At 71.8% G+C, this 52,437-nt stretch carries 63 protein-coding genes and 1 pseudogene (2 of these 64 cut by a window edge); 33 read left to right on the top strand and 31 right to left on the bottom strand.

The window, feature by feature from the left end:
• Positions 1-1,577, top strand: partial view of a P-loop NTPase fold protein gene (locus ACESM1_RS06040; protein ID WP_372618677.1) — the end only. It extends 2,059 nt beyond the left edge of the window; the window shows 1,577 of its 3,636 coding nt (coding positions 2,060-3,636); its start codon lies off the left edge, out of view; its stop codon occupies positions 1,575-1,577.
• Position 1,578: 1 nt separating this feature from the next.
• Here the strand turns inward: ACESM1_RS06040 and dksA are convergent, their stop codons facing one another.
• Together dksA and ACESM1_RS06050 are read right to left on the bottom strand one after the other, a co-directional pair.
• A complete protein-coding gene (gene dksA / locus ACESM1_RS06045; RefSeq protein ID WP_372618678.1) occupies positions 1,579-1,995 on the bottom strand; it encodes an RNA polymerase-binding protein DksA in 417 nt (138 codons plus the stop codon).
• 131 nt (positions 1,996-2,126) lie between these two features.
• Positions 2,127-2,537 carry a flagellar assembly protein FliX gene (locus tag ACESM1_RS06050; protein WP_372618680.1) on the bottom strand — a complete coding sequence of 137 codons (411 nt, stop codon included), beginning with the start codon at positions 2,535-2,537 and terminating at the stop codon, positions 2,127-2,129.
• A gap of 173 nt (positions 2,538-2,710) precedes the next feature.
• Between ACESM1_RS06050 and ACESM1_RS06055 the strand changes: the two genes are divergently transcribed.
• The 11 genes from ACESM1_RS06055 (at position 2,711) to ACESM1_RS06105 (ending at position 11,216) form a co-directional block, all read left to right on the top strand.
• Complete coding sequence (locus ACESM1_RS06055; protein ID WP_372618682.1) at positions 2,711-3,838, top strand: flagellar basal body P-ring protein FlgI; 1,128 nt, start codon at positions 2,711-2,713, stop codon at positions 3,836-3,838.
• Positions 3,835-4,128: a rod-binding protein gene (locus tag ACESM1_RS06060; protein WP_372618683.1), complete on the top strand. Its 294-nt coding sequence runs from the start codon at positions 3,835-3,837 to the stop codon at positions 4,126-4,128. Before ACESM1_RS06055 ends, ACESM1_RS06060 begins: the two co-directional genes overlap by 4 nt.
• Positions 4,125-4,520, top strand: coding sequence for a hypothetical protein (locus tag ACESM1_RS06065; protein WP_372618685.1), 396 nt, complete (start codon positions 4,125-4,127; stop codon positions 4,518-4,520). Before ACESM1_RS06060 ends, ACESM1_RS06065 begins: the two co-directional genes overlap by 4 nt.
• 54 nt (positions 4,521-4,574) lie before the next feature.
• Positions 4,575-5,351 carry a RibD family protein gene (locus tag ACESM1_RS06070; protein WP_372618686.1) on the top strand — a complete coding sequence of 259 codons (777 nt, stop codon included), beginning with the start codon at positions 4,575-4,577 and terminating at the stop codon, positions 5,349-5,351.
• Positions 5,351-6,334, top strand: coding sequence for a zinc-dependent alcohol dehydrogenase (locus tag ACESM1_RS06075; protein WP_372618688.1), 984 nt, complete (start codon positions 5,351-5,353; stop codon positions 6,332-6,334). The genes ACESM1_RS06070 and ACESM1_RS06075 overlap by 1 nt, the downstream gene beginning before the upstream one ends.
• Before the next feature lie 151 nt (positions 6,335-6,485).
• Positions 6,486-6,884, top strand: coding sequence for a 6-pyruvoyl trahydropterin synthase family protein (locus ACESM1_RS06080; RefSeq protein WP_372618690.1), 399 nt, complete (start codon positions 6,486-6,488; stop codon positions 6,882-6,884).
• A 2-nt stretch (positions 6,885-6,886) separates the two neighbouring features.
• Positions 6,887-7,924: a glycosyltransferase family 4 protein gene (locus ACESM1_RS06085; RefSeq protein ID WP_372618692.1), complete on the top strand. Its 1,038-nt coding sequence runs from the start codon at positions 6,887-6,889 to the stop codon at positions 7,922-7,924.
• The gene (locus ACESM1_RS06090) at positions 7,924-8,796 is read left to right on the top strand and encodes a class I SAM-dependent methyltransferase (protein WP_372618694.1); all 873 of its coding nucleotides are present in this window, start codon (positions 7,924-7,926) and stop codon (positions 8,794-8,796) included. Before ACESM1_RS06085 ends, ACESM1_RS06090 begins: the two co-directional genes overlap by 1 nt.
• 18 nt (positions 8,797-8,814) lie before the next feature.
• On the top strand, positions 8,815-9,288 hold the full coding sequence (locus tag ACESM1_RS06095) for a cupin domain-containing protein (protein ID WP_372618696.1): 474 nt from the start codon (positions 8,815-8,817) through the stop codon (positions 9,286-9,288).
• 16 nt (positions 9,289-9,304) lie between these two features.
• Entirely contained in the window at positions 9,305-10,588 is a 1,284-nt protein-coding gene (gene otnK / locus ACESM1_RS06100) for a 3-oxo-tetronate kinase (RefSeq protein ID WP_372618698.1), read from the top strand.
• Positions 10,581-11,216 carry an aldolase gene (locus ACESM1_RS06105; RefSeq protein ID WP_372618700.1) on the top strand — a complete coding sequence of 212 codons (636 nt, stop codon included), beginning with the start codon at positions 10,581-10,583 and terminating at the stop codon, positions 11,214-11,216. The genes otnK and ACESM1_RS06105 overlap by 8 nt, the downstream gene beginning before the upstream one ends.
• A 167-nt stretch (positions 11,217-11,383) precedes the next feature.
• On the opposite strand, the gene ACESM1_RS06110 is transcribed toward ACESM1_RS06105, so the two are convergent.
• From ACESM1_RS06110 to ACESM1_RS06125, 4 genes are all read right to left on the bottom strand, one after another.
• A complete protein-coding gene (locus ACESM1_RS06110; RefSeq protein WP_372618702.1) occupies positions 11,384-11,923 on the bottom strand; it encodes a histone H1-like repetitive region-containing protein in 540 nt (179 codons plus the stop codon).
• Positions 11,924-12,579: 656 nt separating this feature from the next.
• Entirely contained in the window at positions 12,580-13,719 is a 1,140-nt protein-coding gene (locus ACESM1_RS06115) for a bifunctional 2-methylcitrate synthase/citrate synthase (protein WP_372618704.1), read from the bottom strand.
• Positions 13,720-13,736: 17 nt separating this feature from the next.
• The gene (locus ACESM1_RS06120; RefSeq protein WP_372618706.1) at positions 13,737-14,195 is read right to left on the bottom strand and encodes a GNAT family N-acetyltransferase; all 459 of its coding nucleotides are present in this window, start codon (positions 14,193-14,195) and stop codon (positions 13,737-13,739) included.
• Positions 14,195-15,736 carry an MmgE/PrpD family protein gene (locus tag ACESM1_RS06125; protein WP_372618708.1) on the bottom strand — a complete coding sequence of 514 codons (1,542 nt, stop codon included), beginning with the start codon at positions 15,734-15,736 and terminating at the stop codon, positions 14,195-14,197. The genes ACESM1_RS06120 and ACESM1_RS06125 overlap by 1 nt, the downstream gene beginning before the upstream one ends.
• Positions 15,737-15,879: 143 nt before the next feature.
• On the opposite strand from ACESM1_RS06125, the gene ACESM1_RS06130 reads away from it, so the two are divergent.
• The 6 genes from ACESM1_RS06130 (at position 15,880) to ACESM1_RS06155 (ending at position 19,763) form a co-directional block, all read left to right on the top strand.
• Positions 15,880-16,782, top strand: coding sequence for a LysR family transcriptional regulator (locus tag ACESM1_RS06130; protein WP_372618710.1), 903 nt, complete (start codon positions 15,880-15,882; stop codon positions 16,780-16,782).
• Positions 16,783-17,072: 290 nt separating this feature from the next.
• Positions 17,073-17,513, top strand: a complete 441-nt coding sequence (locus ACESM1_RS06135; protein WP_372618712.1) for a Rap1a/Tai family immunity protein — start codon at positions 17,073-17,075, stop codon at positions 17,511-17,513.
• A gap of 16 nt (positions 17,514-17,529) precedes the next feature.
• Complete coding sequence (locus tag ACESM1_RS06140) at positions 17,530-17,757, top strand: glycine zipper domain-containing protein (RefSeq protein ID WP_372618714.1); 228 nt, start codon at positions 17,530-17,532, stop codon at positions 17,755-17,757.
• Between the two features lie 93 nt (positions 17,758-17,850).
• A complete protein-coding gene (locus ACESM1_RS06145; protein ID WP_372618716.1) occupies positions 17,851-18,015 on the top strand; it encodes a DUF3309 family protein in 165 nt (54 codons plus the stop codon).
• 86 nt (positions 18,016-18,101) lie between these two features.
• Complete coding sequence (locus tag ACESM1_RS06150; protein WP_372618718.1) at positions 18,102-18,245, top strand: hypothetical protein; 144 nt, start codon at positions 18,102-18,104, stop codon at positions 18,243-18,245.
• 129 nt (positions 18,246-18,374) lie between these two features.
• Positions 18,375-19,763: a dihydroorotase gene (locus tag ACESM1_RS06155; protein WP_372618720.1), complete on the top strand. Its 1,389-nt coding sequence runs from the start codon at positions 18,375-18,377 to the stop codon at positions 19,761-19,763.
• Here ACESM1_RS06155 and ACESM1_RS06160 read toward each other — a convergent pair.
• The gene (locus tag ACESM1_RS06160) at positions 19,760-20,845 is read right to left on the bottom strand and encodes a calcium-binding protein (protein WP_372618722.1); all 1,086 of its coding nucleotides are present in this window, start codon (positions 20,843-20,845) and stop codon (positions 19,760-19,762) included. The two genes, ACESM1_RS06155 and ACESM1_RS06160, sit on opposite strands and share 4 nt — an antisense overlap.
• A gap of 325 nt (positions 20,846-21,170) precedes the next feature.
• Here ACESM1_RS06160 and ACESM1_RS06165 point away from each other — a divergent pair, with 325 nt between their 5' ends.
• The 6 genes from ACESM1_RS06165 to ACESM1_RS06190 all read left to right on the top strand — a co-directional run bounded on the left by ACESM1_RS06165 (position 21,171) and on the right by ACESM1_RS06190 (position 25,202).
• Positions 21,171-21,668, top strand: a complete 498-nt coding sequence (locus ACESM1_RS06165; RefSeq protein WP_372618723.1) for a GlcG/HbpS family heme-binding protein — start codon at positions 21,171-21,173, stop codon at positions 21,666-21,668.
• Positions 21,655-22,635 carry a Bug family tripartite tricarboxylate transporter substrate binding protein gene (locus ACESM1_RS06170; RefSeq protein WP_372618725.1) on the top strand — a complete coding sequence of 327 codons (981 nt, stop codon included), beginning with the start codon at positions 21,655-21,657 and terminating at the stop codon, positions 22,633-22,635. Before ACESM1_RS06165 ends, ACESM1_RS06170 begins: the two co-directional genes overlap by 14 nt.
• Positions 22,636-22,639: 4 nt before the next feature.
• Positions 22,640-23,215 (top strand): carboxymuconolactone decarboxylase family protein, encoded by a 576-nt coding sequence (locus ACESM1_RS06175; RefSeq protein WP_372618727.1) that lies wholly within the window; start codon positions 22,640-22,642, stop codon positions 23,213-23,215.
• Positions 23,216-23,246: 31 nt separating this feature from the next.
• The gene (locus ACESM1_RS06180) at positions 23,247-23,540 is read left to right on the top strand and encodes a hypothetical protein (RefSeq protein WP_372618729.1); all 294 of its coding nucleotides are present in this window, start codon (positions 23,247-23,249) and stop codon (positions 23,538-23,540) included.
• The gene (locus ACESM1_RS06185; RefSeq protein ID WP_372618731.1) at positions 23,537-24,484 is read left to right on the top strand and encodes an N-carbamoyl-D-amino-acid hydrolase; all 948 of its coding nucleotides are present in this window, start codon (positions 23,537-23,539) and stop codon (positions 24,482-24,484) included. Before ACESM1_RS06180 ends, ACESM1_RS06185 begins: the two co-directional genes overlap by 4 nt.
• 106 nt (positions 24,485-24,590) lie before the next feature.
• On the top strand, positions 24,591-25,202 hold the full coding sequence (locus ACESM1_RS06190) for a hypothetical protein (protein ID WP_372618733.1): 612 nt from the start codon (positions 24,591-24,593) through the stop codon (positions 25,200-25,202).
• Between the two features lie 161 nt (positions 25,203-25,363).
• Here the strand turns inward: ACESM1_RS06190 and ACESM1_RS06195 are convergent.
• Positions 25,364-25,795 (bottom strand): annotated as a pseudogene (locus tag ACESM1_RS06195) (LuxR C-terminal-related transcriptional regulator); the annotation flags it as partial.
• Here ACESM1_RS06195 and ACESM1_RS06200 point away from each other — a divergent pair.
• Together ACESM1_RS06200 and ACESM1_RS06205 are read left to right on the top strand one after the other, a co-directional pair.
• Positions 25,679-26,332, top strand: coding sequence for a hypothetical protein (locus tag ACESM1_RS06200; RefSeq protein ID WP_372619092.1), 654 nt, complete (start codon positions 25,679-25,681; stop codon positions 26,330-26,332). The pseudogene ACESM1_RS06195 and the gene ACESM1_RS06200 overlap by 117 nt on opposite strands.
• 79 nt (positions 26,333-26,411) lie before the next feature.
• Complete coding sequence (locus ACESM1_RS06205) at positions 26,412-27,380, top strand: N-carbamoyl-D-amino-acid hydrolase (protein WP_372618735.1); 969 nt, start codon at positions 26,412-26,414, stop codon at positions 27,378-27,380.
• A 19-nt stretch (positions 27,381-27,399) separates the two neighbouring features.
• Here the strand turns inward: ACESM1_RS06205 and ACESM1_RS06210 are convergent, their stop codons facing one another.
• Complete coding sequence (locus ACESM1_RS06210; protein ID WP_372618737.1) at positions 27,400-29,073, bottom strand: glycosyltransferase family 61 protein; 1,674 nt, start codon at positions 29,071-29,073, stop codon at positions 27,400-27,402.
• A gap of 244 nt (positions 29,074-29,317) precedes the next feature.
• On the opposite strand from ACESM1_RS06210, the gene ACESM1_RS06215 reads away from it, so the two are divergent.
• Complete coding sequence (locus tag ACESM1_RS06215) at positions 29,318-30,076, top strand: SH3 domain-containing protein (protein ID WP_372618739.1); 759 nt, start codon at positions 29,318-29,320, stop codon at positions 30,074-30,076.
• 89 nt (positions 30,077-30,165) lie between these two features.
• Here ACESM1_RS06215 and ACESM1_RS06220 read toward each other — a convergent pair whose 3' ends face one another.
• The 9 genes from ACESM1_RS06220 to ACESM1_RS06260 all read right to left on the bottom strand — a co-directional run bounded on the left by ACESM1_RS06220 (position 30,166) and on the right by ACESM1_RS06260 (position 35,919).
• Positions 30,166-30,600, bottom strand: coding sequence for a tetratricopeptide repeat protein (locus ACESM1_RS06220; RefSeq protein ID WP_372618741.1), 435 nt, complete (start codon positions 30,598-30,600; stop codon positions 30,166-30,168).
• The gene (locus tag ACESM1_RS06225) at positions 30,597-31,271 is read right to left on the bottom strand and encodes an aspartate/glutamate racemase family protein (protein WP_372618743.1); all 675 of its coding nucleotides are present in this window, start codon (positions 31,269-31,271) and stop codon (positions 30,597-30,599) included. Before ACESM1_RS06225 ends, ACESM1_RS06220 begins: the two co-directional genes overlap by 4 nt.
• A gap of 106 nt (positions 31,272-31,377) precedes the next feature.
• Positions 31,378-31,818 carry a MerR family transcriptional regulator gene (locus ACESM1_RS06230; RefSeq protein ID WP_372618744.1) on the bottom strand — a complete coding sequence of 147 codons (441 nt, stop codon included), beginning with the start codon at positions 31,816-31,818 and terminating at the stop codon, positions 31,378-31,380.
• Positions 31,815-32,126, bottom strand: coding sequence for an integration host factor subunit alpha (locus ACESM1_RS06235; RefSeq protein WP_372618745.1), 312 nt, complete (start codon positions 32,124-32,126; stop codon positions 31,815-31,817). The genes ACESM1_RS06230 and ACESM1_RS06235 overlap by 4 nt, the downstream gene beginning before the upstream one ends.
• Before the next feature lie 222 nt (positions 32,127-32,348).
• The gene (locus ACESM1_RS06240) at positions 32,349-33,329 is read right to left on the bottom strand and encodes a beta-ketoacyl-ACP synthase III (protein ID WP_372618746.1); all 981 of its coding nucleotides are present in this window, start codon (positions 33,327-33,329) and stop codon (positions 32,349-32,351) included.
• A gap of 14 nt (positions 33,330-33,343) precedes the next feature.
• The gene (plsX, locus tag ACESM1_RS06245) at positions 33,344-34,354 is read right to left on the bottom strand and encodes a phosphate acyltransferase PlsX (protein WP_372619087.1); all 1,011 of its coding nucleotides are present in this window, start codon (positions 34,352-34,354) and stop codon (positions 33,344-33,346) included.
• A 189-nt stretch (positions 34,355-34,543) separates the two neighbouring features.
• Positions 34,544-34,744 (bottom strand): 50S ribosomal protein L32, encoded by a 201-nt coding sequence (gene rpmF, locus ACESM1_RS06250; RefSeq protein WP_372618748.1) that lies wholly within the window; start codon positions 34,742-34,744, stop codon positions 34,544-34,546.
• Between the two features lie 108 nt (positions 34,745-34,852).
• Positions 34,853-35,368 carry a YceD family protein gene (locus ACESM1_RS06255; RefSeq protein ID WP_372618750.1) on the bottom strand — a complete coding sequence of 172 codons (516 nt, stop codon included), beginning with the start codon at positions 35,366-35,368 and terminating at the stop codon, positions 34,853-34,855.
• Positions 35,365-35,919 carry a ubiquinol-cytochrome C chaperone family protein gene (locus ACESM1_RS06260; RefSeq protein ID WP_372618751.1) on the bottom strand — a complete coding sequence of 185 codons (555 nt, stop codon included), beginning with the start codon at positions 35,917-35,919 and terminating at the stop codon, positions 35,365-35,367. The genes ACESM1_RS06255 and ACESM1_RS06260 overlap by 4 nt, the downstream gene beginning before the upstream one ends.
• Positions 35,920-36,012: 93 nt before the next feature.
• Here ACESM1_RS06260 and ACESM1_RS06265 point away from each other — a divergent pair, with 93 nt between their 5' ends.
• Positions 36,013-36,621 (top strand): outer membrane protein assembly factor BamE, encoded by a 609-nt coding sequence (locus ACESM1_RS06265; protein ID WP_372618753.1) that lies wholly within the window; start codon positions 36,013-36,015, stop codon positions 36,619-36,621.
• 194 nt (positions 36,622-36,815) lie between these two features.
• Here the strand turns inward: ACESM1_RS06265 and ACESM1_RS06270 are convergent, their stop codons facing one another.
• From ACESM1_RS06270 to rpiB, 10 genes are all read right to left on the bottom strand, one after another.
• Positions 36,816-38,057 (bottom strand): MFS transporter, encoded by a 1,242-nt coding sequence (locus ACESM1_RS06270; RefSeq protein ID WP_372618755.1) that lies wholly within the window; start codon positions 38,055-38,057, stop codon positions 36,816-36,818.
• A complete protein-coding gene (gene thiL / locus ACESM1_RS06275) occupies positions 38,054-39,016 on the bottom strand; it encodes a thiamine-phosphate kinase (protein WP_372618758.1) in 963 nt (320 codons plus the stop codon). The genes ACESM1_RS06270 and thiL overlap by 4 nt, the downstream gene beginning before the upstream one ends.
• A gap of 1 nt (position 39,017) precedes the next feature.
• Positions 39,018-39,512: a transcription antitermination factor NusB gene (nusB, locus tag ACESM1_RS06280; protein ID WP_372618760.1), complete on the bottom strand. Its 495-nt coding sequence runs from the start codon at positions 39,510-39,512 to the stop codon at positions 39,018-39,020.
• Positions 39,509-39,985 carry a 6,7-dimethyl-8-ribityllumazine synthase gene (gene ribH, locus ACESM1_RS06285; RefSeq protein WP_372618762.1) on the bottom strand — a complete coding sequence of 159 codons (477 nt, stop codon included), beginning with the start codon at positions 39,983-39,985 and terminating at the stop codon, positions 39,509-39,511. The genes nusB and ribH overlap by 4 nt, the downstream gene beginning before the upstream one ends.
• Positions 39,982-41,106, bottom strand: a complete 1,125-nt coding sequence (gene ribB / locus ACESM1_RS06290) for a 3,4-dihydroxy-2-butanone-4-phosphate synthase (protein ID WP_372618764.1) — start codon at positions 41,104-41,106, stop codon at positions 39,982-39,984. Before ribB ends, ribH begins: the two co-directional genes overlap by 4 nt.
• A complete protein-coding gene (locus ACESM1_RS06295; protein ID WP_372618767.1) occupies positions 41,103-41,711 on the bottom strand; it encodes a riboflavin synthase in 609 nt (202 codons plus the stop codon). Before ACESM1_RS06295 ends, ribB begins: the two co-directional genes overlap by 4 nt.
• Before the next feature lie 3 nt (positions 41,712-41,714).
• Positions 41,715-42,821 (bottom strand): bifunctional diaminohydroxyphosphoribosylaminopyrimidine deaminase/5-amino-6-(5-phosphoribosylamino)uracil reductase RibD, encoded by a 1,107-nt coding sequence (gene ribD, locus ACESM1_RS06300; protein WP_411278359.1) that lies wholly within the window; start codon positions 42,819-42,821, stop codon positions 41,715-41,717.
• Between the two features lie 74 nt (positions 42,822-42,895).
• A complete protein-coding gene (gene nrdR, locus ACESM1_RS06305; protein WP_372618770.1) occupies positions 42,896-43,348 on the bottom strand; it encodes a transcriptional regulator NrdR in 453 nt (150 codons plus the stop codon).
• 89 nt (positions 43,349-43,437) lie between these two features.
• The gene (gene glyA, locus ACESM1_RS06310) at positions 43,438-44,739 is read right to left on the bottom strand and encodes a serine hydroxymethyltransferase (protein WP_372618772.1); all 1,302 of its coding nucleotides are present in this window, start codon (positions 44,737-44,739) and stop codon (positions 43,438-43,440) included.
• On the bottom strand, positions 44,736-45,197 hold the full coding sequence (gene rpiB, locus ACESM1_RS06315) for a ribose 5-phosphate isomerase B (protein ID WP_372618774.1): 462 nt from the start codon (positions 45,195-45,197) through the stop codon (positions 44,736-44,738). The genes glyA and rpiB overlap by 4 nt, the downstream gene beginning before the upstream one ends.
• Positions 45,198-45,510: 313 nt before the next feature.
• Here rpiB and ACESM1_RS06320 point away from each other — a divergent pair, with 313 nt between their 5' ends.
• Genes ACESM1_RS06320 through ACESM1_RS06330 form a run of 3 tightly spaced genes read left to right on the top strand, consistent with a single transcriptional unit; the run spans position 45,511 to position 48,195 of the window.
• Positions 45,511-46,806: an O-acetylhomoserine aminocarboxypropyltransferase/cysteine synthase family protein gene (locus ACESM1_RS06320; RefSeq protein ID WP_372618776.1), complete on the top strand. Its 1,296-nt coding sequence runs from the start codon at positions 45,511-45,513 to the stop codon at positions 46,804-46,806.
• Positions 46,803-47,855, top strand: a complete 1,053-nt coding sequence (gene hemB / locus ACESM1_RS06325; RefSeq protein WP_372618778.1) for a porphobilinogen synthase — start codon at positions 46,803-46,805, stop codon at positions 47,853-47,855. The genes ACESM1_RS06320 and hemB overlap by 4 nt, the downstream gene beginning before the upstream one ends.
• Positions 47,848-48,195: a hypothetical protein gene (locus ACESM1_RS06330; protein WP_372618780.1), complete on the top strand. Its 348-nt coding sequence runs from the start codon at positions 47,848-47,850 to the stop codon at positions 48,193-48,195. The genes hemB and ACESM1_RS06330 overlap by 8 nt, the downstream gene beginning before the upstream one ends.
• Before the next feature lie 18 nt (positions 48,196-48,213).
• Here the strand turns inward: ACESM1_RS06330 and ACESM1_RS06335 are convergent, their stop codons facing one another.
• Positions 48,214-48,948 carry a glucose 1-dehydrogenase gene (locus ACESM1_RS06335; RefSeq protein ID WP_372618782.1) on the bottom strand — a complete coding sequence of 245 codons (735 nt, stop codon included), beginning with the start codon at positions 48,946-48,948 and terminating at the stop codon, positions 48,214-48,216.
• A 157-nt stretch (positions 48,949-49,105) separates the two neighbouring features.
• Between ACESM1_RS06335 and ACESM1_RS06340 the strand changes: the two genes are divergently transcribed.
• Complete coding sequence (locus tag ACESM1_RS06340) at positions 49,106-49,963, top strand: hypothetical protein (protein ID WP_372618784.1); 858 nt, start codon at positions 49,106-49,108, stop codon at positions 49,961-49,963.
• 39 nt (positions 49,964-50,002) lie between these two features.
• Here the strand turns inward: ACESM1_RS06340 and ACESM1_RS06345 are convergent, their stop codons facing one another.
• The gene (locus tag ACESM1_RS06345) at positions 50,003-50,851 is read right to left on the bottom strand and encodes an alpha/beta fold hydrolase (protein WP_372618786.1); all 849 of its coding nucleotides are present in this window, start codon (positions 50,849-50,851) and stop codon (positions 50,003-50,005) included.
• Between the two features lie 22 nt (positions 50,852-50,873).
• Complete coding sequence (locus ACESM1_RS06350; RefSeq protein ID WP_372618787.1) at positions 50,874-52,085, bottom strand: CaiB/BaiF CoA transferase family protein; 1,212 nt, start codon at positions 52,083-52,085, stop codon at positions 50,874-50,876.
• Between the two features lie 117 nt (positions 52,086-52,202).
• Between ACESM1_RS06350 and ACESM1_RS06355 the strand changes: the two genes are divergently transcribed.
• Positions 52,203-52,437: the beginning of an aldehyde dehydrogenase family protein gene (locus tag ACESM1_RS06355; RefSeq protein WP_372618789.1), read on the top strand. 1,277 nt of this gene lie beyond the right edge of the window; only the first 235 of its 1,512 coding nucleotides appear in the window; the start codon lies at positions 52,203-52,205; its stop codon lies beyond the right edge, outside the window.

The following is a 52,437-nucleotide window of genomic DNA, read 5'->3' on the forward strand; positions in this document are numbered from 1 at the left end:
CACTCCTGCTGGAACGGCACGGTGCGGCGATCGCCGCCTGGATCACCGGTGCGGCGGCATTGCTCGCGCCGCTGCTTGGCGCGGCCACCGCTGCCCTCGGCTGGGCGCGCCGGCACCTGGCGGACGCCACGCGCGCCTTCGCCGTGCTCGGCAGCATCCGCGAGCGGGTGGAGGCGCGGCAGGCCGGCCTGCTCGCGGCGCGCGATGCCGAGCTGCTCGCCGCCCGCCGCGCCACCGCGGAGGCGGAGGCGGAAGCCGCGCGCCGCCGCGCTGAGCTGGAAGCGGCACGCGTCGCGGTGGCCAAGGCGCAGGAGGAGCTGACCGCCGCGACCTCCCCGGAGCGGCTGAAGCGCTTCGTCGCGCAGCGCCTGGCGGAGGGCGACTACCAGCGGCACCTCGGCCTGATCCACACCATCCGCAGCGACCTCGAACGGCTCGAGGACATCCTGCGCGGCGTGCACCCGCGGGAGGCGGAGTTGCGTGGCGAGGCGCCGGTGCAGCGCATCGTGCTCTATATAGATGACCTGGACCGCTGCCCGCCGGCGCGCGTGGTGGAAGTGCTGGAGGCGGTGCACCTGCTGCTCGCCTTCAAGCTGTTCGTGGTGGTGGTGGGCGTGGATGTGCGCTGGGTCGCGCAGGCGCTGCGTGACCGCTATCCGCTGCAACTCGGCTACGCGCCGGGCATCGCCTCGCCGATGGACTACCTGGAGAAGGTCTTTCAGATCCCCTTCTGGTTGCCGGCGATGGATGCCGGGGCGGGGCGGCGGCTGCTGGAATCGGCGGTTGGCCCGGTGTCCTCGGCCACGGCCACAGCGCCGGCCGGCGTGCAGCAGACCGGAGGCGGCGGCGGCACCCCTGACGAGCCCGAGGGGAAGGATGCCGCCGCCGAGCAGGCCGAGGCCGCAGCCATGCAGCCCGAAGCCACGCCCGGCGGGGTGGCGCCGAAGGTCACCGTCGCCGACACCCAGGCCGCCGCGGAGGCCCTCGCGCTGGGCGAGGCGGAGCGCGAATGCCTGCTCGGCCTGGCCGCGGCGGTCGGTGCCTCGCCGCGGCGGGCGAAGCGATTCGCGAACCTCTACCGCCTGCTGAAGGCCAGCCTCTCGCCAGCCGAGCGCCGCGGCTTCGTGCTCTCCGGCGGCAAGGCCGGCAGCTACGAGGCCGCGCTGCTGCTGCTCGCCGCCACCACCGGTGCGCCGCATGCCGCGCGCGCCCTCATCGAGGCGTTGGGCGACGCGCCCGCCCCCGAAGGCGAGACCTGGCTGGAGGATCGATTCGCGCATGCATTGCCCGCCGTGCCGCCGCCCGAACAGGCCGCCTTTGCGGCGGCGCGCGAGCGTGCGCTGGCCGCAAAGGATGGCGCGGCGATGGCGGCGCATCTGCAGTTCTGGGCGTCCCGGGTGACGCGGTTCGTGTTCGACGGCCACACGCCCCGCGTGCCGACACCTGCCCCCGATCACGCTTCGGCGATTGCCGCGCCGAAGGATGCCGGCCCAGGCCAGCCGCCCGCGAAGCGCGCGACGCCGCGGAAGCCGCCCGGCCGGCGCAAACCGCTGGCCGCGCCCGCGGCGGCGCAGTGACTCAGTCGTCGCGGTGCACGCGCTCCATGCGCTCGTGCCGCTCCTGCGCCTCGATCGAAAGGGTGGCGATCGGGCGCGCTTCCAGCCGGCGCAGGCCGATCGGCTCGCCGGTCTCCTCGCAATAGCCGTAGGTGCCGTTCTCGATCCGCTCGAGCGCCTGGTCGATCTTGGAGATCAACTTGCGCGCACGGTCGCGGGTGCGGAGTTCCAACGCACGGTCGGTCTCGACGCTGGCACGGTCGGTGAGGTCCGCCTCGGCGATGCCGCCCTCGCCCAGGCTGTGCAGCGTCTCGCCCGCCTCGCGCAGAAGATCGCTGCGCCATCGCAGGAGCTTCTGGCGGAAATACTCGAGTTGGAGGGGGTTCATGAACTCTTCGGCTGACGCTGGTTTGTAGTCCGGCGGCAAGGTCACGAGCATGGCACCATTTTCCCCAACCCCCTCCGGCCATGGCCCGGCGCCCGGCCAGCGAAAGCGGCCGGACCATAGTGGCGGCATTGGGGCGGAGACAAGCCCCTCGTTAACAGCAAGTTCCTGATCTTCGCCTGTTTTCATCTTCCTGACGCGAAGGCAACGCGACGCCGTGCAAGCTCCACCCGCGCACGCAGTGAGATCTCTTGCAGTGTGCGGCGCAGCATCGGATCCGCCACCGCTTCCGCGCCGCCCGCCAGCGCGGCCAGCCGTTCGAGCCGTTCCGGATCATCGCGCCCGCGCAGCAGGTCGAGCTGCAATCCGTTCAGCTCGTCGAGCGCGGCATTGCCGCGCCGCGCGGCACGCTCCCCGGGCGGCTCGACGGGCGCGCCCTGCTCCTGCAGCGCCAGCAGCGCGGAGACGCTGCCGGCAGCCGCGGTGGCCGCGCCCTCTCGTGCGGCGGCGCTGTCCGGCAGCGCGAAGCCGGCGCCCGTCCGAACCGCCCGCCGGAGCGGCGGCGTGCCACCCGTGATCCCGCCGACCCTGCTCATCCCATCGCCTCCTGCGATCCCTGCCGTTCGACGGCAGTCCCTGCCCCGGCCCGGCAAGCCCTGCCGGTCGAAACCCTGCCGGGGGCTGGCACGCCACTTGCCATCCACTCCACCACACGGCCGAAGGGCCGCACGGCACGGAGGAGAGCGTGGCGGAAAATCCTTGCCCGAGGATGACGAAACCGGTGCGGCAGGTCGCAGCGAAGATCGCGCGGCTGCTGTTCGGCGCTTTCATCCTCCTCTCCTCCCATCCCGCCGCGGCCCAGGTGCGCATCAAGGACATCGCGGATGTCGAGGGCGTGCGCGACAACCAGCTGGTCGGCTACGGCCTGATCGTCGGGCTGAACGGCACCGGTGACCGGCTGCGCTCCGCCCCCTTCACCCGCCAGTCGCTGATCGGCGTGCTGGAGCGGCTGGGGGTGAACACGCGCGACCAGGAATCGCGGCTGGATACGCGCAATGTCGCGGCGGTGATGGTCACCGCCAACCTGCCGCCCTTCGCCCGGCCGGGCAGCCGGATCGATGTCGCGGTCTCGACGCTGGGCGATGCCAGCAACATCACCGGCGGCACGCTGCTGGTCACGCCGCTGCTCGGCGCCGATGGCGAGGTCTATGCCGTGGCGCAGGGCGCGGTCGCGACCGGCGCGATCGCCGCGCGCGGCGCCGGCGGCAGCGTCACCCGCGGCGTGCCGACCGCCGGCCGCATCTCGAGCGGCGCGGTGGTGGAGCGCGAGGTCGCCTTCCGCTTCGCGCAGGGCGACCGCATCCGCCTGTCGCTGCGCAACCCGGACCTCACCACCGCGCGCCGCATGGCCGCCGCGATCAACCGCATGGCGCGCAGCCCCGCGGCCCAGGCCACCGATCCGCGCACGGTGGAGCTCAGCCTGGTCGGCCGCGACGCGATGGGCTTCCTCGCGGAGGTCGAGCAGCTCCGCGTGGAGCCCGACCAGGTGGCGCGCGTGGTGATCGAGGAAGCTTCCGGCACCATCGTCATGGGGGCGAATGTCCGCATCAGCACGGTGGCGATCGCACAGGGCAACCTGACCATCCGCATCACCGAGACGCCGCAGGTCAGCCAGCCCAACGCGCTCGCCAATGGCGAGACCGTGGTGACGCCGCGCACCAACATCGAGGTCGACGACCAGGCCGAGCGCCGCATGGGCGTGCTGCGCGGCGCGGTGACGCTCGACGAACTGGTGCGCGGGCTGAACAGCCTCGGCGTCGGCCCGCGCGACCTGATCACCATCCTGCAGACCATCAAGGCCGCCGGCGCATTGCAGGCGGAGCTGGAGGTGCGATGACCATGTCCCTCGCCGCGGCCACCGCCGGTGCGGCCGCCGCCACCCCCGCCACGCTGCGCCGCCTGTCGCGGGATTTCGAGGCGCAGGCCGTCGCGGCGATGTTCCAGCCGGTCTTCGCCAGCGTGCCGACCGATGGCCCCTTCGGCGGCGGCGCGGCGGAAGCGCAGTGGCGCCCGATGCTGGTGGACGCCATCGCCCGCGACCTGGCCCGCGCCGGCGGGCTCGGCATCGGCGAGGCGGTGTACCGCGAATTGCTGCGCGCCCAGGAAAGGGCAGGAGAACCCGCATGATCGAACCGCTGATGCTCGCCGCGCAACGCCTGATGGAGGCGCTGCGGGCGGAGAACGAGGCGCTGGCCAGGCTCGACCTCGCCACCGCCGGCGACCTCGCCGTCACCAAGCGGCAGGCGGCGGATGCCTTCGCCGCCGCCTTCGACGCTGCGAACCGCACCGGCAGCCGCGCCGAAGGCCCGGATCGCATGCGGGCGGAGGAGATCGCGCTGCGCCTGCGCGACCTGACGGCGGAGAACCGCCGCCTGCTGGAACGCGCCATCGAGTTGCAGTCCCGCGTGATCGAGACCATCGCCGGCGCCGCCAGGCCGACCGGGCCCGGCACCTATGGCGCGCGCGGGCGGCTCCGCGATGGCGTCGGCGCGCCGGTCTCCGTGCTGTCGCGCGCCTGAACGGACCCCGCCGAAGTTGCGGAGGGCGCGGCGCTTCGGCATAGCTGCCGCCGCATGCAGAACCCGACACCGCAGGACGAGGATTGGACCGCGCTGCTCGCGGCGCGCCATGGCGGGCCGCTGCCGTCCTCGCCGCTCGGCGAACTCTTCGCACCCGTCCTGGCGCCGCCCGCGGCCGCCGATGGCTGCCGCGTGGTCGGGCGGCTGGCGCAGACGCTGGATGGCCGGATCGCGACGAACAGCGGATCCTCGCAATGGATCGGCGGCGCGGGCGACCTGCTGCACACCCATCGCCTGCGCGCGCTCTGCGACGCCGTGCTGGTCGGCGCCGGGACGATCCGGCACGACGATCCGCGGCTGACCACGCGGGAGGTCGCCGGGCCGAACCCGGTGCGCGTGGTGCTGGATGCGGCGCGGCGCCTGCCCGCCACGCACCGCGTCTTCCAGGATGGCGAAGCGCCGACGCTGCTGGTCAGCGCGGTGGACGGCCCCCCCTCGCACGGCCGGGCCGAGGTGCTGCGCATCCCGCGCGGCACGCGCGGCCTCGACCTGCCGGCCCTGCTCGCCGCGCTCGGCGCGCGCGGGCTCTCGCGCATCTTCGTGGAGGGCGGCGGGCAGACGGTCTCGGCCTTCCTTGCGGCGGGCTGCCTGGACCGGCTGCATCTGACGGTGGCGCCGGTGATCCTCGGCTCCGGCATCCCCGCCTTCACCCTGCCGGAGGCCGCGCGCATCGCCGATGGGTTGCGCGTCGCCTGGAAGGTCTGGCCGCTCGGCGAGGACATCCTGTGCGACATTGCGCTCGACCGCGCGAAGCCGAAGGTGTGTGCGTGATGCGGGCGAAGGCGCTTTGGACGGTCGCACCCGGGGTCGCGGAGATCCGCGAGCACGACCTGCCCGTGCCCGGCCCCGAGCAGGCGCTGGTGGTGACGCGGGCGAGCGGCATCTCGCGCGGGACGGAGCGGCTGGTCTTCACCGGGCGCGTGCCGAGGAGCCAATGGCCCGCCATGCGTGCGCCGCTGCAACATGGCGACTTCCCTTTCCCGCTCTCCTATGGCTATGCCGCGGTCGGCGAGGTGAAGGCGGGGCCGGCGCATCTGCTGCATCGCCGCGTCTTCTGCCTGCATCCGCACCACGATGCCTTCGTCGCGCCCGCCGCGATGTGCATCCCCATCCCCGACGCCGTGCCGGATCGTCGCGCGGTGCTGGCGGCGAACATGGAAACCGCCGTCAACGTGCTGTGGGATGCGCGGCCACTGGTGGGCGAGCGCACGCTGGTGGTGGGCGCCGGGGTGGTCGGGCTGCTGGTCGCCTTCCTGCTGGCGCGCATCCCGGGCGTGGACCTCGCGGTCTGCGACCTCGACGAGTCCCGCCGCGCCATCGTCGAAGCCTTCGGCGCCCGCTTCTGCGCGCCGGGCGAGGCGCCGGCGGATCGCGACCTGGTGGTGCACGCCTCGGCGAGCGCGGAGGGGCTGCGCCTCGCCCTTGCGCAGTGCGGCTTCGAAGGACGCATCATCGAGGCCTCCTGGTTCGGCGACCGCGCCTGCGAACTGCCGCTCGGCGAGGCCTTCCATGCGAAGCGGCTCTCGCTGGTTTCGACGCAGGTGGGCGCGGTCGCGCCGGCGATGCGCGGGCGGCGCACGCATGGCGAGCGGCTGGCGCTGGCGTTGGCGCTGCTGGACGATGCGCGGCTCGACATGCTGCTCGGCCCCGACCTGCCCTTCGCGGAATTGCCGGCGCGGATCGGATCGGTGCTGTTGCCGAAACCGGGCGAGCCCCAACCTCTCTGCCCCGTCGTCAATTTCGCCTCGGCATGAACGCTTCGCCTTCATGCCCCTCAGACGCCGGGCGGCGGCCATCCGGCCGCCTTGGCTTCGCGCGACAACGCGCGGGCCGCGTTCGCGGCCTCGGCCCGCTCCGGGCGGGCCGCCATGACACACACATATATAGAGTGAGAGCGCGCCGCCGATGTTCAGCCTGACCGTCGTGGACCACATCATGATCGCCCACAGCTTCCGCGGCGAGGCCTTCGGCCCGGCGCAGCGGCTGCACGGCGCCACCTTCATCGTCGAGGCGGAGTTCCGCGCGCCGAAGCTCGACGACCTGCACCTGCTGATCGACATCGGCCTGGCCAAGGACGTGCTGCGCGCCGTGCTGGCCCCGATCGACTACCGCAACCTCGATGCCGAACCGCTCTTCGCCGGCAAGAACACCACGACGGAGTATCTCTGCCTGCACATCCAGCAGGAGCTCGCCAAGGCCTGCCGCGACGGGCGGCTCGGCGACGGGGGCAAGGGCGTGACGGTCATCAAGGTGCTGCTGCGCGAGAGCCACGTCGCCTGGGCGGCCTTCGAGGGCCTCGTCTGAGCATGCGGGTCGCGCTGCTCGTCCCTGGCCCGTTCGACACCATCTCCGGCGGCTACATCTACGACCGCCGGCTGGTCGGGGGGCTGCGCGCGCTCGGGCACGGGGTGGAGGTGGTGGAACTCCCCGGCCGCCATCCACTGCCCGACGATGCCGCCACCGAGGGCGCGCGCGCCGCGCTTGCCGCCGTGCCGGAGGGGACACGTATCGTCGTGGACGGGCTCGGCCTGCCCGCCTTCGCGCCGCTCGCGGAGGACCTCGCCGCCCGCGGCGCCATCGGCCTGATCCATCACCCCACCGCCCTTGAGCACGGCAATCCCGGCCCGGTGCGCGATGCGCTGCGCGAGGCGGAGCGCGCGCTGTTCCCCCGCCTTGCGCGGCTGGTGGCGACCAGCCCGCTCACCGCACGGCGGCTGGCGCCGGAGTTCGAGGTGGATCCCGCACGGATCGGCGTGGTGGAACCCGGCACCGATCCGGCGCCGCGCAGCCCCGGCTCGGGCGGCGTGGGCTGCGCCATCCTGGCGCTCGGCTCGCTGATTCCGCGCAAGGGCCATGACGTGCTGCTACGCGCCCTGGCAACGCTGTTCGACCTGGACTGGACGCTCACCATCGCCGGCGGCGCGCGCGATCCCGTCTATGCGCACGGCCTCTCGGCCCTCGCCGAGGAGCTTGGCATCGCCCAGCGCGTGACCTTCGCCGGCGAGGTGGACGGCGCCGCGCTGGAGGCGCTGTGGCAGCGCACCGATGTGTTCGCGCTGGCCAGTCACTGGGAAGGCTACGGCATGGCGGTGGCCGAAGCGCTGGCGCGCGGGCTGCCGGTGGCGGTGGCGTCCGGCGGCGCGCTGGCGGAGCTGGTGCCGGTGGAGGCGGGCGTGGTCTCGCCGCCGGGCGATGTGGTTTCGCTCGGCAAGGCGATGCGCCGGGTCGTCTTCGACACCGAATTGCGCGCCGGAATGGCGGAGGCCGCGTGGTCGGCCGGCCAGAAGCTGCCGCGCTGGGAGGACCGCGCCGCGGCCTTCGTCGCCGAGCTGGAGCGCGGCTGATGGCCGAGAGCTTCGATGGCGACTGGCTCGACCTGCGCGAGCCCTTCGATGCCAGGGCGCGCAACCCGGCGCTGGCGATGCGGCTCGCAGAGAGTCTGCCGGCGCGGCCGCGCATCCTCGACCTCGGCGCGGGCACCGGCTCCCTGCTGCGCTGGCTCGGCCACTTCATCGGGCGGGCGCAGGCCTGGACGCTGGTGGATGCCGATGCCGGGTTGATCGAGCGCGCCTTCGACACCATCGCCGATCGCGCGAGCGCGGCGGGCTGGGGCGTCACCTGGCCAGGCAAGCGGACGCTGCTGGTGCACAGCCCGCGCGGCGCCTGGCGCGTCGAGGGGCTGGTCGCCGACCTGCGGGAGGCGCCGGACAACCTGCCGCTGCACAACGTTGACGCCGTGGTGAACACCGCGCTCTGCGACCTGGTCAGCGAGGATTGGATCGGGGAGATCGCCGATGCCTGCGCCGAACACCGCCTGCCCTTCTACGCGGCGTTGAACGTGACGGGGCGCGAGCGCTTCACGCCGCCGCAACGCGGCGATGCGCTGGTGGCGCGCGGCTTCGCCCGCGACCAGGCGCGCGACAAGGGCTTTTCCGGCATCGCGCTCGGCGCAAAGGCGCCTGCCGCCATCGAGGCCGCCTTTGGGACGCGCGGCTACGAGGTGCTTCGTGCGCCTTCCGACTGGGTGGTGCCGCGCACCGCGCCGGCCATGGCGGTTGCCCTCTCCGACGGCCATGCCGAGGCAGCGATGCGGCAGGAGCGGCGGGAGGCGCGGCGGATCACGCGCTGGATGCTGGACCGCGCCGGCCAGGCGCGCGACCTTCGGCTCTCGGTGCGGGTGGGGCACGCCGACATGCTCTGCCTGCCGCCGCGCTGAGCCCACCGGGAGGAAGCCATGCCGGACAAGCCCATCGCCATCCTGGCCAGCGATGCACCCTCGAGGGGCCCCTCCGGCTATCCGGAGGATCTGCGCCGCAAGGTCGCGGGCCGCGAGAAGCAGGTGCTGGGCGACGTCTTCGGCCTGGTCAATTTCGGCGTGAACCTCACGCGCCTGGCGCCGGGCGCGGCCTCCGCGCTGCGCCACGCGCATGCGACGCAGGACGAGTTCGTCTATATCCTCGAAGGCGCGCCGACGCTGCGCACCGATGCCGGCGACACGCCGCTCAGCCCCGGCATGTGCGCCGGCTTCCGCGCCGGCACCGGCGACGCGCACTGCCTGGTGAACCTCACCGACCGGGATGTGCTGTACCTCGAGATCGGTGATCGCTCGCCCGGCGATCGGGTGGTCTATCCGGATGACGACCTCCACGCCGAGATGGGCAGCGACGGAAGGTGGCGCTACAGCCGGAAGGACGGCACGCCCCTCTAGCCACACGGAAGCCATCATGCCCCTGCTGCTCGGCTGCATCGCGGACGACTTCACCGGCGCCACCGACCTCGCCTCCATGCTGGTGAAGAACGGCATGGCGACGGTGCAGGTGATCGGCGTCCCCCACGGCGCCCTGCCGGAGGCTGACGCCGTGGTGGTGGCGCTGAAATCGCGCACCGCCCCGGTGGGCCAGGCCGTCGCGGAGAGCCTGGCGGCGGCCGAGGCGCTGCTCGCCGCCGGGGCGAAGCAGCTCTTCTTCAAATACTGCTCGACCTTCGACAGCACCGACGAAGGCAATATCGGCCCGGTCGCGGATGCTCTGCTGAAGCGGCTGGGAAGCGGCTTCGCGATCGCCTGCCCGGCCTTCCCGGCCAATGGGCGCAGCATCTACCAGGGGCACCTCTTCGTGGGCTCCCGCCTGCTGAGCGAGAGCGGGATGGAGAACCACCCGCTCACGCCGATGCGCGACCCCGACCTGGTGCGCGTGCTCGGCCGGCAGACCGAGGGCGGCGTCGGGCTGGTCCCCTTCGCCGTGGTCGAGCACGGCGCCGCGGCGATCCGGCGGGAGATGACGCGCCTCGCCGAAAGCGGGCGCCGCTATGCGATCGTGGATGCGGTGAGCGACGCGCATCTGCACGCCATCGGGGAGGCAGTCGCCAGCCATGCGCTGGTCACGGGCGGCTCCGGCGTTGCGATGGGCCTGCCGGAGAATTTCCGCCGTGCCGGTCTGCTGCCGGCGCGCAGCGATGCGGCGGCGCTGCCGGCTGCCTCCGGCCTCTGCGCGGTCGTGGCCGGCTCGTGCTCGCGCGCGACACTCGGCCAGATCGGCTTCGCCCGCGACCATGTGCCGGTGCTGGAGCTCGATCCGCTCGCCACACCGGACGCGGCGGCGCTGGCGGCCGAGGCGCTGCGCTGGGCGGAGGGCAAGCTGGATGCGGCGCGCCCGCTGGTCGTCGCGGCCAGCGCGCCGCCCGAGAAGGTCGCGGCTCTGCAGGCGAAGCTCGGCCGCGATGCCGCCGGCGCGCTGGTGGAGCACGCACTTGCCGCGGTGGCGGAGGGCCTCGTTGCGCGCGGCGTCAAGCGACTGGTGGTGGCGGGCGGCGAGACCTCGGGCGCGGTCGTGCAGCGGCTCGGCGTGCGCTCCTTGCGCATCGGCGCGGAGATCGACCCGGGCGTGCCCTGGACGTTTGCCGAGACCCGCTTCGCGGGGGGCGCCGAGCCTGCCTCGATCCACCTGGCGCTCAAGAGCGGGAATTTCGGGGCGCGCGACTTCTTCCTGAAGGCGTTCCAGCATGTCTGAGGCCGCGATCCGGGAGGAGCTGGCCACGCTGGCGAAGTCGCTGTTCGACCGCGGCTACTCGGTCGGCACGGCGGGCAATATCAGCGTGCGGTTGCCTGACGGCTGGCTGATGACGCCGACCAATTCCTGCCTCGGCCGGCTGGACCCCGCGCGCATCAGCAAGCTTGCGCCGGACTGGTCACATCTGTCGGGTGACAGGCCGTCGAAGGAGGTGTTCCTGCATCGCGCCGTGCTGACGGCGCGGCCGGAGGCGGGTGCGGTGGTGCATCTGCACTCCACCCACGCCACCGCGATCTCCTGCCTGACGACTGAGGGCGGAGACGCCGATATCCCGCCGCTGACGCCCTACTTCGTCATGCGCATCGGTCGCCGCCTGCCCTGCGTGCCCTACTACCGGCCCGGCGACGCGGCGATGGAGCCTGCGGTGCACCAGGCGGCGCTTGGCGCCAAGGCGCTGCTGCTGGCCAACCATGGGCCGGTGGTGAGTGGGAAGACGCTGGCGGACGCCGTGCACGCCAGCGAGGAGCTGGAGGAGGCCGCAAGGCTGGCGCTGCTGCTGCGCGACGTGCCCGGCGTGCGGCGCCTGACGCCGGCGCAGGTGGACGACCTGCTCGCCACCTTCGGCTGAGGCACCGCTCCGGGCACCTCTTCGCGCCGCAAAGCGCCCCGCGCACGGAGCGGTCGCGTCACAGCGGAGGCGCGCCTTCGGCACGGCGCGCGTGATGGCACACACTCGACGCGCAAAGGGCGCCGTCCTTGCGGACGACGCCCTCCACGCCGGGATCGGCGGTCAGGTCAGGAGGCGCTGTCGGTCGTCGGTGCGGCCGAAGCGGCGGCAGCGGCGGCGGCGGCCTTGTTCGCGGCGCGGGTGGCGGCGGCCCTCTTCGCGGCCTCAGAGCGCGCAGAGGGGGCCTTCGCCGCGGCGGCCTTCTTCGGCGCGGCCTTCTTGGCAGCGGCCCGCTTCGGCGCGGCCTTCTTGGCAACGGCCTTCTTCGGCGCGGCCTTCTTGGCAGCGGCCCGCTTCGGCGCGGCCTTCTTGGCGGCGGCCTTCTTCGGCGCGGCCTTCTTGGCAGCGACCTTCTTCGGCGCGGCCTTCTTGGCAGCGGCCTTCTTCGGCGCGGCCTTCTTGGCGGCGGCCTTCTTCGGCGCGGCCTTCTTGGCGGCGGCCCGCTTCGGGGCGGCCTTCTTCGCCGCGGGCTTCTTCGCCGCGGCGCGCTTCGGCGCAGCCTTCTTCGCCGCCGGCTTCTTCGCCGTCTTGCGGGTGGCGGCCATCGCCATCGCCTGGGCGCGCGGCTCGGCGCCCTCGGTCTCGGTGGTCTCGACGATATCGGTCATGAGGTCAGGTCCTTGGTCTGTCCGATGATGGTGTTCCGTAGGTGGCGCGCCGACGCGGTAGGCAGGGCGAGGCGTCCACGATCGCAGTCGGGTGGCGGCGTGGCGGTCGGCGCGGATCCCGTATCGCGCCGGACCGCGGAAGCCACCGTCCATTCCCACACAGGCGCCGGGGACGACGCGCGCCGCGCAGTGCGACGCGAGGCGCTTGCTCCGGCTTCTCTCCCGCCTTGAGGCGGCGGTACGGAGAAGGATGCGCGTTGAATGCTTCCCTCCTCCCCGAGCCTGCGGTCCATGGACCGATCCTTCCTGCTGCGCGCCTCCTCGCCGTGTCGCTCGCCTTCCTTCGATCGCCTGCTCGTCCGGTCAGGACATCGAGGCTTCGATCTTCAGCGCGCGAATCGCGTCAAGCGAGTGCGTGCGACTCTCTCGTGGTGCATCTGCAAGCACACTGTCAAACGGAATCGCATCGGCGGTGCACGACGACGCGCACGAAGTTCGACGACGCGCTTCGTCGTCGTCCGTCGTGGTGCGTGTCGTCGTGTCGGAGCGTGCTCTCCGCCTCGTCGCCGGGTTGGCGGCAGGAGCATTCCGCGCGGCCCTGGCGGGACGCCGGAGAGCGCCGCGCCGGTGCATCCCGGCGCGGCGCAGGCGGCCGTTCAGCCGCGCCGGGAGATCGGCACGACCGGTCGCTGCGCGGCCCCGGTATAGACCGAGAGCGGGCGGATCAGCCGGTTGTCCGCCGCCTGCTCCAGCACATGCGCGGCCCAGCCGGTGATGCGGGAGCAGACGAAGATCGGGGTGAACATCGGGATGTCGAAGCCCATCAGGTAGTAGGCAGGGCCTGCCGGGAAATCGAGGTTGGGGTGGATGTTCTTCACCCTGAGCATCTTCGCCGCCAGCACGCGGGAGGTCTCCATCCAGCGGCGGTCGCCCACCACCTCCGCCATCTTCTCGGCGTATTTGGTCATCGTCGGCACGCGGGAATCACCGCTCTTGTACACCCGGTGGCCGAAGCCCATGACCAGCGCCTTGTGGTCGAACTTGCCCTCGAGCCAGCTCTCCGCCGCCTCCGGCGAGCCGATCTCCTTCAGCATGTGCATCACCGCCTCGTTGGCGCCGCCATGCAGCGGGCCCTTCAACGCGGCGATCGCCGCGGTGATGGCGCCGTGCATCTCCGCCCCGGTCGAGGTGACGGTCCGGGCGGTGAAGGTGGAGGCGTTGAAGGTGTGCTCGGCGTAGAGGATCATCGAGACGTCGAAGGACTTGATGACCTCCGGCTGCGGCACCTTTCCGAACACCAGGTGGAAGAAGTTCTCGCAGAAGGGCAGCGCGGGATCCGGCTCGATCGGCTCCAGCCCCTTGGAGAGGCGGTTGGTCGCCGCCACCGCGGTCGGCAGCTTGGCCAGCAGCCGCATCGCCTTGCGCCGCTGCGCCGCGTCCGAGACATCGGCCGTCTCCGGATCCTCCATTCCCATGAAGGAGACGGCGGTGCGGATCGCGTCCATCGGGTGGGCGTCCCGGGGGAACTCCCGCAGCACGCGCAGCAGCGCCGGGGAGAGGGCGCGGTTGGCGCGCTCCTCGGCCTGGAACGCCTTGAGCTGCGCCGCGGTCGGCAGCTCGCCGTTCCAGAGCAGGTAGGCGACCTCCTCGAAGGAGGCCTCTTCGCAGAGGTCCTGCACGGCGTAGCCGCGATAGGTGAGGCTGTTGGTCTCCGGCATCACCTTGGAGACGGCGGAGACGTCGGCATAGACGCCGACGAGGCCCTTGTAGATGGTGGGCGTATCGGTCTCGGTCATCAGGCGGTTCCCCTTCCTCACGCCGGCCGCCGCCATTCGTAGCGGACGTCCGGCTCCTTCTCCTCGTTGCCCGCGCCGTCGGTGGAGGCGACGGCGCGGAACCCATGTCTCTCATAGAAGCGCCGCGCGGCATGGTTGCGCTGGAAGGCCCAGAGCGTCAGGCGCTCCCGCCCCTCCATTGCCTGCAGCAGCAACGCCCGGCCGATGCCCTCGCCCCTTCGCGACGGCGCGAGGTAGAGGTGGTCGAGCCACTCCCCGCGACGCGCGACGAAGCCGACGGGCGCTGGGTTGCCGGCGACCCAGACCTCGGCCTGGGGCAGGACCTGGCCCGCGATGAAGGCCAGGTCCTCCTCCGGCGTGTGCAACTCCGGCAGCCAGGGCATCGCAGCGCGGATCGAGGCGCGGAGGATGCGGGCGATCGCCGCCGCATCCTCGGGCTCCGCCGGCCGGATCACGATGCTGCCGGCGCCGGCCATCAGAAGATGCCCGGCTTCGACTCCAGCAGCGTGCCGGCGGGCAGCGCCACGTTCAGCACGTGCAGCTCACCGGCCGGGATGCCGGCCAGGTCCTGCACATCGGCGAGGAAGCGGTTGGCCTCCCGCGTGGTGATCAGGCCCTCGGTGAGCGTCCGGAACTTGTTGACGTACTGCTCGCGGGCGAAGGGGCGGGCGCCGTTCGGATGGGCGTTCGCCACGCCGAGCTCATCCACCAGCGTGGAGCCATCGGTGAAGCGGATCTCCACCCGCCCGCCGAAGGCAAGTTCCTCCGGATCCCGTGAGTGATACTTCCGCGTCCACTCCGGATCCTCCCGCGTCTCGATCTTCTGCCAGAGGCGGACGGTGTCGGCGCGGCCGGCACGGCGGGGGGCGTAGCTGTCCACGTGGTGCCATCGGCCGTCCTGCAGGGCGACGGCGAAGATGTACATGATGGAGTGGTCCAGCGTCTCGCGGCTGGCCTTGGGGTCCATCTTCTGCGGGTCGTTGGCGCCGGTGCCGATCACGTAGTGGGTGTGGTGGCTGGTGTGGATGGTGATCTTCTCGATCGCCTCGAAGTCCGTGATCTTCTCCCGCATGCGGAAGGCCAGGTCGATCAGCGCCTGCGACTGGTACTCGGCCGAGTGCTCCTTGGTGTAGCTGTCCAGGATGGCGCGCTTCGGCTCGCCGGGCTCGGGCAGCGGCACCTCGTAGTAGACGGGGTCGTACACCGTGCCGCGCCCCTTGCTGTCGGCCTGGGTCCGGCCGGAGAGCACCCAGGCGATCACGCTGTCCTCGCCCTCGTAGATCGGGCTCGGCGCGCCCTCCCCGCGCATGCAGCGGTCCACCGCCTCCACCGCAAGCTTGCCGGCATGGGCAGGTGCGTACGCCTTCCAGCTGCTGATCTCACCCTTCCGGCTCTGCCGGAAGGAGATGGAGGTGTGCAGCGCCTGCTGGATGGACTGGAACACCACCTCCTGCTTCAGGCCGAGCAGCGTCCCGATCCCGGCGGCCGCGGCCGGGCAGAGATGGGCGATGTGGTCCACGCGATGCTCGTGCAGGCAGATCGCGCGGACGAGATCGATGTGCAGCTCATAGCCGGTGGCGAGCCCCCGAATCAGGTCGCGCCCGCTGCGCCCCATCGCCTGCGCCACCGCCAGGATCGGCGGGATGTTGTCGCCGGGGTGGGAGTAGTCGGCGGCGAGGAAGGTGTCGTGCATGTCGAGCTCGCGCACCGCCGTGCCGTTCGCCCAGGCCGCCCATTCCGGCGAGACGGTGGTGGCCGCCTTCACCCCGAACACGCTCGCGCCGCCGTCCCGCTTCAGGTGGCCGAGCGCCATGCCGCGCGCGGAGACCACCGGGCGGCGGTTGATGGCGGCGATGGCGACCGAGGCGTTGTCGATGATGCGGTTGATGATCATCGCCTGCACGTCCTTCGGGACGGCGACCTTGTCGGTGGCGACCGCCGCCATCTTCCAGGCGAGCTGGTCCTCGCGCTTCAGCAGCGCCTTGGAGGGATGGACCTTCACCGGATGCTTCTTCACGTCTCTTCCTCGTCCTTGCCGTGTGGAATGCGGGAGCTTTTTGCGCCCGTGGCGCATGATCGTCCATTCCGATTGGGCAAGCGGTGCGATATGGAATTCGTATCGGGCGCGCCGCATTCCCGGCGACGCCGATCGGAGCGCCTATGGACTTCCGCCTCGTCCGCCGCCTCGGGCATTTCCTCGCCGTCGCCGAGGAAGGGCATTTCGGCCGCGCCGCCGCGCGGCTCGGCATCTCCCAGCCGCCGCTGACCGCGCAGATCCAGGCGCTGGAGAAGGAACTCGGCGTGCAGCTGCTGGAGCGCACCGGCAAGGGCGCGCGCCCGACGCGGGAGGGCGAGGCGCTGATCCCGTTGGCGCGCCGCCTGGCGCAGGATGCCGGCGAGCTGGAGGCGCTGGCGCGCGAGCTGCGCGCCGGGCGCAGTGCGCCGGTGGCGATCGCCTGCGTCACCTCCGCGCTGTTCGACTACCTGCCGCCGCTGGTGCGTGCGCTGCAGGCCGCACGGCCCGATGCCGCCGTCTCGGTGCGCGAGCTCGACACCACCGACGCCGTGGAGGCGCTGCGCCGCGGCGACGTGGACCTCGCGCTGCTGCGATTGGAGCGCGACCGACATCCGGTGAGGCTGCGTCCGCTCGGCCGCGACGTGCTGGCCGCGGCGCTGCCGAGCGGGCATCCGCTGGCGGGCAGCAACGCGCCGCTGCCGCTCTCGCTGCTGGCCGACGAGCCGCTGCTGATCCTGCCGCGCGGCATCAGCCCGGCCTATTCGGATGCGATGGTCGCCGCCTGCCGGGACGCCGGCTTCACGCCGCGCGTGGTGCGGGAAGTCGGCAGCGCGATGGCGCAGCTCGGCTTCGTCGCGGCGGGTCTCGGCGTCGCGCTGGTCAGCGCGGGAATGGCGCGGCTGCGCCCGCCGGGCGTGGCATTCCGGGACCTGGAGGGCCCGATCCATGCCGTCGGCGTGGCGCTCGCCTGGAACGCCGAACGGGAGAGCGAGGTTACGCGGCTCGCGCTCGACTTCGCGGAGATGCTGTTCCCGGCGAATACGTGACGCCGCCGCCGCAAGGCATCGTTGTCACCGCGCGCATCAATCGCAGAACATTGATGCTTCGGAATGCCCAATGAAGAAAAGAGTCATACGGCGTCCGACGCGCTGAGCTTATACCCAGGTCGTAATGTAGAAGTCGCTCATGGATGGGACGACTCCACCAGCGTTCGGCAATACGACCGGCACTGCCACGGGCGTTGCAGTCACGCGCCAACGGGCCGTCGCCCACCTGGACCCTCCAGGGGAATGCCGATCGCCGGACGAAGAAGCGGGCAGCGAAGGAGGATGACGGCATGAGCATGACGAAGACCACGGCGCTCGGCGCCGTCCTGGCAGGGTGCCTGGCGCTCCCGCCACCTGCCATGGCGCAGGGCGCCGAGCGGCCCGCGGTGACCCATGTACAGACAGTCACCGACCTCGCCGCCGTCTGCGACCCCGCCTGGCAGGGCGTGCCGCGCCTCGAAGCCATCGCCTATTGCCAGGGTTTCCTCACCAGCTTCGGCCAGTATCACCAGCTGCTGCATCCTGCTGGCGGCGCCATGCGGCCATTGTTCTGCGTGCCGGTGCCCGGTCCGACCGTGGCGGAATCCGGCATCGCCTTCGCCGCCTGGGCTCGCGCTAACCCGCAGCACGGCAGCGAGGCAGCGCTCGATGGGCTGGTGCGCTGGGCGCAGTCGAACTTCCCTTGCCCGCCGAGCCCGCCACGGTCGCGCACCTCGCGCCCCGCTCGCTGAGAGACAGGAGATCACCATGCACGCAAAGCGTCTGATCCTGATGCTCGTGGTCGGCATCGGCTTGGCCGGCTGCGCGGGGATGACCGAGCAGCAGCAGAATGTCGGCGTCGGTGCCCTCGGCGGCGGCGCGCTCGGCGGCATTGTCGGATCGTTCGGCGGGAATGCGGGCCTCGGCGCCCTGCTCGGTGCCGGCGTCGGTGGCGTGGGCGGCTACCTCTACGACCAGTCGCTCCGCAACCGGTAGGGCTGGGGCGCGCGGTGCCACGGGGCAGCGCGCGCGGCGAACCCGGACAGGCACCTGCGGGACATCAGGCGCCAGAGGAAGGACTGAACCCTCATGTCACTCGGTTTGATCCTGCTCATCATCCTCGTCATCGCCCTGCTCGGCGGGTTCAGCGGGGTGATCGGCGGCTACGGCTACGGCTACGGCCATGGCGGCGTCGGTATCGTCGGCGTGATCCTCATCGTGGTGCTCATCCTTGTGCTGATGGGACGAATCTGAACGTCGCGGCGCCCAAACCGGGGATCGCCCATCGCGCCCGGCCGTCCTCATCAGGCTCGGAGACGTCCGACTGAAAGCAGGGAATGATGAACCGCAATCTGCTCCTCATCGTTATCGGTGTCCTCGGCGTTCTCGCCGGCGGCGTCGGCTATTGGCTCTATGCCGAACAGCAGAAGTCGGGCGTCGAGATCAACGTCGGCCCGAGCGGAGTGTCCATCCAGGAGCGGTAGGGAGCGGCGCTGTCTGTCCCTGCCCGGCTGCGTGGCGGAACCGGGCGGAGGATCATCCGCGCCACGGTGTTGGCGCGGGGCGCACAACCGCCTAGCCTCCGCGGCGGATCCACCGCAAGAGATACCCGCATGACCGACGCCACGCCCTTCGACCTCGTCATCACGGGCGACATCGTCCTGTCCGACCGCGTGGTGACGGGCGGCTATGTCGCGGTGCGCGGGGAGACGATCGCCGCCATCGGCGAAGGCGCGCCGCCGCCGGCCAGGGCGGTGGCGCACCACGCGGGAAAGTTGGTCATGCCGGGCCTGGTGGACGGGCACATGCACACTGCCTCCTCCCGCGGCTGGCCGGGGATCCACGGCGCCACCATGTCGGCGGCCGCCGGCGGCGTCACCACCGTCTGCGACATGCCCTATGACGTGCCGGAGCCCGTGACCACGGTGGACCTCTTCAAGGAGAAGGTCGGCTGGGTGGAGCGGACCGCCCATGTGGACATGGCGCTCTACGGCACCATCAGGAAGTCGGGCGGGTTGGAGGAGATTGCCGGCCTGGCGGAGGCCGGGGCGAGCTCCTTCAAGGTCTCCACCTATGAGTACGACGCGCACCGCTTCCCGCGCATCGACCACCCCACCATGCTCGCCGCCTTCGCGGAGATCGCCAAGACCGGGCTGATGGTGGCGGTCCACAACGAGGACCAGGAGCTGGTGGTGAAGCTGACCGAGGCCGCAAAGGCCGCGGGCAACACCTCCCCCATCTGGCACTGCCGCACCCGCCCGCCGATCACCGAGACCATGGCCGACCTCGAGATCTTCGAGATGGCGCTCGAGACCGGCGCGCACGTCCACATCGCGCATTCCTCGCTGGCCCGCGGCTTCGAGCTGGCGCAGATCTACCGCGGACAGGGCGCCAAGTGCTCGGGCGAGGCCTGCATCCAGTACCTCTGCATGACCGAGGACGACATCGTCCGCCTGCAGGGCTTCGGCAAGTGCAACCCGCCCTTCCGCAGCGCCACCGAGGTGGAGCGGATGTGGGGCGCGATGCGCGAGGGCATCGTCAGCTATGTCTCCACGGATCACGCGCCCTGGCCGAAGCCGAAGAAGGAGTACAACGGCGACATCTTCACCGTCGGCGCCGGGCTCACCGGCATGCAGAGCTTCGCGCCGCTGATGTACACCCTGCTGGTCGAGCGCGGCCTGGCGCCCTCCGTCATGGCGCGGATGTGCTCGGAGGAGCCGGCGCGCTTCCATGGTCTCGACCCGCGGAAGGGTGGCATCCGGCTCGGCGCCGACGCGGATTTCTGCATCCTGGAGCGCGGCGAATTCGTGTTCGACGAGCGCACCATCGTGGACCAGGAGGATGCGCGCTGGTCGCCCTATCACGGCCGGGCGATGAAGGCGCGCGTGGCCTCGGCCTTCCTGCGCGGGGCGGAGATCTGGGACGGCACGGCGGTGAAGGCGAAGCCGGGCACCGGGAAGTTCGTGCCCCGCCAGCACCGCCGCAGCGCACTGGACGGCTAGATCACATAGTCCAGCACGAAGTCGGCGCTGGTGAGCACGACGAAACCGGGCAACTCGATCTCGCCGGTCGGTTCGGGAATGGCCGGGATGGCGTCCTCGGCGGGAGGCAACGCGCCGAGCGGCGTCGCGAACTGGACGACGGTTCGGCCTTCCGGGAGGATGTCGTAGCGGACCTGCAGCGCGAAGCTCGCCTCGAAGGGCTCCGTGCCGAGGAAGATCGGCGCCGGCAGGTCGATGGCGGACGGGCTGCCCGGGAAGGTGAAGAAGCGGGCCGGATCGTCGTAGTCGCTGAGATCGATCAGGTCGCGGCCCTGCCGGAAATCGCCCAGTATGTCGCGCTGCCCCTCGCCCACCCCGGTATCCGGTGTCGTCGCGAAGGGCACGGGCGGGAGGCGCATGACGAACACGTCCGCGCCCGGCCCGCCGAACAGCAGGTCCGCGCCATAGCCGCCGATCAGGGTGTCGTCGCCGGTGCCGCCATGAAGCTTGTCGGCGCCGCCTCCACCTTCGATGAGGTCGTCGCCGGCGCCGCCGAGCAGCAGGTCGGCAGGCTCCGCCTGCAGCACCTGGTCGGCAGCGCGGAACGGTACCCCGACGAAGGTGCCGTAGCCCGTGATCACGTCGTCCCCGGAGCCGCCAAGGACCGTGTCGGCGCCCCAGCCGGCGGTGATCCTGTCATCCCCGGCCTGGCCGAAGATCAGGTTGTCGCCGTCATCCAACGGGCCAAAGCCGTATCCGCCGAGGATCGTGTCGTCGCCCGGACCGCCGAGAATGGTATCATCGCCGCCGATCTGCGCACCCTCGAAGCTCCTGCCCTCGCCACGGATGAGGTCGTTCCCGGAGCCGCCGAAGATCAGGTCGGCGTCGCCAAGGCCCTCGATGGTGTCCGCTCCGCCAAGGCTCAGTATGCGATCCTTCTGGGCCGTGCCGGGCAACTCGTCCGGGCCGGGCGTGCCGATGATCCAGGAGGAGGCGAGCACGAAGGCGAGGCTGGGCGGCAGTCCATGTTCCATGGCCGGCGGGCCGTGATGCGGGACCCACTTCGTGGCAACCGGCCGGAGGAAAGGAGCGGGAATGCGCATGGATCGCTTCCTGTTCGGATCGTGCCCGGCGGGACGGGAGATGGGCTGCAACGAACGCCCGCGCGGCCGCACCAGATGCACAACGGTGTGATAGCGGCGCGCCCAGGCGGCGGCGGCTTCGCCGCCTTGCAGCCCCATGGTCGCGACGCCTCGAGCGGGCTACACGCGAAGACCGATCACGTCCGCACCGCGCACCCATGGCCCGCCAGCGCTCGAAACACGCCCGCCCAAGCCCTTTCCGCAGCGTCGCCTTCCTGGGACAAGGCACGGCAAGCAATGCGGCCGCACAGGTTCGGGGACACCGCGATTCGACGGGAGAGTGCGCATGAGCAGCGGCGACTACTACGTGAAGCGGCTGGCGGTGGACCTGCCGCTCGCGGCCGCCGAGGCGATCTGCGACGCGACGCTGAAGGCCGGGCGTGACGCCGGCCTGCTGCCGCTGACCGTGGTGGTGCTGGATGCCGGCGGGCACATCGTGTGCTCGAAGCGCGAGGACGGCTCCGGCATCCTCCGCTTCGAGATCGCGCGGGGCAAGGCGCATGGCGCGCTCGGAATGGGGATCGGCAGCCGCATCATCCGCGACCGGCTGAAGGAACGGCCGGCATTCCAATCCGCCATCGCCGCCGCGTCGGATGGGAAATTCATTCCGGTTCCGGGTGGCGTACTGGTATGTCGAGCTGACGGTGCCGTGATCGGCGCGGTCGGCGTCAGTGGCGATGCCTCCGACAAGGACGAATATGCAGCCATCGCCGGCGTTCGGGCCGCCGGCATGGTTCCTCATCCGGAGCAGCCCGCGGAGACCTGGCGCGATGCGGGACTTTAGCCGACGCACGATCCTCGGTGCCGGCGCGGCAGCGCTCGCCACGCCTGCCTTCGGGCAAGCCTTCCCCGCGCGCCCGATCCGGCTGGTGATCCCCTTCCCGGCCGGCGGTCCGACCGATGTCTATGGACGGCTCTATGCGGAACGCATCGCGCGCGAGCTCGGGCAGTCGGTGGTGGTGGAGAATCGCGGCGGCGCCGCCGGCGCGATCGGCGCGCAGGAGGTGAAGCGCGCCGCGCCCGACGGCTACACGCTGCTGTTCGGCACCGCCTCCACCCATGCGCTCTACAACCTCGTGACGAGGCAGCCGCAATACGACGCGGCGAAGGATTTCGTGGCGGTGGCCGAACTCGGCGGCGGGCCACTCTGCTGGCTGGTGCATCCGCAGCAGCCGGGCACGCTGTCCGAGTTCCTCGCCGCCGCGCGCGCGGCCCAGCCGCCCATGGCCTATGGCTCGCCGGGCACCGGCACGCTGATGCATCTCGCCACCGAGATCCTCAAGCGCGAGGCGGGCGGCGTGCAGATCAACCACATCCCCTATCGCGGCGCCGCGCCGGCGATGAACGATCTCGTCGCGGGCACCCTCGCGATGGCGGTGAACACGCTCGGCGCCGGGCTGCCGCTGCACCGCGGCGGCCGCGCGCGGATGCTGGCGGTCGCCACCGCCGCCCGCGCGCCGCAGGCGCCGGAGGTGCCGACCGCGGCCGAGGCGCTGAACCGGCCCGGCTTCACCGCGGTGCTCTGGCACGCCGTCTTCGCGCCGCCCGGCGTGCCGGCGCCGGTGCTCGCACGGCTCTCGGCAGCGACCAACGCCGCGCTGTCCGACAACGCCTTCCGCGCCCAGCTCGCCGATGCCGGCATCGCGGCGTCGCAGCCCGGCACGCCGGAGAGCGCGGCCGCCTTCATCGCCGCGGAGACGGCACGCTACCGCCCGATCGTCGAGGCGATCCGGCCGGAGCTGGCGGGCTAGCGCCATGCCCGATCCGCGCATCCCTCCGCTGCCCCGCGACCTGATGCCGGAACGCTGGCGGCAGGTCGCCGAGACGGCGGAGGCGGTGCGCGGCGAGTCCACGCTGATCGAGGTCCTGGCGCAGGCGCCGGAACTGCTCGGCTGGTACTATGACGGCTTCTACGCCGAGGTCTTCTTCAAGGGCCGTGTCGAGCGGCGGGTGAAGGAGCTGCTGCGCCTGAAGCTCTCCACCCTGCATGGCTGCGCCTTCTGCAACCGCGGCAACACCCGCTCGGCCGAGGATGCGGGCGTCACCCCCGAGCAGATCGCGGCGATCGGCGACACCGCCGCCCAGGTCTTCGACGACCGCGAGCGGGCGGTGCTGCGCCTCGCCGAGGAGATGGCGCTGCCCAACATGGCGGGCGAGATGACGCCGGCGCTGGCCGCCGAGCTGCGCCACTTCTTCTCCGATGCCGAGATGGTGGAGCTGGCGATGGTCGCCGCGGTGCTCACCGGCATGGCGAAGATGCTGTTCGTCTTCGACCTGGTGAGCCGGGAGGCGACCTGCCCGATCGGGCCGCGGCCGATGGCGGCGGGCTGACGCGGCCGGCCGCAGGCGCTACACCGCGCGCATGGCCGCCGCCCGCCCGAAGCACCAGCGCTGGATCAAGCGCCCGCCGCGCCCCTCCCGCACCGGGCAGCCGGCCGCACCGCCACGGCGCAAGCCGGGGATGACGCAGTTCCTGCTCGCGATCGGCGGCGGCGTCGGGGTCGGGCTGCTCGGTGCCATGCTCGGGCCGATGCTCGCGCCGGGCCAGGAGGGCATGGGCGGGCTGCTCGCCGGCCTCGGCCTCGCGCTGGGCTTCATGGTTATATGGCGTGCCTTCGGCGGCACCCGCCAGGATATCAGGGACCTCTTCCGATGAGCCGCAAGCTGATCCTCGCCGGCGCCCAGATGGGGCCGATCCAGCGCGCCGACAGCCGCGCCGCGACACTCCAGCGCATGATCGCGCTACTGGAGCAGGCGGCCGCGAAGGGCGCGAAGCTCGTGGTGTTCCCGGAACTCGCCTTCACCACCTTCTTCCCGCGCTGGCCGATGGGCAGCGACGCGCCGGAACTGCTGGAGAGCTTCGAGGCGGCGATGCCGAACCCGCATGTCCAGCCCCTGTTCGACCGGGCTCGCGCGCTCGGCCTGGGCTTCTATGTCGGGTATGCCGAGCTCACGCCGGATGGCCACCGCTTCAACAGCGCGATCACTGTCGGGCCGGATGGCGACATCCTGTTCAAGTATCGCAAGGTCCACCTGCCGGGCAGCGACCATGTGAAGATTGGCCAGAAGTACCAGCAGCTCGAGAAGATGTACTTCGAGTACGGCGACCTCGGCTTCCCCGTCGCGCGCGGGCCGGAGGCATGGGGCCGGCCGGTGCTCGGCATGCTGGTCTGCAACGACCGCCGCTGGCCGGAAGGCTGGCGCTGCCTCGGCTTGCAGGGGGTGGAGCTGGTGATGGTCGGCTACAACTCCGCCGCCTACGACCCCAATGGCGGCGAGAGCGAGAGCGCGGAGCTGCGCACCTTCCATTCGAAGCTGGCCGCGCAGTCCAACGCCTACATGAACGCGACCTGGGCCTGTGCGGTGGCGAAGGCCGGCAACGAGGACGGCGCCGGGCTGATCGGCGGCTCGGTCATCGTGGACCCGAACGGCCTGGTCGTGGCGGAGGCGCAGACGCTCGGCGACGAGGTGATCGTGGCGGAGGTGGATTTCGATGCCTGCCGCCAGGGCAAGGAGAAGATGTTCAACTTCGCCCAGCATCGCCGGCCGCAGCACTATCGCCGCATCGTCGAACAGGTGGGCGCGACGCCGCCGGAGTGATCCGTAACGCGCGAAACCCGCGCCGACACGGACGAAACCCTTTTCCGCCTTCCGGGCGCACGGCAGGCGCTGCATAAGCCCGCGCGCTTTTCAGCGAGGGGTTGAGATGTACAGTGCCGTGAACCTGTCGTTCATCGACGGCGGGAAGATCGCCTATGTCGTGCGCTACAAGAAGAGCCATGCCGCCGACGCCGAGGAAGGCGGCGGCCACAGCGACTGCATCCTGCCGGGTGGCGCGCCGGTGGGCTATTTCGGCGGTGGGCTGGTGAACGCGGCTGGCGCCGTCTTCAGCTACAGCAACTTCCTCGCCAGCCGCCCGCACTACGTCAATCTCTCCGATGCTCGCGGCGCGCCCTGCGTCTCGACGGTGCTGGTCATGGATGTGGGCAAGGCGCGGGCCGAGGCGTTCCGCAAATCCTGGCTCTCCATGCGCGCCAAGACGGACGGCTTCACCATCCTGGGCAACAACTGCTCCACCCATGCCTCGCGCGCCTGCTACGCCGCCGGCGTGACGCGCTCGCCTGAGGTGTCGGGCGTGGACACCCCGACCAACCTCTACGACCAGATCATCAAGGCCAGCCTGGTGCCCTGGCGCTCCTACACAGGGCATGTCGGCTTCAAGCCGATCCAGAGCGGCGCGGACGAGTTGCTGACGAGCTTCGCGGTGACGCTGGAGCCGACCCAGGTGCCGACCGAGGGTGGGCCGCGCAAGCGCTGATGCCAGATCCCGCGGATCGTGACCGATCCGCCCTCGACCGTCGGCGCGCGCGTTCGCGCGCTTGGGTTCGCGGTATTTCCCGCGGCGGCCGTTCGGCCGCTCGCCCGCCTTCCGGTGGGCGCAGGTTGAGACCCGCGGGATCTGGTATGAGCCACCGCCTGCTCCCGCGTGCGCGCGCCGAAGCGCTTACGCGCGCGGCTCAGATGCAGGTCCACCGTGACGCGCGAGGGGCCGAGCTTCTCCGCGACGCGGTCGCGCAGGCCGGCGGTCAGGCCGAGCAGGCATTCACGCTCCCGTCTGGTCAGCCTAGGCGCCGGTGCGGCGGGCTCCAGCGCCAGCACGCGCCGCGCAGCGAGTTGCACGACCACCACGGCGGCGCGGCCACTACGACTTTCGAGATATTGCGCGGACAGCCGCGGCAGGCGGAGGCTGCGCGCGCCGGGAAATCGCAGCCTCGTCGCGAAGGAGTGGGGCCGATGCGCCGCGTTCCGCCTGCCTGGCTTGCCTTCCTGTTGCCGCTCGCCGCTGCGCGCATGGCGCCGGCGCTGGAGCTGGAGCTGCCGCAGGATCAGCTGCTCTGGATCGAGCCGCACCCGGGCGCGCCGCAACCCGCCCTGCTTGCCCTGCCGCCGGGCTGGGCGGTCGGCGACGCGGCGGCGATCCTGCTGGCCGATCGCCAGGCGGCGCCGGCATTGCTCGCCATGCTGCGCGCAGGCCTGATCGCCGAGGGCACCGCCGTGATGGAGCTGGAGCCGGGCGAGGCGCCGTGCCCGCCGGACCCGCCACCCGTGCTTTCCGCCGGCGCGGCGGCGCTGCGCCAGGACGTCGGCGCCGGGCTGGTGGTTGCGATCGGCTTCGGCTCCGCCGGCCCGGCGGCGTTGCAGGCTGCGGGCGGCGCGGCCGCGCGGACCGGCTTCGAGGGCGGGGCGTTGCCGCTCGCCGCGGCGGTGGCGCTGGCCGGCGGACCGCCGACCTTCGCGCCCGGCGCAGCGCCCAGGCCGGAAGAGGCCTGGCCGCTGCGTGCGCCGATCCTCTGCCGGCTGCTCGCCGGCGCGCTCGGCGAGGCCGATGTCACGGAAGCCTGCCTGGCGGCGCTGCTGCCGGCGGCAGCGGGCGCACGCGGGAATTGACGCATCGCTGGGGCTGGCCCGGCACGGCCATCACGGGCTAACTGCGCGCGCACCGCCGGATCAGGGAACCCCGCCGCCCATGTCGTCCCGCCGCCTCGTCGTCGCCGCCGCCCAGATGGGCCCGATCCAGAAGGCCGAGGGCCGCGACGTCGCCGTCGCCCGCATGGTCGCGCTGATGGAGAAGGCGGCGCGCCGCGGCGCGGAAGTCGTGGTCTATCCCGAGCTGGCGCTGACCACCTTCTTTCCGCGCTGGTACCATGAGGATCTGAACGAGGCCGATCACTGGTACGAGCACGCCATGCCCTCGAACGCCACCGCGCCGCTGTTCGACGCGGCGCGCCGGCTGAACATCGGCTTCCACCTCGGCTATGCCGAGAAGACGGCGGACGGGCATCGCTTCAACACCGCGATCTACGTGCATCCCTCGGGCCAGGTCGCGCTGAAATACCGCAAGGTGCACCTGCCCGGCCATGCGGAGTTCGACCCGATCCGCAAGGTGCAGCACCTGGAGAAGCGCTATTTCGAGCCGGGCGACCTCGGCTTCCCGGTGGTGCGCGCACCCGTCGGCAGCGCGGGGCCGGTGAACATCGGCATGATGATCTGCAACGACCGGCGCTGGCCGGAAGCCTGGCGCGTGCTGGGGCTGCAGCAGGTCGAGCTGGTGATGCTCGGCTACAACACGCCGTCCCTCAACATGGAGAATCGCGGCTTCGAGGCGCACCATCTGCGGGTGCTGCACAGCCACCTCTCGATCCAGGCCGGCTGCTACCAGAATGCCTGCTTCGGCGTCGGCGTGGCGAAGGCGGGCACCGAGGACGGGCACGAGCTGTTCGGCCACTCGATCATCGTCAACCCGCAGGGCGAGATCATGGCCCAGGCGACCAGCTGGGAGGACGAGGTGATCACCGCCGACTGCGACCTCGGCATGTGCGAGCTGGGGCGGACGACCATCTTCAACTTCGCGAAGCACCGCCGGCCGGAGCACTACACGCGCATCACCGCGCAGGTGGGCAGCGAGCCGCCGCCGGACTGGACGCCGAAGGGCTGACGCGGCGCGCGGCGGGCGGTCAGCCGCCCGCCTCGAAGGCGTCGAGCAGCGCGGCGAAGCGGGCAAGATCGATCGTGAAGTCCGACTGCATGCCGCGCGCGGGCGTCGCGGCGCGGCCATGCAGGGACCAGTACTCGCCCCGCTTGTGGCAGACGATGTCGTAGAAGAAGTTGTCCATCATGCGCCCGTTGGTCAGCCCGAAGACCCGCACGCCGGGCGGCGAGAACACGAGGTTGCTCAGCGCCGCGCCGAGATTGCCGATGACCGTCCCCGCGGCCGCGAAGGTCGCGATCTGCTCGCGCAGCGAAAGGGTCTCCGGCTCGATGACGCGGTAGCCGCGAGCAAGCAGCAGCCGGAGCAGGTCCGCTTCGTTGAGCAGGCGACGGCGGCTGTTCTGGTAGCGGTTCCGCGAAACATAGATCCGCTGCGGCTCCGGTGGCACGGCGCCTTGCACCAGACCGGCCAGCGCCTCCAGCGTGCGGATCGCAAGCGGCGCCTTGATCCAGGGCTGGACCGTCAGCGGTGCGGGGTAGATCAGGTTCGGGATGGCGAGCGCCTCGTTCCCGACGAAGTCCACCTGCCCGGCGGTAACGCCGAACAGCGCCAGGCTGTCGAGGCAGACCGCCCGCATCTGCGCCGACACGGGCTGCCGCACCAGGAAGCGGCATCCGGCAGGATCGGCCAGTTCACGCACCATGGCCATGCGCGGCAGGCTCTCGATGAGCCAATGACCGTAGTTGGAGTCCCAGCGCTGCTTCAGCAGCACATGGGTCTCCCCGTCCGGCAGGGTGGTCGGGTTGGGCGGCGCCTCCAGGACCGCGAAGGGCGCCTCCAGCTCAGGGCGGTAGAGCCCGGCGAAGCGGTGCGCGCTGTGCTGGTTGATCAGGCTCTCCCGGATGACCGACCCGGCCTCGGGCACCACGACGCCATCCTCCAGGACCAGGCAGTTCCTGAGCCGGGCGGCCCGCGCCGGCGGGGGCTCGACGAGCCGACGCTCGAGCATGGCCTGCATCTTCGCGGCAAGTGGCTCGGCCATGTCGAAGATGTTCGGCCGGATGCGCGCATAGCTGCCGCCATTGTCGAAGGCGCGCGTGCCGGGCTCCGCCTCGTCCAGCGACCGGATCGGCAACTTCGCCGGCAGGCGTTGCGCGCCGGCAGCCTGCCGCTTGCGGATCATGATCGCACGGCGGCGAAACACTGCCGAGTGGGCGGTCGCCCTGAGGAAGGTCTCGAATCGGCCCGGAGGGTCGGAGGGCGCCTCGGCGTCCGTGGCCCCGGCCCGCGGCGGCGCGGCAAGCCGCCCGAGTGCCGCGAGGGCTTCGCCGGCCACCACGGTCTGACCGGGCGGGGCGGCGCCCTCGAGGACATAGACGCCGCCGGGCTGCAGCACCGGGTAGAGCATGGCCAGCGCGAGGCCGCGCAGGCGTGCATCCGGCATCGCGGCATCGACAATCACCAGCGGCTCGACCTGAGCGGCGAGGGCGAGGAGAAAGGGCCTGGGGCCGTGGTCGCCAGCATCGGGCGCGTCCAGACTTGCGGGCACGCCGTCCAGCCGGAAGGAGCGTGCGGAGAGGTCGGCCGTCATCACCCGCGCGAGCGGGAAGTGCCGGTCCCAGCCCATGGCAGGCGGCACGCGGCGCCCGCCGACGAGTTCCAGGATGTCGAAGCGCCGGTCGCGATGACGCGGCAGCAACAGCCCGCGCTGGAGAATGTGATCCAGCAGTGACGGCGACGGCGCAGCCCGCTCCCCATCGCCCCCGTGCATACCCTTGCCCCCATCGCCAGTGCCCGCGGGCCGGCACCCCGTCCGCCTCTACGCGAGGCGACCGCACCCCGCAACGGCCGGCGCGGCGGTTGCGGTTGGCGCGACCCGGGCCGTCGGGCTACACGACGCCCGCCCTTACGCCCCCTGGCTGCGCAGATCGCAAGGACCCCTCATGTCCGCACCCTCTCCCTACCCCATGCTGTTCCGCATCGCCGCCGCCACCCAGCTGCGCGAGGGGCCGGGGCCGGAGCACAAGGCGCTCCGCGCGCTGCCGCTGGACCAGGTGGTCACCCTGGTCGGCGAGCCCGGGCCGGGCTGGCTGGAGGTGGAAGCGCCGAATGGCACGCGCGGCTTTGCGCCCTCCGGGCTGCTGCGCCGGCAGGTCGCCGGCGCCAAGCCGCCGCAATACGTGGCCGAGATGTTCCCCTGGCGGAACGTGGAGCGTGCCAACCGCGACCCCAAGATGCTGCACCCCGCCTTCCGCAATCGTGCGCTGCGCACGGTCGCGCGGCTGAACGCCGAGGGTGTTCCCTTCGGCATCTACGAAGGCATGCGAGGGCCCTGGCGGCAGAACCACCTCTACGGGTCAGGCCGCAATCGGCCGGGGCGGATCCTGACGCCGGTGCAGGCGTGGGAGAGCCTGCACCAGTTCGGCCTGGCCGCGGATTTCGTGCTGGTGCTGGAAGGCCGCTGGTCCTGGGACGACGACGAGGCACACGCCCATATGTGGGACCGGCTCGAGGCGATCGGCGCCGACGAGGGCCTGGTCTCCCGCCCCGGCGAGCGGCCGCATCTGCAGCTGGCCGATGTGGACCTCGCCAATCTGCGCGAGGGCCGGCTGCCGCCCAACACCGACCCCGCCTGGACCACCGCCTTCAAGTGGATCACCGAGAGCTGGGACGGCAAGCCGGCCGCGCCGAAGCTGAAGTAGGGCCCCTGCAGCCGACTGCCCGTGAAGTAACTCGCGCTCCCGGGTGTTCGCGCCGATCGCGCCGGCGTGCCCACCTGCGGTGAGCACCCTCAGGGCGATCGGCTCTCAACCGCCGCAGCGATCGCGCGCGCGAGCGTCTCGCGCTCCGCGCAGATCGGGCAGGCGGTGGTGAGACGCGCCAGGTTCGCCTCCGCATCCGCCCGCCGGCCGAGTTCCAGGAACAGCGACCCTTGATAAGCCAGCGCGCCCGGATGCCCGGGATCGGTGGCCAGTGCCTGCGCATAGGCGGCCAGCGCCGCCTCTGTCCGGTCGCTGCGGCGATGGGCAAAGGCGATGTAGACCAGGATGTCCGGGTCGCCCGGCAGCCGCGCCAGCGCAGCTTCCAGCAAGGGCAGGCCGAACTCATAGCGGCCGCCTTCCAGCAGACGGACACCTTCGCCGGCCAGCGGATCGCCCGGCGGCTCCGGCAGCACCGCCGCGGCGGGCGTGGCCGCGACCAAGGCAAGCGCCAGCAGGCGCCTCATTCCGCCGCCGCGGCCAGCGCCGGCCTGCCGGCCACCACCGCCTGGATCGCCAGCGCCGCCGCCGCCTGGCAGGGCTCGATCACCGGCAGGCCGCAGGCCGCCTCCACCGCCGCACGGTGGCTGGCCATGCCGGCGCAGCCGAGGATCACTGCCTCCGCCCCGGCCGCCGCAATCCGCCGCCCCGCCTCGATCAGCGCGGCGCGCGGCGCAATCGGATCGGTCAGCACCTCCATGTCCAGGTTGAGCGGGATATGCGCGACCAGCCGCGACTCCACCCCCATCGCCGCGAGCGCGCGGCGCTGCCGTGGCAGCGAGGGATCGCCGAAGGCGATGATGCCGAAGCGGTCGGCCCGCGCCAGTGCCGCCGCCACCGCGCTGCGCAGCGGCCCGAACACCGGCGCCCGCGTGGCGACGCGCACCGCATCCACGCCAGGGTCGGAGACACAGGCGATGACATAGGCCGCGGCCGGCTCGCGCTCGACCAGCCGGCAGAGCGGCTCGGCCACCGAGAACCAGTCGCGCCAGGTGACGATCGCCGGCGGGCCGTCAGCCAGCCGCGTCACCTCGATCCGCGGCAGGCCCGGCGCCCCGAAGCCGGACAACGCCCTCTCGATCCCCTGCGTGCAGCTCACGCTGGAATTCGGGTTCACCACCAGGATGCGCTCGGCCATGGTCCGGTGCCTCATCTTTGCGGGAGCCGGCCGGGATGGCGCGGCGCCGGCCCGAGGATCGGCGGGGCATCGCCGGCCCGCAAGGGGGTTGGCCCCGCGCCCGGGATCAGTTGCGCGAGGCGAGCGCGCGCAGCTCGTGGGCCAGACGCTCCAGCGCATCCAGCGCCTCGCGCAGCGCGACGACCGCGGCCTCGTCGCCGTCCTCGCGGTCCGTCTCCTCGGCGGAGAGGTCCGGCATGCCGCCGGCCTCCTCCAGCCCGCCGTCGCGCAGCAGGCGCTGCACGCCCTTGATCGTGTAGCCCTGGGTGTAGAGCAGGTCGGAGATCCGCCGCAGCAGCGCGATGTCCTCCGGCCGGTAGTAGCGGCGACCGCCGCCGCGCTTGAGCGGCTTGAGCTGCGGGAACTTCGTCTCCCAGAAGCGCAGCACATGCTGCGGAATCTGAAGATCGTCCGCTACCTCACTGATAGTGCGAAAGGCGGTGGGTGCCTTGCGCGGCCGGGGCCGGGCGGCATCGTCGTCCCCGCCACCGAACTCCTCGTCGCTCATTCGTCGTCAGGACCCACGCTCTGCCCCGGGTTGAGCCGCGCCTTCAGCACCTGCGAGGGGCGGAAGGAGAGCACCTTGCGCGGCAGGATCGGCACCTCGACCCCGGTCTTTGGGTTGCGGCCCACCCGCTTGCCCTTCTGGCGCACGACGAAGGAGCCGAAAGCGGAGATCTTCACCGACTCCCCCGCTTCCAGCGTCGCCGACATGTGCTCGAGCACGGTCTCGAGCAGGGCAGCGCTCTCATTCCGCGAGAGCCCGACCTGCGTGTAGATCGCCTCCGCTAGGTTTGCGCGCGTGATCGTTTTCATCGCCGGGCCTTCATGCGGGGCGTTCCGCGAGGTCCTCCGCTGCCGGCTTGAGGCCGCAGCAGGGCATCGCAAGCCCCTCAAAGTCCAAGAAAAGCCGCATGTGGCACGGCCGTCAACCGCTTGTTTCGGAGCACCCCCGCCCGGCTGCAACGCCATGGCAGGAACGGCCGGTAAGGCGCTGCAATCGCAGCATCCTGCGCGGACAGCAAAAAGAAGCGGTCGCTAGAAGCGCGCGAGCGCCGCGCCCCAGGTCAGCCCGCCGCCGATCGCCTCCATCAGCACCAGGTCGCCAGTTTTGATCCGTCCGTCGCGCGCCGCCTCGGCCAGCGCCAGCGGGATCGAGGCAGCGGAGGTGTTGGCGTGGCGGTCCACCGTGACGACCACGCGCTCCAGCGGCAGGTGCAGCTTCCTGCCCATCGCCTCGATGATGCGGAGATTGGCTTGGTGCGGCACCAGCCAGTTCACGTCGCCATGGCCGAGCCCGTTGGCCGCCAGCGCCTCGTCCACCGCGGCAGCCAGCTTGGTGACGGCGTGCTTGAACACCTCCCGCCCGGCCATCCGCACCACGCCGGTGCCGCCGGTCGTGCCCGCCCCCCCATCCACCACCAGGATGTCGCCGTGCCGGCCATCGGCATGCATGTGGGTGGAGAGCAGACCCCGCCCGCCAGCCTCGGCAAGCGGCAGGCCGCGCAGGAACACCGCGCCGGCGCCATCGCCGAACAGCACGCAGGTGCCGCGGTCCGCCCAGTCCAGGATGCGCGAATAGACCTCGGTGCCGATCACCAGCACGCCGCGCGCCTGGCCGGTGCGGATCAGCGCATCCGCCACGCCGAGCGCGTAGATGAAGCCGGTGCAGGCGGCGGCCAGGTCGAAGGCGAAGCCCCGCGCCACGCCGAGCTTCGCCTGGATGCGCGTGGCGGTGGCCGGGAAGGCGGAATCGGGCGTGGAGGTGGCGACGATGATCGCATCCACGTCCGCCGGCCCGGCGCCGGCCTGCGCCAGCGCCGCACGCGCCGCCGCGGCGCCCATGTCCGACGCGCTCTCGCCGGGGGCGGCGATATGGCGGCGGCGGATCCCGGTGCGCTCGACGATCCAGGAATCCGAGGTCTCGAGGCCCTTCCAGGCCGCGAGTTCGTCGTTCGACAGCGACCGCTCCGGCAGGTAGCCACCGGTGCCGGCGATCACGGCGCGCAGCGAGGACATGGTCGGGGTGCCCCTCAGCGCGGCGCGGCGGGAACCCGCGGCGCGGCCTGCGCGAGGCGGCCGAGCCCCTCGCGGATGCGGTCGTTGAAGCGGTGGGTCACCATGTCCATGGCGACGTCCACCGCATGGGCGAAGCCGAGCGCATCGGTGCCGCCATGGCTCTTCACCACGACGCCGTTGAGCCCGATCAGCACCGCGCCGTTGTAGCGGCGCGGGTCCATCCATTCGCGGAGGCGATCCAGCGCCGGGCGGGCCAGCAGGTAGCCGATGCGCGCTGGGATGGAGCTGGTGAAGACCTGGCGCAGCAGGTCGCGCATCAGCTTCAGCGCGCCCTCCCCGGTCTTCAGCGCGACATTGCCGGTGAAGCCGTCGGTGACGATCACGTCCACCGTGCCGGCGGCGATGTCATGGCCCTCCACGAAGCCGCGAAAATTCTCGCCGAACACCGAATCGCGTAGCGTCTCGGCGGCCTGGCGCACGCGCTCGTCGCCCTTCAGCTCCTCGGAGCCGACATTGAGCAGCCCGATGGTCGGCCGGGTCAGGCCGAGCACGGAGCGGGCGAAGGCGTCGCCCATCACCGCGAATTCAACCAGGTTGCGGGCGTCGCACTGCACATTGGCGCCGAGGTCGAGCATCACCACGTCGCCGCGCGCCGAGGGTCCGATGGCGGCGAGCGCCGGCCGGTCGATCTCGGGCAGCGTCTTCACCACGATCTTGGCCAGCGCCATCAGCGCGCCGGTATTGCCGGCCGAGACGATGCCCGCCGCCTCGCCCGAGGCCACCGCGTCGATCGCCACCCGCATCGAGGAGCCGCGGATCCGCAGCGCCGCCGTGGGCTTCAGGTCGCCCGGGATGGCTTCCGGCGCGTGGCGCAGGCTGCAGGCCTTGGCGGCGCGCTTCCGGGTGGCGAGCAGGGCACCGAGCCGCGCCTCGTCGCCCACCAGCAGGAAGCGGGCATGCGGATGCCGCTCGGCGGCCAGTTCGAGGCCGTCCAGCACCGATTCCGGCGCATGGTCGCCGCCCATGGCGTCCACTGCCAGCGAGAACGGCGCCGGCGCGGCCGATTGCGCTGCCTCAGCCACGATGCCGGCCCTGATGCGTCATGCCATGCCTCATTCGCCGCGACACCACCCAGGCGCTTGTGGCCCGGGCGGTGGTCTCGACGATCTCGCGCGCCCCACGCGCGTCAGACGCGCCCGCGGGAATGGCACGTCTCATACACGGACGACGCTGCGGGCCTTCTCGGCGGCGACGACCTCACGCCCGTCATAATGCCCGCAATGCGAGCAGACATGGTGCGGCCGCTTCAGCTCGCCGCAATTCGCGCATTCATGGTGCGCGGAAGCGGTCAGGGCGTGGTGGCTTCGACGCATCCCTCGACGGGAGGGCGAAACCTTCTTCTTGGGAACGGCCATGGTGCCGAGCCTCTTTCGTCAACGAGCTGCAAGATCGGGTGAGCCGCGCGGATTACCACCGCCCCCCGGGCGCCGCAAGCATCGAGCGCGCAGCCCGGCGCGGATTGATCACCCTTCGCGAAGCTTGGCAAGACCGGCGAAGGGGTTGGGCCGTGCCGGCGCGGCCTGCGACCCGCCCTCCGGCGCCTCGTCGTCCAGCGGCGGCAGGGTGGCGCCCTCGGCGCGGGGATAGGGATCGAGCGCCAGGGCGAGCTGCTCGGCCACCGCCTCGCCCAGATCGACCACGCCGCCCAGGCTCTCGATCTCGTCGGGGCTGTCCGGGTCCTCGTCGGCGGGCTCCTCCCCCTCGCCCAGGATGCGCAGGTCCATTGCCACCTCGACGCGCTGTGCCACCGGCTCCAGCGTCACCACGCAGAGCTGTTCGACCCGGGCCGAGAGGCGTCCGCGGGCCCGCACCGAGCCGCCTGCCTCCGGCTCCAGCCGCAGCGTGGCGGTCAGCGCGCCGATGCCGAGGATGCCGAAGCGCCGCGCCAGCGCCCCCCGCTCGGCCTCGTTCGCCTCCAGGGTGATGTCGCGCCGGTCGGGGCCGAGCCGGACGGGGCGGGAGAATTCGGGCTGGGTCATGCGACGGGCTCCGGGCCATGGGGCGGCGGAAAGCTGGCGCGGCCAGCGACGAGATCGGTGAAGGGAATCGCCGCCAGGGCGGCATCGGCCGCGGCGGCGATCGCGGCCAGCCGCGCCGGCGCGCCCGCCGGCGCGGCGCCGCGCCAGACATTGCGCGCCAGCGCCTCGGTCAACGCCGGCCGATCGCCGGCGCGCAGCGCCGCGTCATAGGCCTGGGCGCGGCCGTGGAAGGCCTCCCACATGCGCTTGACCCGCTTGCCCACCACCAGGTCGCCCACCCCCATCTCCCGCAGGTTGACATCCATGTCGGCGAACATCGCGTCGAACACCGCCTGGGAGAGCGCCTTGGCGCGCGGATCGGCATCGCGCGAGATCCGGCAGACCAGCAGCCCGGTGTGCAGCGAAACGAGATCGAACCGCCCGTCCAGCGTGTCCGGCACGCCGAGCGTGTCGAAGAACAGCGGCTGGCGCGCCGCGGAGACGGCGGCACCGTAGAGGGCGAAGCCCGCCCGCTCATGCGGCTTGCGGGCGAAGAGGCCGAGCAGGCCCATGCGAAGCTCCGGAACCAGGGTGGCCAGGGCAGCGCGCGGATTGACCGCGGGCCGACGCAATGGCATGCGGCCCACATGGAGCGCCCCAGCAGGATGGTCAACGCGTCGCCTCACGCCATTGGCACGAAGGGCAGGCCCGCCACCGGCTGCGCCCGGCCCCGCCCGGCGCGTCTTGCGCTGGCCGGCGCGGCGCTCGTGCTGCTCGGTGCATGCTCCTACCTGCCGGAAATGCCTTCGCTGCCCTCCATGCCGGCGCTGCCGGGCGCCGACATCTTCGACTCGCCCCGCCAGCTCCGCGGCCACCTGGTCGATGAGGAGGATCTGCGCCAGGTGGTGGTCGGCGTTTCGTCTCAGCGGGATGTGGAGACGCTGCTCGGCTCCCCCTCCGCGACCGGCACCTTCGACGACCGCGACTGGTTCTATATCGGCGGCGTCACCCGCCAGCGCCCCGGCCGCCTGCTGGCGGTGGACGACCAGCGGGTGGTGCGCATCCGCTTCGACAACCAGGGCACCGTGCGGGACGTGACCAGCCTCGGTCCGGAGGATGGGCGCGACGTGCAGGTGGTCAGCCGCACCACCCCCTCTCCCGGCAACGAACGGACCTTGCTGCAGCAGCTGTTCGGAAACATTGGCCGCGTCGGCCCCGGCATCGCCGGCGCCGCCCCGACCGGCCCCGGCTCCCCGGCGCCCCAGGGCCGCTGAGGCGGCGCGAGGCTTCCCGCGTCATTCCACGACGCGCCGCTGCCAGCTCCGCGCGACATCAAGCCGCCGAACGCGCCGAGGGCCAGCGCGTCCGGCCGCACGACGAAGCGCCACCGCCGGCGCGCCGGGGGCGACGCAAACATCCGCCTCGCCGGCCGGCGATCCGGAGCGGAACGGCCCGTCGCCCTGACCGCTCAGCCCCGGGTGCCTGCCGGCCGCAGGGCACCCGTCGCCCACAGCCCGGCCGCGACCAGCGCCAGCGGCGGGAAGGCGATCAGGCAGACCATCGCCCAGCCATAGCCGTTCAGCAGCCCGCCCGACATGAACGAGCCCACCACCATGAAGCCGAAGATGGCGAAGTCGTTCAGGCTCTGCACCCGGGTCCGCTCCTCCGGCCGGTGGCACTCCAGCACCATGGCCGAGGCGCCGACGAAGCCGAAGTTCCAGCCGATGCCGAGCAGCACCAGCGAAATCCAGAAGTGCCAGACGTCGAGGCCCATCAGCCCCACCGCCGCCGCGGCGGCGGAGAGCGCCAGGCCGGCCATCACCACCTTCGGCGCGCCGATGCGCGCGATGATCTTCCCGGTGAAGAAGGACGGGCCATACATGGCCAGCACGTGCCATTGGATGCCGAGATTCGCGTCCGACTGGCTTAGTCCGCAGAGCCGCATGGCGAGCGGCGCCGAGGTCATCAGCAGGTTCATGATGAAATAGGAGACCACGCCCGCCGCCACCGCGCCGAGCAGGCGGGGCTGGCGCAGGATCTCGGCCCATGGCCGGCCCTTTGCCGCATCGCCCGGCTTCGGCCGCGGCAGCCGCACGCCCCACAGCACGACGCCCGCCACCACCGCCACGCCCGCCTGCGCCAGGTAGGTGGCGGCAAAGAGGTAGGGCAGCCAGGCATCCATGGTCAGCGTCACCAGCTGCGGCCCGATGATCCCGGCGAACAGCCCGCCCGCCATCACCAGGGACAGCGCCCGCGCCTTCCCTTCCGTCGGAACGCCATCGGCCGCGGCGAAGCGGAAGGTCGCGATCACCGCCATGTAGGCGCCGCCGAACAGCGTCGCGAGGCAGAACAGCCACAAGGACTGGATCAGCACCGCAAGGCAGCCCAGCAGCCCGACCAGCACCCCGCAGCCGGAGCCGAGCATGAAGACCGCGCGCCGCCCGTAGCGATGCGCGAGCATGCCCGCCGGCAGGGTGGCGAGGGCGGTGCCGACGACGAACATGCTGACCGGCAACGTCGCCAGCGCCTTGTCCACCGCGAGCGAGTTGCCCACCACCGCGCCCGTCGCGAAGACGATGCTGGCATTGGCGCCGGCCAGGGCCTGGGCGATCGCCAGCCGCGCGACGTTGCCGCGGGCGTGGCGCGCCAGATCGGCCGCATCATCTGGCCGGCCCTCGACTTCCGCCCCGCGGAGCTGGCTGGCGCTCATCCGAAGTGACTCCATCCGGCGCTGCCCAGCGCGAGCGGCTGCCCCGTCCCATCCAGCACGGTGACACCCTCGCCGTCCAGGAAGCGGCCGATGCGGGTGACGGGGGTCTGGGCTGCCGCCGACGCGGCCAGGACGCGCGGCGCGTCCTCCGGCGCCGCGGCAAACAGCAGCTCGTAGTCGTCACCGCCGCCGAGGATCCGCTCGCGAAGCGCCGGGTCGGTGGCCAGTGCCGCCCGGGCGGACGGCGAGAGCGGCACCGCATCGGCGCACAGCTCCGCCGCGCAACCCGCCGCGCGCGCGAGATGGCCGAGGTCCTGCACCAGCCCGTCAGAGACATCCATCGCCGCCCGCGCGACCCCGGCCAGCGCCTGCCCGAGTGCCAGTCGCGGCCGCGGCAGCCGGTAGCGCTCCGCCAGGAAGGCGTCGGGCGGCAGCCGCCCGGTCAGCGCCAGCAGGCCGAGCGCTCCGTCGCCGATGGTCCCCGAAACCCAGATCTCGTCCCCCGGCCGCGCGCCCCTGCGCCGCAGCGCCTGCCCCGGCGCCACGGTGCCGAGGATGGTGAGCGAGAAGGTCGCCGGCCCCGGCGTCGCCACGGTGTCGCCGCCGAGCACGCCGATCGCGAATTCCCGCTGGTCCTCCGCCAGGCCGGCGACGAAGCCGGCGATCCACGCATCCGGCGTGGCTTTCGCGAAGGCGCAGGTCATGAGGTAGCCGAGCGGCGCCGCCCCCATGGCGGCGAGGTCCGACAGGTTCACCCGCAGCAGCTTGCGCCCGATGGTCTCGGGCGGATCGTCGGGCAGGAAGTGCACGCCGGCGACCATCGCATCGGCGGCCAGAACCAGCTGACGGCCGGGTGGCGGGTCGAGCAGGGCGGCGTCGTCCGAGAGGTCCAGCGCCCCCTCCCCGGCGAGTGGCCGGAAGTGGCGGGCGATCAGGGCGAACTCCGCCGGGAGGGCCATTTCAGCCCGGCCGGGCGAATTCATCCGCCCGGAAGCGCCGGGCCAGCGCCTCCAGCACGCCATTGGCGAATTTCGGCTCATCGCCGACGAAGAAGCCGTGCGCGATGTCGAGGTATTCGTTGATCACCACGCGCATCGGCGGGTCGTGCGGCGCCATCAGCTCGGCGCAGGCAGCCCGCAGGAGGGCGCGCAGCACGGGATCGAGCTTCTCGAGCGGCCAGTCCTTCGCCAGCACCCCGGCCAGTGCCGCGTCGATCGCCTCGATATTGCCGGCGGCGCCGCGCACCAGGCGGGCGAACAGGCGGACATCGGCATCTGGCACGCGTCCCTCGCCGAAGCTCTCCTCGCGGTCGTTGGGGCCGAGGCGATGACGGATGAACTGGTCGATCACCGTCTCCGGGCTCTCGCCCGCCTGCTCGGACTGGAACAGCGCCTGCACGGCGGCGACGCGCGCGCCGGTCCGCGGCCGGCCTGCCCCCACCTTGCGCCCGCTCATGCCGCAATCCGCCGTGCGAGGCGCAGCTGGCCGAGCAGCGCATGCGCCGCCTCCGCCCCCTTGTTCATCCGGTCGTCGCGCGAGCGCGCCACCGCCTGGTCGAGCGTGTCCACCGTCAGCAGCCCGAAGCCGAGCGGCACGCCGGTTTCGGCCGAAATGTCCATGACGCCCTGGCAGACCGCCTGGCAGATGAAGGTGTAGTGGTCGGTCTCGCCGCGCACGACGCAGCCGAGCAGCAGGAAGCCCTCATGTTTGCCGGCGCGCAGCGCCATGCGCAGCGCCGCCGGCAGCTCATAGGCGCCGGCGACGTCCACCACCTCCCCGGTCGCGCCGGCAGCGTCGAGCACGCGCAGCGCGCCCTGCCGCATGCCACCGACCACATCGGCGTAGTAGGGCGCCTGAATGATGAGCACATGTGGCGGCGGCCCTGCCAGCCTCTCCATGTCGCGCTCGGGGGAGTCCTTGGTGCTCACGTCGCATCCTTCGGGATCGGCCGGGTCTCGACCACCGTCAGGCCGTAGCCCTCGAGACCCACCACGGGGCGCGGGTTGTCGGACAGGCGGATGATCTCGCGCAAGCCCAGATCGGCGAGGATCTGCGCGCCGATGCCATAGTCGCGCAGCTCGGGCGCCGCCGCCCGCCGCTCGCGCCGCGCGCGGATTGTCTGGGAAAGGCCATCCGCCCGCCAGTCCCGCAGCAGCACCACGACGCCGCGACCCTCATCGGCGATCGCCTGCATGGCGTTGTGCAGCTCATGCTCCGCGCGGCCTGCGACCAGGTCGCGCAGCATGGAGGCGGCGTGCATCCGCACCAGCGGCGGCGCGGCGCCCGTGAGGTCACCCTTCACCAGCGCCAGGTGCTCGCCATGATCCAGCGTGGAGGCATAGACGATGACGCGCCAAGTGCCGCCGATCCCCTCGACGCTGCCTTCCTCGACACGACGCACCAGCCGTTCCGTCCGGCGCCGATGCGCGATCAGGTCGGCGATGGTGCCGAGCTTGAGGCCGTGGCGCTGGGCGAAGGCGACGAGGTCCGGCATGCGCGCCATGGTGCCGTCGTCGTTCATGATCTCGCAGATCACGCCGGCCGGGTTGAGGCCGGCGAGGCGGGCGAAATCCACCGCCGCCTCGGTATGCCCCGCGCGCACCAGCACGCCGCCATCGCGCGCGACGAGGGGGAAGACATGACCGGGCGTGCAGATGTGCTCGCGCCCCAGCTCCGGGTTGATGGCCACCGCGATGGTGCGCGCGCGGTCGGCGGCCGAGATGCCGGTGGTGACGCCGTCGCGCGCCTCAATGGAGACGGTGAAGGCGGTCTGGTGTCGCGTGCCGTTGGACTGCGCCATCAGCGGCAGGCCGAGCTGCTCCACCCGCCCGCGGGTCATCGCCAGGCAGATCAGCCCGCGGGCGTGGCGGGCCATGAAGTTGATCGCATCCGGCGTGGCGAACTGCGCGGGGATGACCAGGTCGCCCTCGTTCTCGCGGTCCTCGTCATCCACCAGGATGAACATGCGGCCGCGGCGCGCCTCTTCCAGCAGCTCCTCGGCGGGGCTGAGGAATTCGGCGAAGCTGGTGCGGATGGTCTCGACGTTCACCGCTGGTACTCCCGGAGGCGCGCCACGTAGCGCGCCATCATGTCGATCTCGAGGTTCACGCGCCCGCCTGGCTGCAGCAGGCCGAAGGTGGTGATGCTGGTGGTGTGCGGGATGATGTTCACCCCGAATTCGTCGCCCGCCACATCGTTCACCGTCAGCGAACAGCCATCGATCGCGATCGAGCCCTTCGGCGCGATATAGGGCGCCAGCGCCCGGGGCGCACGGAAGCGCCAGCGGACAGAGCCATTCTCCGGCGTGGCGGAGACCACCTCGGCGGTGCCGTCCACATGGCCGGCGACGAGGTGCCCGCCGAGTTCGTCGCCCATCCGCAGCGAGCGTTCCAGGTTCACCCGCGCCCCCGGCGCCCAGCCGCCGAGCGTGGTCCTGGACAGCGTCTCGGCCGAGGCCTCCACCGCGAACCAGTCGCCGCCGAGGTCCACCACCGTCAGACACACGCCGGAGCAGCAGATGGAGGCGCCGAGCGCCACCGGCGGATCGGCCAGGAAGCCGGGCGAGGTGCCGATGATCAGGCGGTGGTCATGACCGCCGCCGATCGGCTGCACCTCGCGCACCGTGCCGAGGTCCGTGACGATGCCGGTGAACATGGGTCAGGGCCCTCTCTCGAATTCGGTAAGCCAGTCATCCCCGAGCGGGCGCGCGGCGACGCGGCGGAATCTGGGCATGGCGGCCAGCACGTCCACCGGCAGGGGGTAGGCGGCGGGCATTCCGTCGCCGCCCATCACCGATGGTGCATGAAACCAGGCAAGGCGGTCCACCAGCCCCTCCCGCAGCAGGGCAGCCGCGATTCCGGCGCCGCCCTCGGCCAGTACGCGGGTGACGCCGCGCTGGGCGAGCGCCTGGAGCAGGGCGCGCAGGCTCAGCCCCCCCTCCCCGCGCGCCACGGTCACCACCTCCGCGCCGGCCTCCTGGTAGGGCGCGCGGGCGGTCGGCGGATGGCCGGGGATGGTGACGAGCAGGGTCGGGTGCTGCCGGGCGGTGGCGACCAGGCGCGCGCTGGGTGGGGTGCGGAGCCTGGCGTCCGCCACCACGCGCAGCGGCTGGCGAGGGGTGGCGCCCGGCAGCCGGCAGGTCAGGTCCGGGTCATCAGCCAGCGCAGTGCCGGAGCCGACCAGGACGGCATCGTGCCGGGCGCGCATCGCATGCGCCTCCCGCCGGGCGGCGGGGCCGGTGATCCACTTGCTCTCCCCCGTCGCAGTCGCGATGCGGCCGTCGAGGGTGGTGGCGAGCTTCAGGGTGACCAGCGGCAGACCCTCGCGGATGCGGCGGGCGAAGCCGGCATTGATGGCCTGCGCCTCGGCTTCCAGCACGCCTTCGACCACCTCGATCCCGTCCGCGCGCAGCATGGCGAACCCGCGGCCATCCACGCGGGCGTCGGGATCGCGCATCGCACAGACCACGCGCGCGACGCCCGCGGCGATCAGGGCGTTGGAGCAGGGCGGCGTGCGCCCGAAATGCGAGCAGGGCTCGAGCGTGACATAGGCGGTGGCGCCGCGGGCGAGATCTCCGGCGCGGCGCAATGCCTCCGTTTCGGCATGCGGGCGTCCGCCGGGTTGCGTCCAGCCACGGCCGACCACGGCGCCGTCCCGCACGATGACGCAGCCGACCGAGGGATTCGGCCAGACATTGCCGAGGCCACGGCGCGCGAGCGCCAGCGCGGCCTGCATGTGGGCGAGGTCCTCGGCGGGGTCGGGCACGGTCTCAACCGGCGGTGGCGCGGCACATCTGCGTTACTTGGCGCAGCGCGCCGCCGGGCGGAAGGCCCCGGCGGTCAGGATGCGTCGATCTTCCCCAGCAGCGCCTGGAAATCCTTCGCCTCGCGGAAGTTCTGATAGACCGAGGCGAAGCGCACATAGGCCACCTGGTCCACGTCGCGCAGCGTGTCCAGCACCACGTCGCCGATGCGGCGGCTGGTGACTTCGGAATCCGCCTCGACTTCAAGCCGGCGCTGGATGCCGTTGACGATGCGCTCGATGCGTTCCTCGTCGAAGGGGCGCTTGCGCAGCGCGATGCGGACGGAGCGCGCGAGCTTGTCGCGGTCGAAGGGCACGCGGCGGCCATCGGTCTTGATGACCGTCAGCTCGCGCAGCTGCACCCGCTCGAAGGTGGTGAAGCGATTGCCGCAGGCCGAACAGGAACGACGCCGGCGGATCGAGGCGCCGTCATCCGCCGGACGGCTGTCCTTCACCTGCGTGTCCTCGTTTCCGCAAAAAGGACAGCGCATCGGGCCCCTCCTGCCCATCCATATATTGCGGGCGGGGGAGGATTGGAACGCCCTATCTTGGGTTTTCGGCCCGGCTCAGGCGTAGATGCTCAGGCGTAGATCGGGAAACGCCTGCACATCTCCAGCACCCGCGCCTTCACGCTGGCCTCGACGGCGCTGTTGCCGTCCGGCGCGTTGGCGGCGGCGAGGCCGTCCAGCACCTCGCCGATCAGCTTCGCCACCTGGCGGAACTCCGTCTCGCCGAAGCCGCGTGTGGTCGCCGCCGGGCTGCCGAGACGGATGCCGGAGGTCACCATCGGCTTCTCCGGGTCGAAGGGGATGGCGTTCTTGTTGCAGGTGAGGTGCGCGCGGTTCAGCCCGCCCTCCGCGACCTTCCCCGTCAGCTTCTTCGGGCGGAGATCCACCAGCACCAGGTGGTTGTCGGTGCCGCCGGTGACGAGATCGAGGCCCTGTGCCTGCAACTCCGCGCCCAGCGCCTGGGCGTTGGCGACCACCTGGCGGGCATAGGCGCGGAATTCGGGGCGCAGCGCCTCGCCGAAGGCGACCGCCTTGGCGGCGATCACATGCATCAGCGGCCCGCCCTGCAGGCCAGGGAACACCGCGCTGTTGAACTTCTTCGCCAGTGCCTCGTCGTTCGTCAGGATCAGCCCGCCGCGCGGCCCGCGGAGCGTCTTGTGGGTGGTGGTGGTCACCACATGCGCATGCGGGATGGGCGAGGGATGCGCCCCGCCCGCAACCAGGCCGGCGAAATGCGCCATGTCCACCATGAAATAGGCGCCGACCTCGTCGGCGATGGCGCGGAAGGCGGCGAAGTCCCAGGTGCGCGCATAGGCCGAGCCGCCGGCGATGATCAGCTTCGGCTTCGCCTCCAGCGCGATACGGCGGACTTCCGCCATGTCGATGCGCTGGTCCTCGCGACGCACCGTATAGGGCACCGGCTTGAACCACTTGCCGGAGAGGTTGGCCGGCGCGCCATGGGTCAGATGCCCGCCGGCGGCGAGATCGAGGCCCATGAAGGTGTCGCCCGGCTGCAGCAGGGCGAGGAACACCGCCTGGTTGGCCTGCGCGCCGCTATGCGGCTGCACATTCGCGAAGCCGCAGCCGAACAGCTTCGTCACCCGCTCGATCGCCAGCGTCTCGGCGATGTCCACGAATTCGCAGCCGCCATAGTAGCGCCGGCCGGAATAGCCCTCGGCGTATTTGTTCGTCAGCACGCTGCCCTGGGTTTCCAGCACGGCGCGGGAGACGATGTTCTCGGAGGCGATCAACTCGATGCCGTCCTGCTGGCGGCCGAGTTCCAGGCCGATGGCGGCGGCGAGCTCCGGGTCGGTCTCGGCGACGGAGGCGGAGAAGAAGCGCGCCGGGATCACCGCGGGGGAGGCATCGTTCATGGGCGCGGGCTCCAGTCTGGGGTGAGCTTGCGGACCCGGCGCTCGTGCCGGCCGCCGCCGAAGGGGGTGGCGAGAAAGGCGCGCAGCGCATCGAGCGCCACCTCTGGGCCAGTGACGCGCGCGCCGACGGCCATGACATTGGCATCGTTGTGCTCGCGCGAAAGGCGGGCGCCGGTGGTGTCATGCACCAGGGCGCAGCGGATGCCGGGGTGGCGGTTGGCGGCGATCGAGATGCCGATGCCGGTGCCGCAGACCAGCACGCCGAAGCGGGCACGGCCTTCCAGCACGGCGGCGGCGACGGCGTTGGCGAAATCGGGGTAGTCCACGCTCTCCGGGCTGTTGGTGCCCATGTCGAGAGTCTTGTGGCCGGCGGCTTCCAGCATCTCGCGCAGCGTCGCCTTGAGTGCGATGCCTGCGTGGTCGGAACCGAGCGCGACCGGGATGTCCTGCGGGGTCATGGCGCGGGGGATACCATGGTCCGTGGGCGGCCGGAACCGCTACCATAAGGACTGGGTCAACGCCCTCCGCCGCGTGAGGGCCGGGTCAGGGCGCATGGCGGCAACCCGGTTGGCCGCGCAGGCCTGCGCCTCGCCCGGCGGGCGGAGCCGCCTCGCGGCGCTGGCTTTCCCCGGGGCGCGCCCGCCGGAGCATGGCGATGCGGCGCCGGGCGGCCGCTGGAGCATGGCTGACCAAGTGCGGCGGCACCGCTTGGCGCCCGCCGCCCCGCCGTGCAACCAATGGTCGACGACACCCCCGGAGGAATTGGCCAGCATGACCGAGAGCAGCAACCCCGAGACCATCGCGCTCCATGCCGGCTGGCGCGCCGATCCTTCCACCGGCTCGGTCGCGGTGCCGATCCATCAGACCACCTCCTTCCAGTTCCAGGACACGGGCCACGCCCAGCGGCTGTTCGCGTTGCAGGAGCTGGGGAACATCTACACCCGCATCATGAACCCCACCGTGGACGTGCTGGAGAAGCGCGTCGCAGCGCTGGAAGGCGGCGTGGCGGGGCTGGCGCTCGGCTCGGGCCAGGCGGCAACCACCTTCTGCATCCTCAATCTCTGCGAGGCGGGGGACAACATCGTCTCCTCCACCGACCTCTATGGCGGCACCTGGAACCTGTTCGCCAACACGCTGAAGCAGATGGGCGTGGAGGTGCGCTTCGCGGACCCTGCCGACCCCGAGGCCTTCGCCCGCGCCACGGATTCCCGCACCCGTGCCTATTACGCCGAGACGCTGCCCAACCCGAAGCTGCAGGTCTTCCCGATCGCGGAAGTGGCGGCCATCGGCCGCAGGCTCGGCGTGCCGCTGATCATGGACAACACCGCCGCGCCGGTGCTGTGCAAGCCGCTGGCGCTGGGCGCCGCGGTGGTGATGCACTCGACGACGAAGTGGATCGGCGGGCACGGCACCAGCATCGGCGGCGTGGTGGTGGATGGCGGTAATTTCGACTGGGAAGCCCATGCCGAGCGCTTCCCGACGCTGAACAAGCCCGATCCCAGCTACCATGGCGCGGTGTGGACGCAGGCGGTGAAGCCGCTCGGCCCGATCGCCTACATCATCCGCATGCGGGTGATCCTGCTGCGCGACCTCGGTGCGCCGATGGCGCCGATGAACGCCTTCCTGACGCTGCAGGGGCTGGAGACGCTGCCGCTGCGGATGGAGCGCCATTGCGCCAATGCGCTGAAGGTCGCGGCCTATCTCGCCGAGCACCCGGCGGTGGCGAAGGTGATCCATCCCTCGCTGATGGAGGGCGAGGCGAAGCGGCGGGCCGACGCGGCGCTCAAGGGCGGCTATGGCAGCCTGATGGGCTTCGAGCTGAAGGCGGGAGCCGAGGCCGGGCGGAAATTCATCGAGGCGCTGAAGATGTTCTACCACGTCGCCAATATCGGCGATGCGCGCAGCCTGGCGATCCATCCCGCCACCACCACCCACAGCCAGCTTTCGGTGGAGGAGCAGGCGGCGAGCGGCGTGACGCCGGGCTATGTGCGCCTGTCCATCGGCATCGAGCACATCGACGACATCCTCGCCGATCTCGACCAGGCGCTGAAGGCGGCAGCCGCATGAACGCATTCGAGAAGCGCAGTCCCGTTTCAGGGGAAGGCCCGGCGCAGCCCGGCGCCTTCCCGGCCATCCGCATGCGCCGCAACCGGGTGGACGGCTTCACGCGCCGTCTGGTGGCGGAGAACCGGCTTTCCGTGGACGACCTGATCTGGCCGATCTTCGTCATCGAGGGCACGGACACCGAGACGGATGTCGCCTCCATGCCCGGCGTGAAACGCGTCACGTTCGATCGTCTCGCGGCGCATGTCGCGCCGGCGGCAAGACTCGGCGTGCCCGCCATCGCGCTGTTCCCCGCGACGCCGGCCGAGAAGAAGGACGCCGAGGGCACCGAGGCGAAGAATCCCGAGAACCTGATGTGCCGCGCCGCGCGGCTGCTGAAGCGCGAATTTCCCGAACTCGGCCTGGTCGGCGACGTGGCGCTCGACCCCTACACCGATCACGGCCATGACGGCGTTCTGCGCGAGGGTCCCGGCGGCCACTACGTGGCGAATGACGAGACGGTGGAGATCCTGGCGGTGCAGTCGGTGATCCAGGCCGAGGCCGGCATCGACGTCATCGCGCCCTCCGACATGATGGATGGCCGCATCCGCCGCATTCGCGCGGCCCTCGATTCCCATGGCCTGATCCACACGCGGATCATGAGCTATGCCGCGAAATACGCCTCCGCCTTCTACGGCCCGTTCCGCGATGCGGTGGGATCGGGCGGCGCGCTGAAGGGCGACAAGAAGACCTACCAGATGGACCCTGCCAATTCCGACGAGGCGTTGCGCGAGGTGGCGCTCGACCTCGCGGAGGGCGCGGACATGGTGATGGTCAAGCCCGGCATGCCCTATCTCGACATCTGCCGCCGCGTGAAGGAGTCCTTCCGTGTGCCGACCTTCGCGTATCAGGTGAGCGGCGAATACGCGATGATCATGGCCGCCGTGCAGAATGGCTGGCTCGATCACGAAAAGGCGATGATGGAGAGCCTGCTCGGCTTCAAGCGCGCCGGCTGCGACGGCGTGCTGACCTACTTCGCCGTGGAGGCCGCACAGATCCTGCGGCGTGGTTGAGCCCGGCGCGCTGCGCCGCCCCTGGCACGGCGCCCCAGACAACCCGGAGGCCCCGGCGGTGGCGGCGCTGCGCCTGCAACGCGCAGAGGTGGAGGCGCTGCTCGCCTTCCGCCACGCCGAACCCGGCGAGGAGGAGAACCTCGCCTGGTGGCGGCTTCAGCGCGTGCGCGCCGCGCGCCTGAAGCTGCTCCCGGCGGGGGAGCGCGCCGCGCTGCCCGCCCTCCCCGCCCCGCCCGCGCATGCGCTCTCCTGGTGGCAGGGCGTGAAGCAGCGCCTCGGCCGGCTGAAGCCGGAGGAGGAGGCGCCGCCCGGCTTCATCGCACGCCGCCTGAAGGCGTGAAGCCGTCGGAAGCCGTGCTCAGGCCGTCCATCCGCCGTCGATCGCAACCTCCGCGCCGGTGATGTAGCTGGCCTCCTCGGAGGCGAGGAAGGCGACGAGCCTCGCCACCTCCTCCGGCGTTCCGGCGCGCTTCAGCGGCGTGCCGGCGACCACCGCGGCGTTGGTCTCGGCGGTGTTGGCCGCGATCATCGGCGTCTCGATCAGCCCGGGATGCACGGAGTTCACCCGGATCCGGTCCGCCGCAAGCTCGGTCGCCGCCGTCTTGGTCATCCCCCGCACCGCCCATTTCGTGCCGACATAGGCGAGCGCGCCGGGGAAGCCGCGCAGCCCCGCGATCGAGGAGATGTTGACGATGGAGCCCCCGCCGCGCGTCCGCATCGCCGGCGCCGCGGCCTGCATGCCGAGGAACACGCCGAGCTGGTTCACCCGCCAGATCTTCTCGAACAGCTCGAGGCTCGTATCGGCCAGGCTCGCCGGCTGGTAGATGCCGGCATTGTTCACCAGCACGTCGAGCCCGCCGAAGCCCTCAACCGCCGCGCGCACCGCCGCCGCCCAGTCGCCGGCGCTGCCCACGTCGTGGCGCAGGAAACGCGCGGCTGCGCCGAGTTCCCCGGCGAGCGCACGGCCCTCCGCCTCAAGGATGTCGGTGAGCACCACCTTCGCGCCCTCTGCCACGAAGAGCCGCGCCTCCGCCGCGCCCATCCCGCGCGCCCCGCCCGTGATCAGCGCCACCTTGCCGTCCAAGCTTGCCATGAGATCCTCCTTCCCGGGTTGACCCAGGCCGCAACGCTATGACCCGTGGTGCGGTGGCGCCCTGATGTGGCGCAAGCCCGCCGGCCCGGCGCGGTTGACACAAGCGGGTGCGCAACGTTGCATCGCCGGCTTCCCCGACCAGGACCAAGCGGCCGGCATGGACGCGCCTCTTCCGTTCCCCCGCGCCGTCGCCTATGGCGCCGCCGCCCTCGTGCTGCCGGTGCTGCTCGGGATCGGGCTGCGCTTCGCCGGCACCGAGGAGGCGGTGGTGGGCGCCATCGTCATCTGCGGCGGCATCGGCGGCATCGTCGTCGCGATCCTGTCCATCCGCCGCAATGCCATGCCGACCATGGTGGCCGGGCTGATCCTGCTCGCCATCGCACCGCTTGCCGCGGTGGTCGTCGCGGAGGGGCAGGCGCTCGGCCCGATCCAGCGCGTCGCGGCTGCGCACGCGCCGGCGCGTTCGCTGGCCGCCGGCTTCGTCTTCACCGACGGCGCCATGCCGCGCATTGACCTGCAGCAGACGGTGACGATCGGGGAATACGTCCCGAGCGGCCGCGCTCGCCGCGGCGGTGTCTCCACTGCGGGCAACTTGCCGCAGTTGAGCAACAGCTTCTTCACCTATGCCGTCGTTCCCATCGTGCCGCCCGGCTGGACGCCGGAGCAACCCGTGCGCGTCGTCGCGGTGGAGGGCGAGCCCTCCATCGTCAGCGTGCGTCCGGCCGGCACCGCACACTGGGCCGCGCCCGGTGGCCTGCTCCGCACACTGTCCGAGGATCGCGAGGTCCGCGCGGCACGTCAGGCGTTGGCGCGGCGCAGCCTGGTCGCCGCGCCGGACCTCGTCATCGGGCTCTGGGTGCCGAGCCCGGGCTGGGCCCGGCTCGACGCCGTGCTGCCGAGCCTCATTGTGCTGGCGGTGGCCCTGTCGGGCTGGATGGCGCTGCTCGCCTTCCACCATCGCGCGGCACGCGGGGCGGGCCCGCGGGCGGCGCCACCGCGACGCAGGCGCCGATGAGCGCCCGCGCGGCGCTGGTCGCGACCGCGCCGGAACCGTTCAGCCGCGCCCCTCCAGGAAGGCGCTGACGCGGGCGATTTGCGCCTGGTCCATCAGCGCCGGGGCGTGGCCGACACCGGGCCATTCCACCAGTTCCACCCCCGGCTTCGCGGCCATCTCCCGCGCGGTCGCAGCATCGAGGATGTCGCTCTCGGCGCCGCGCAGCAGCAGCACCGGCACCGCCACACGCTGCCAGACGGCGCCGAGTTCCACCGCGCCGGTCTCGCCGGCCTCGAAGGGGATGCCGATGGCGGGGTCGTAATGCAGGCCAAGCCTGCCATCGGGCAGACGGCGCGCGCTGGTCTCCGCTAGGTGGCGCCACTGCGCGTCGGTCAGCTGGCCGAAGGGCGCGTGGACCTGGCGCAGATGCGCCTCCAGCGCCTCGATCGCGTCGAAGGCGAGCGGCAGCTTCACATAGCCGGCGATGCGCGACACCGCTTCGGCCGGGATCCGGCTGCCGATATCGTTCAGCACCAGCCGGCGCAGCGGGGTGTTGGCGCCGGCGGCGACCATCATGCCGCAGATGCCGCCCAGCGAGGTGCCGACCCAGTCCACCGGCCCTTCCAGCCGCGCCAGCAGATGCGCCAGCGCGACGACGTAGCAGGGCGGCGTGTAGAGCATCGGCTCCGGCAGCCAGGCGGATGCGCCGCGCCCGGGCAGATCCGGGCAGAGCACGCGCCGGCCGCGCGCGGCGAGTGCCTGCGCCAGCTCGTCGAAATCGCGCCCCGTACGCGTCAGCCCATGCACGCAGACCACCGGCGCACCTTCGGCCGGGCCCCATTCGGTCCAGGCGAGTTCATGGAAACCGCCGGCGAGCAGGTAGCGGAGGCGGTGCTGGCGCGGGGTCATCGGCACGCCTCCCTGGACCGGATCAGACGACGCCCTTCTCCTTCAGCGCCGCCACCTCCTCCGCGGTCATGCCGAGCAGGCCGGAGAGCACCTCCTCCGAATGCTCGCCGAGCAGCGGCGGCGGCACACGGTAGTCGGGCGGCGTGGCGGAGAGGCGCACCGGGTTGGCGATCACCTTCACCGCCTCGCCCGAGGCGTGCTCAAGCTCCACCACGCAGCCACGGGCCTGCACATGGGGGTCGGCGAAGACGTCGGAGAGCTTGTTGATCGGCCCGCAGCCGATCTTCTGCGCCTCCAGCGCCGCCACCCATTCGGCGGTACTCCTCGACTGCATCACCGGCGTCAGCGCATCGGTCACCGCCTGGCGGTTCGCCACGCGGGCCGCGTTGGTCTGGAAGCGCTCGTCGGCCAGCAGATGCTCGCAGCCGAAGGACTTGCAGAACCGCTCGAAGGTCGGGTCGTTGCCGACCGAGAGCACGATATGGCCATCGCTCGTCGGAAAGACCTGGTAGGGCGCGATGTTCGGGTGCTGGTTGCCGAGCCGGGGCGGGTTCTCCCCGGTGGCGAGGTAGTTCATGCCCTGGTTCGCCAGCCAGGCGACGGAGGTGTCCAGCATGCCGATGTCGATCTGCTGGCCGATCCCGGTGCGCTCCCGGTGGCGGAGCGCCGCGAGGATGCCGATGCAGCCGTAGAGGCCGGCGAACAGGTCGGCCACCGGCACGCCCACCTTCTGCGGCAGGCCGTCGGGCTCGCCGGTCAGGCTCATCACGCCGCCCATGCCCTGGATCAGCGCATCATAGCCGGGGCGCGGCGCATAGGGGCCGGTCTGGCCGAAGCCGGTGATCGAGCAGTAGATCAGGCCCTGGTATTTCGGCTTCAGCTGGTCATAGGCCAGCCCGTACTTGGCCAGAGCGCCGACCTTGAAGTTCTCCACCAGGATGTCGCAGGTCTCGAGCAGCCGGTGCACGATCGCTTGGCCTTCCTCGGCCGCGATGTCGAGCGTCAGCGACTTCTTGTTGCGGTTGACGCCCAGGAAATAGGCGCTTTCCTTCGTGTTCGGCCACATCGGGGGCGCGAAACCGCGGGTATCGTCGCCTGCGCCCGGACGCTCGATCTTGATCACCTCGGCGCCCAGGTCGCCCAACATCTGCGTGCAGGTCGGCCCGGCCAGGACCCGCGTAAGGTCCAGGACCCTGAGGCCCCTGAGGGGGCCGCTCGGCGCCTTCTCCACCATTCCGTTCAGTCCTCTCCCGCCGGTGCGCGCATTCCCGGCTTGTGCCATTGCCGTGGGCGGCGCGCCGCCGCATTGTCGCCGCCGCTTATTAGGTCCCGACGAAGCGGGAGGAAACCCATGCTCGACCGTCCCCACCCCACCCCAGAGGCGCCGACCGCGGATTGTTTTGCGCTGGCGCGCGCACTTTCCGGCCATCACTTCATCGGGGGGCGCTACGTTCCGGCGCGCTCCGGCAAGACCTTCGCCGTGGTGAACCCTGCCACCGGCGCGGAGATCGGCCGCGCCGCGGAGGGCGACGCGGCCGATGTGGATGCCGCTGTCGCCTCCGCCGCCGCGGCGCAGAAGGAATGGG

This window comes from Falsiroseomonas sp. (assembly GCF_041690465.1).
GTDB lineage: Bacteria > Pseudomonadota > Alphaproteobacteria > Acetobacterales > Acetobacteraceae > Falsiroseomonas.

Bases quoted from the DNA above. Each gene is read 5' to 3' on its own strand.
- dksA (WP_372618678.1), bottom strand. From the start codon at position 1,995: ATGCTCGTGACCTTGCCGCCGGACTACAAACCAGCGTCAGCCGAAGAG.
- ACESM1_RS06050 (WP_372618680.1), bottom strand. From the start codon at position 2,537: ATGAGCAGGGTCGGCGGGATCACGGGTGGCACGCCGCCGCTCCGGCGG.
- ACESM1_RS06055 (WP_372618682.1), top strand. From the start codon at position 2,711: ATGACGAAACCGGTGCGGCAGGTCGCAGCGAAGATCGCGCGGCTGCTG.
- ACESM1_RS06060 (WP_372618683.1), top strand. From the start codon at position 3,835: ATGACCATGTCCCTCGCCGCGGCCACCGCCGGTGCGGCCGCCGCCACC.
- ACESM1_RS06065 (WP_372618685.1), top strand. From the start codon at position 4,125: ATGATCGAACCGCTGATGCTCGCCGCGCAACGCCTGATGGAGGCGCTG.
- ACESM1_RS06070 (WP_372618686.1), top strand. From the start codon at position 4,575: ATGCAGAACCCGACACCGCAGGACGAGGATTGGACCGCGCTGCTCGCG.
- ACESM1_RS06075 (WP_372618688.1), top strand. From the start codon at position 5,351: ATGCGGGCGAAGGCGCTTTGGACGGTCGCACCCGGGGTCGCGGAGATC.
- ACESM1_RS06080 (WP_372618690.1), top strand. From the start codon at position 6,486: ATGTTCAGCCTGACCGTCGTGGACCACATCATGATCGCCCACAGCTTC.
- ACESM1_RS06085 (WP_372618692.1), top strand. From the start codon at position 6,887: ATGCGGGTCGCGCTGCTCGTCCCTGGCCCGTTCGACACCATCTCCGGC.
- ACESM1_RS06090 (WP_372618694.1), top strand. From the start codon at position 7,924: ATGGCCGAGAGCTTCGATGGCGACTGGCTCGACCTGCGCGAGCCCTTC.
- ACESM1_RS06095 (WP_372618696.1), top strand. From the start codon at position 8,815: ATGCCGGACAAGCCCATCGCCATCCTGGCCAGCGATGCACCCTCGAGG.
- otnK (WP_372618698.1), top strand. From the start codon at position 9,305: ATGCCCCTGCTGCTCGGCTGCATCGCGGACGACTTCACCGGCGCCACC.
- ACESM1_RS06105 (WP_372618700.1), top strand. From the start codon at position 10,581: ATGTCTGAGGCCGCGATCCGGGAGGAGCTGGCCACGCTGGCGAAGTCG.
- ACESM1_RS06110 (WP_372618702.1), bottom strand. From the start codon at position 11,923: ATGACCGATATCGTCGAGACCACCGAGACCGAGGGCGCCGAGCCGCGC.
- ACESM1_RS06115 (WP_372618704.1), bottom strand. From the start codon at position 13,719: ATGACCGAGACCGATACGCCCACCATCTACAAGGGCCTCGTCGGCGTC.
- ACESM1_RS06120 (WP_372618706.1), bottom strand. From the start codon at position 14,195: ATGGCCGGCGCCGGCAGCATCGTGATCCGGCCGGCGGAGCCCGAGGAT.
- ACESM1_RS06130 (WP_372618710.1), top strand. From the start codon at position 15,880: ATGGACTTCCGCCTCGTCCGCCGCCTCGGGCATTTCCTCGCCGTCGCC.
- ACESM1_RS06135 (WP_372618712.1), top strand. From the start codon at position 17,073: ATGAGCATGACGAAGACCACGGCGCTCGGCGCCGTCCTGGCAGGGTGC.
- ACESM1_RS06140 (WP_372618714.1), top strand. From the start codon at position 17,530: ATGCACGCAAAGCGTCTGATCCTGATGCTCGTGGTCGGCATCGGCTTG.
- ACESM1_RS06145 (WP_372618716.1), top strand. From the start codon at position 17,851: ATGTCACTCGGTTTGATCCTGCTCATCATCCTCGTCATCGCCCTGCTC.
- ACESM1_RS06150 (WP_372618718.1), top strand. From the start codon at position 18,102: ATGAACCGCAATCTGCTCCTCATCGTTATCGGTGTCCTCGGCGTTCTC.
- ACESM1_RS06155 (WP_372618720.1), top strand. From the start codon at position 18,375: ATGACCGACGCCACGCCCTTCGACCTCGTCATCACGGGCGACATCGTC.
- ACESM1_RS06160 (WP_372618722.1), bottom strand. From the start codon at position 20,845: ATGCGCATTCCCGCTCCTTTCCTCCGGCCGGTTGCCACGAAGTGGGTC.
- ACESM1_RS06165 (WP_372618723.1), top strand. From the start codon at position 21,171: ATGAGCAGCGGCGACTACTACGTGAAGCGGCTGGCGGTGGACCTGCCG.
- ACESM1_RS06170 (WP_372618725.1), top strand. From the start codon at position 21,655: ATGCGGGACTTTAGCCGACGCACGATCCTCGGTGCCGGCGCGGCAGCG.
- ACESM1_RS06175 (WP_372618727.1), top strand. From the start codon at position 22,640: ATGCCCGATCCGCGCATCCCTCCGCTGCCCCGCGACCTGATGCCGGAA.
- ACESM1_RS06180 (WP_372618729.1), top strand. From the start codon at position 23,247: ATGGCCGCCGCCCGCCCGAAGCACCAGCGCTGGATCAAGCGCCCGCCG.
- ACESM1_RS06185 (WP_372618731.1), top strand. From the start codon at position 23,537: ATGAGCCGCAAGCTGATCCTCGCCGGCGCCCAGATGGGGCCGATCCAG.
- ACESM1_RS06190 (WP_372618733.1), top strand. From the start codon at position 24,591: ATGTACAGTGCCGTGAACCTGTCGTTCATCGACGGCGGGAAGATCGCC.
- ACESM1_RS06200 (WP_372619092.1), top strand. From the start codon at position 25,679: ATGCGCCGCGTTCCGCCTGCCTGGCTTGCCTTCCTGTTGCCGCTCGCC.
- ACESM1_RS06205 (WP_372618735.1), top strand. From the start codon at position 26,412: ATGTCGTCCCGCCGCCTCGTCGTCGCCGCCGCCCAGATGGGCCCGATC.
- ACESM1_RS06215 (WP_372618739.1), top strand. From the start codon at position 29,318: ATGTCCGCACCCTCTCCCTACCCCATGCTGTTCCGCATCGCCGCCGCC.
- ACESM1_RS06220 (WP_372618741.1), bottom strand. From the start codon at position 30,600: ATGAGGCGCCTGCTGGCGCTTGCCTTGGTCGCGGCCACGCCCGCCGCG.
- ACESM1_RS06225 (WP_372618743.1), bottom strand. From the start codon at position 31,271: ATGGCCGAGCGCATCCTGGTGGTGAACCCGAATTCCAGCGTGAGCTGC.
- ACESM1_RS06230 (WP_372618744.1), bottom strand. From the start codon at position 31,818: ATGAGCGACGAGGAGTTCGGTGGCGGGGACGACGATGCCGCCCGGCCC.
- ACESM1_RS06235 (WP_372618745.1), bottom strand. From the start codon at position 32,126: ATGAAAACGATCACGCGCGCAAACCTAGCGGAGGCGATCTACACGCAG.
- ACESM1_RS06240 (WP_372618746.1), bottom strand. From the start codon at position 33,329: ATGTCCTCGCTGCGCGCCGTGATCGCCGGCACCGGTGGCTACCTGCCG.
- plsX (WP_372619087.1), bottom strand. From the start codon at position 34,354: ATGGGCGGCGACCATGCGCCGGAATCGGTGCTGGACGGCCTCGAACTG.
- rpmF (WP_372618748.1), bottom strand. From the start codon at position 34,744: ATGGCCGTTCCCAAGAAGAAGGTTTCGCCCTCCCGTCGAGGGATGCGT.
- ACESM1_RS06255 (WP_372618750.1), bottom strand. From the start codon at position 35,368: ATGACCCAGCCCGAATTCTCCCGCCCCGTCCGGCTCGGCCCCGACCGG.
- ACESM1_RS06260 (WP_372618751.1), bottom strand. From the start codon at position 35,919: ATGGGCCTGCTCGGCCTCTTCGCCCGCAAGCCGCATGAGCGGGCGGGC.
- ACESM1_RS06265 (WP_372618753.1), top strand. From the start codon at position 36,013: ATGGTCAACGCGTCGCCTCACGCCATTGGCACGAAGGGCAGGCCCGCC.
- ACESM1_RS06270 (WP_372618755.1), bottom strand. From the start codon at position 38,057: ATGAGCGCCAGCCAGCTCCGCGGGGCGGAAGTCGAGGGCCGGCCAGAT.
- thiL (WP_372618758.1), bottom strand. From the start codon at position 39,016: ATGGCCCTCCCGGCGGAGTTCGCCCTGATCGCCCGCCACTTCCGGCCA.
- nusB (WP_372618760.1), bottom strand. From the start codon at position 39,512: ATGAGCGGGCGCAAGGTGGGGGCAGGCCGGCCGCGGACCGGCGCGCGC.
- ACESM1_RS06295 (WP_372618767.1), bottom strand. From the start codon at position 41,711: ATGTTCACCGGCATCGTCACGGACCTCGGCACGGTGCGCGAGGTGCAG.
- nrdR (WP_372618770.1), bottom strand. From the start codon at position 43,348: ATGCGCTGTCCTTTTTGCGGAAACGAGGACACGCAGGTGAAGGACAGC.
- glyA (WP_372618772.1), bottom strand. From the start codon at position 44,739: ATGAACGATGCCTCCCCCGCGGTGATCCCGGCGCGCTTCTTCTCCGCC.
- rpiB (WP_372618774.1), bottom strand. From the start codon at position 45,197: ATGACCCCGCAGGACATCCCGGTCGCGCTCGGTTCCGACCACGCAGGC.
- ACESM1_RS06320 (WP_372618776.1), top strand. From the start codon at position 45,511: ATGACCGAGAGCAGCAACCCCGAGACCATCGCGCTCCATGCCGGCTGG.
- hemB (WP_372618778.1), top strand. From the start codon at position 46,803: ATGAACGCATTCGAGAAGCGCAGTCCCGTTTCAGGGGAAGGCCCGGCG.
- ACESM1_RS06335 (WP_372618782.1), bottom strand. From the start codon at position 48,948: ATGGCAAGCTTGGACGGCAAGGTGGCGCTGATCACGGGCGGGGCGCGC.
- ACESM1_RS06340 (WP_372618784.1), top strand. From the start codon at position 49,106: ATGGACGCGCCTCTTCCGTTCCCCCGCGCCGTCGCCTATGGCGCCGCC.
- ACESM1_RS06345 (WP_372618786.1), bottom strand. From the start codon at position 50,851: ATGACCCCGCGCCAGCACCGCCTCCGCTACCTGCTCGCCGGCGGTTTC.
- ACESM1_RS06350 (WP_372618787.1), bottom strand. From the start codon at position 52,085: ATGGTGGAGAAGGCGCCGAGCGGCCCCCTCAGGGGCCTCAGGGTCCTG.